Origin of the sequence: Pleomorphovibrio marinus (genome assembly GCF_003347495.1) — a bacterium.
Taxonomy (GTDB): Bacteria; Bacteroidota; Bacteroidia; order Cytophagales; family Cyclobacteriaceae; genus Pleomorphovibrio; species Pleomorphovibrio marinus.
Map to the genome: position 1 here is coordinate 1 of NZ_QCXY01000003.1, position 57671 is coordinate 57671.

The following is a 57671-nucleotide window of genomic DNA, read 5'->3' on the forward strand; positions in this document are numbered from 1 at the left end:
CAAAAACCGCGGGCCAAAGCCCGTGGATATTGTATGCCATAACTTCTCCACCAACCCCGAAGCGGGTTGAACAAAAACCCAGTGGGGGGGGGATGGCCGTCTTGGGTGGTTTATGCCATCCTGTTTTCTCCATGACCCCGGTGTTGCACCCGCGGTTATTGCTGTGTCGGCCCTTCAGGCCTAGGGATCGCGTTTGGGAAATATTGTGCACATCTATTTGTTAACCAAAGCCTGAAGGGCTGAAACAACAAAAACCGCGGGCCAAAGCCCGTGGATATTGTATGCCATAACTTCTCCACCAACCCCGAAGCGGGTTGAACAAAAAAACCAGTGGGAGGGATATTCTTTTCGTGGGGTGCATCCCCTAAAAAAAATCCCCACCGCAACAATGTGCAGTGGGGAAATCGTATTTTAAAACCTTTTCTCAATCAATCCCAACCTGGGTTTTGCCCGAGGTTAGGATTTTGGGCTAAATCATTGAGTGGGATGGGCCAGAGATAGTCCTTGTTTTCATCAAACACAGGGTTTGCCCAGTCAGAGTTCTTATACACATCGATATAAGTTTTACCGTTTTCCGGATCTACAGAGGTATGGATAATAGCCCCTGCAAACCGGGTTTCTGCGGCGGCGTTCCATTGAATTCCCATATCCGGCTTTTCAAGTTTCTTGCCCTGCTTCCACCTTCTAAGGTCATCATATCGGAATCCCTCCCCAAACAGCTCTATCCTTCTTTCCCTTCTGATTTCCACCAGCAAGGGGGAGATACCATCGTTGGCATATCTCGGATCCATTGGTGGGTTGATGCCTAGGTGGGGCATACCTACCCTGTCCCTAAGTAGGTTGATGCTCACATCCAAGTCGCCTTGGGTGATTTCACCCAATTCCGCTTTTGCTTCGGCATAGTTCAATAAAGCCTCTGCAAACCTGAGAATAATCGCAGGAAACTCCCCTGTATCGAAGGCCTTACCAATCATGTCATTAGCATTGTAATGCTTGATTACCTGATAGCCTGTAGAAGATGTTCTACCTCCAGGCTGCCCTTGAATCCTTGGGTAAGTCCTTCCATCGGCATTATGGTACATATAGAACCCGGCATCCTCCGGGTGCAGAATAGTCTGCCTCATGCGCGGATCCCGATTAACAAACACATCCTCAATACTGTCATCCCCTTGGTACAAATTGGATAGGGAGATGGGCAAACCATCTGAACAAAGGTAGTCCTCCACAAAATTCCTAGTAGCTCCTCCGGAGTAGCTGTAATAGTCCTGCACGTGGTTGGTGCGGATACCAAGCAGATACCTTCTCCAAACCATAACTTCAGGGTTTCCGGACACGTCCAATGCCCTGTGATACGCATTGTAATCCATGGTTGGGTTTCCGGTAGAATAAAGGGCATAGGGACCGTTATCAATCAAATCCTTCGCCGCGTCTGCGGCCTCTTTCAGCCACATCTCCGGATTGGAACCTCCATGGTATTTTCTCCAGGTGCCTTCAAAGAGACATACCCGTGACTTTACCAGCAATGCGGCCCATCGGTTAAAACGCCCCGGTTCATTACCATCCCCCCAGTCGTTTGGCAGATGAGAGGTAGCAAAGTTAAGGTCGGCAAGAACCTTGTCCATCACTTGCTCCCTAGGCATCCTTGCAGTAAAGAGTTCCTCAGAGTCAATGTTCAACTCCCTTTCCACCCAAGGTGCATCGCCAAACATCTTCACGATATGGTGGTAAAACCAGCCCCTAAACATTCTGGCCTCCCCAGCATACCTGTTGCGGATATCCTCTGGAATAGCAGCTTTGGGGTAATTCTCAAGCCCTATGTTTATTGCCCTTACCAGGTTCCACCCCCTAAAGCCATACCATTGGTTTGCAATGCCGCTGGAGGAAGTTGGAATGATCTGTCTTCCGGCCCTTACCTGTTGAAAAGGCCTGTGCCGTTCGTGGTTTGGAGCCAGATTATCGGCAAAGCCATCCAAGTGCAAGTAACTGGCTATTTGGCTGTCAAATCCCCCATGATGACCAAGCATAATGGGGAAATTCACGTCATCTTGTAATAGATGGTAATAAAAATTATTATAAGTAGCCAAATCATTTGCCGTATTCCAGAAGGTGTCGTTACTCACCTGATCCAAAGGAAACCTTTCCAGAAACTGGTCATTACAACCCCCTAGCATGAACGTAGCGATCAGCAGGCACTTTAGCGTATATATGTGATTTTTCATTGTTGCGACTGATTAAGATTAGAAAGTCATCCTTACACCCAAGGTATAGATACGCTGCATGGGATATTCAATGGCACCCGCATAGATGGCCTCAGGATCCAGTGGTTTCCTGATGGGGGAATATTCCCAAAGGTTCATGCCGGCAAAATAAACATTGGCATTCTGAAACCCGACGGCATTCATCCAATTATAGGGAAGATCATAGCCCAACATCAGGTTTTTCAAGCGGACATATCCTGCATTTTGGAGGAATCTCGTCTGGGGCTGAATGTTCTTTTTGTCATTGGTGGAGATATGGGGATGGGCAAAATAGGCATCCCTGTTATCCTCTGACCAAGAATCGTTGATGAAATACCATTCCACATGTCCAGCGTTGAACGGGAAAAACCAGGTCCAATTGCCTGAGGTAGGCCAATGGTCCCTTCTCCAAATTCCCTGGAAGAATGCATTTAAGGTAAAGTTTTTCCAGGCAATGTTATTGTTGACCCCAAAACTCAACCTTGGCGTCTCATTGCCTATGACTCTCCTGTCTCCGGGATTCGCGAGCGTGTTATTTCCAGGAGTGATCCTGCCATCTCCATCCAAATCCCTATATTGGATGTCGCCGGGTCTCCAGTTTGCACCCAAGGCAGATTGATTGGCAGCATTGGCCACTTCGTCGGCATTTTGAAAAATACCCACGGTCTCGTAACCCCAAATTTCGCCAAGTTTTTGACCCACATAATATTGGGCATTGCCCCCAGAAGCAGTTATCCCTGACGGAATGGCACCATTAGGGTTGTCGAATTTGGTGATTTCAGCTATCCAATCGGACAGGGCAAGAGTGACATCATACCTCAGGTCACTTTTCAGCCTGTCTTTCCAAGTTACTGCAAGCTCCCATCCAGTAGTTCTTAAATCGGCCGCGTTGGCCTGAGGAGCCTGGGTACCGAGGATAGTGGGGTAAGTAGAACGCATCAGCATGTCCCTAGTATCCCGGGTAAAGACATCAAATGAGGCATCCAACTTTCCTCCAATCAGAGTAAAATCCAATCCCAAATTCCTGGAAACCACCGTTTCCCAGGTTAAGGTAGGGCTTACAAGTCCAGCAGGTGACACAAAGGGTGTTCTGGTAGGTCCGCTCATCATATAATTGGATTGACCAATCCCCATGGTTGGGATGTAGGGGTACCATACTGGGTTATTATTGTTATCCACCAACAACTGATTACCCAATTCTCCATAGGAAGCCCTAACCTTCAATTCATCCAACCATGAGCTGGTCCCCGTCATAAACCCTTCATTGGAGATACGCCATCCCACAGACACTGAGGGGAAGAAACCAAAGCGGCTTTCTTTAGGAAACCTTGAGGTCCCGTCATATCTGGCATTGGTTTCTAGCAAGTACCTCTCGTCATAGATATAATTAAAGCGGTAAAATGCTCCCCGAAGTGCGTTGTGATTGCTTCCCCCAAAGGTTTGCTGCAAACCTATGGTAGCATTCAAATCCTGGATCAGAGGCGTAATCAAGGCATTGTTTTGTGCCCTAACGAATTTATTCTGTCCCCATTCTTGGTTATAGCCTACCATGGCAGAAAGGTTGTGCCTTTCTGGAAGGCTGAACTGGTAATCCGCAAAGGCGTTGATGACATAGTATTGGTTGAAATCATTCCTTTCGTTGATAAAATCGTTTCCGCTAAAACCATTACTGATCATATCAGCTGGATTCCTAAGGTTGGTGCTTACGATTTCCACCTTACTGGCCACGTCCTGTGCAACCCTGTTCACAAAATTGTACGAGAAGTTCCCTTGGATTTTTAATCCCTTTGCAGGAGTAAGAATTGCGCCCTGGGTCATCCAAATGTCGTTTGCCGTCCAAGTGGACCTCCCTCCATCCTTTAGGTAGGGCCAGAAATTGGTACCCCCGAAGTACATGCCAATAAACCTTTCATACACGTCACGGTCGCCCGGCTGAATATAATACGGCAAATCAGGAAACTGAATGGGCTGGATGGGGTTTACCCTGGCCATGGTATTGATATTCACGTCCCAATTGTAGAAATAGGGCTTATCACTTCGCTGGGTATTTATTACCAATTTTTCCTCCAAGGTCAACCATTTGGTTACCTTAAACTCCCCTTTCATCAGCACGTTATACCGCTTGAAATTTTCGTTTCGATCTGAATTGAGATACCCATCCTTGTTCAAATGGCCGAATGAAACGAAGTAATTTGCATTTTCAGATCCTCCTGAAATAGTGACGTCATGTTGCTGGGTAGGTGCAAAGGTGGTCATGATGTCGTTTTGGTAATTGTTGAAGCCGTAAAACCTCAACACCCCATCCACCACTCCCCAGGCATTTTCCTTGGTGGGGTTTTCAGACCATCTCCTTGTCCCTTCCACCATGTCATCATCAAAAGTGGGTACACCGTTTGTTCGGATATTGGCAATGTTCCTGGCTTTCACAAATTCATGGGGATCATTGACCGGGTCCATGTTAAAAATGGGCTTGGCCAAGGAAAACTGGCTGTTCAAAGAAACCGAAACCTTGCCAGCTTTACCACTTTTGGTGGTCACCAAAATCACCCCAAATGCTGCCCTGGCACCATATACTGCCGCCGCAGCAGCATCCTTCAACACCGAAACACTTTCAATATCATTGGGGTTGATCCTGTTTAGGTCCATGGGCACATTGTCCACTAGCACTAGTGGAGAACCACCATTGATGGATTGGAAGCCCCTTACATTGAAGGCAGGACTTTGGGAAGGATCGCCGTTTCTGGGGGCAATATTCAGGTTGGGGATCACGCCTTGAAGACCTTCCGCCACATTGGCGATTGGCCTGTTCTGAAGACGCTCGGAGGTAGCCACCCCAACGGCCCCAGTCAAGTTGACTTTCTGCTGTGTTCCGTAACCCACTACCACTACCTCGTCTAAGGCCGCAGTGCTTTCAATCAGAATAATGTTAACAGTACTTTGACTTCCCGTCGTGATTGTCTGACTTTCAAAACCGATAAAGGAAAAAACCAGATTCACCCCCTCAGGAACAGTGATGGAATATTTGCCATCCATATCCGTTGCTGTTCCAATGGTGGTGCCTGGCACCGAAACAGTGGCACCTGGTATGGGTTCACCGTTTTGGTCACTGACCATTCCTGAAATAGTAATATCAAATCTTTGAGGGGGAAGGCGTTCAGTGACTGTTTTATATGCACTGAGCTGATGTTTTGTGTGCAAATTTTCCAGCTGGTCGTCCAGACCAACCTTTTGCAAGGCAGATACCTCCAGGCAGAGGAAGTACATGCTGGCCATAAGGTACCACGAGATTTTCCTCGCGATGCCATGGCAACGTAAAGATGTTTTCATACAGGGTTCTAATAGATTAATTGAATGAATTTTTGATTAAGGTGCTCCACACCTTGGAACCGGGTATACCGGTTTGTTTTACATTTTGGGTTTAACCATAGGCAACTTGTAATTAATAAGGCGATTTTGAATGAAAGCTTATAAAGTGTGTAATAATCGTTTTGTGCCTTAAAAATTCACACCTTAAAACGGTTAGCATGAAAGCGATTTCATAAAAATATAATAATGGCATTTACCCCTATTACCCACAATAATTTTGCTGCCTGAAATATAGGACAAAATAAATATATTCAAAATAAAACCTTAAAATTTTTTTTTCAAAAAGAATCCTCACCACGGCAGCCGTGGTGAGGATTTATAGAATGTACTAATTTTGAGTCAATTGCTCCTTAAAAACCAGGGTTTTGCACCAGTTCTGAATTTACATCTATTTCCCTGAGAGGAATAGGGAACTTAAGGTTTCTCTCCTGGAAGGTTGCATTGAACACATTGGTATGTCCAATGAAGTCATCGTATTCCAGCGTGAAGTCATTTCTTACCTTGCGAGTTCGAAGCATATCAAACCAAATTTTCCCTTCAAAGCAAAGCTCGAAGTAACGTTGATTCCAAACCTCTTGCTCAAACTCGTCCACTCCTAGCCCGGAAACCGGAGGCATTTCCGCACGCGCTCTTATATCATTGACACTCTGAAGAGCCAGTGAATTGGCTCCTCCCTCTGCCCTATTTGAAGCCTCTGCATACATTAGCATCACATCGGGCAGTCTGTAGATGGTGAAGTTCAATTCTGAGCGAGCGTCCTGATCAATGGCCACTTGGTCCCACCACTTATAGATATACCTTCCCCCGAGCTGCTGCCCATTGTATTCGGTGATAAAAAATTGTTTCTCCCTCAAACGCTTGTCGTCTGGATGAAAGCTGTTCACAAACTCCACCCTAGGCACAAGACCGCCGAATTCATTGGAGTAGGCCGAAATCCCTGCAAAAGTGGGCAAGGCCACTGGCGTCAGGGGGTTGGTGCGATTGATTTTGTCAAACTGCACCTGAAAGATAAACTCCCCGGAGTTTTTGTTTCCAGGATCAATCATATCAGTGTATTCGGGAAACAATTCAAATTGAGCCCCTCTCACATTGAGGACATCTAGCGAACGTCTCGCTGATTCTACATAGGCAGATTGACCCTCATTTACTGGATATCCCGCATAGGTCAGGTACACATCGGCAAGGAGGGATTTTACAAAGCCCATGGAAACCTCCCCATTGGGCCTTCTCCATGGCAGGGTTGAGGATTCCGCTGCCAATAAGTCCGGAATGATGATCTCATCATATATCTCCTTCAATGGTGAGCGAGACATATTCACATCTGCCAACTGCCTTACCGGTTCACTGATTTTAGGGACATCCCCATACATACGTACCAGGTAGAAATAGTAAAACGCCCGCATCGTCCTTATCTCCGCCAAGTAATTAGTGATTTCGGCCTCTGATAATATAGTAAATTGTGGGACTTGCTCCAAGGCTACATTGCACCTAAGTACCCCTTGGTAAAGTCCCGTCCAGTAAGTATCTATAAAGAATGACTGACTGTCGTAGGTAAGCTGGTTGAACCTAAACCCTTCCGTTTGGGGCACCCCATCGGCCTTACCTGACATGAATTCAAGAAGAGAAAGGGTATTTCCTCCCCATCCTCCTGAGCCTTGCACCACAACATTGACGTTGGCATAAATGCCGGTCACAAATGCCCGGGCTGCTTCTGGACTAGACAGATCTGCCTGGGTGGTCAGCGTGCCCGGGTTTTCTTCAAGGAAGCCGTCACAGGACATTACCCCAAAGCCGAGCAATATTAATCCGAAATAATAGAATATCCTTTGCATGGTTAATTTCTAGATTTGAAGTTAGAATGAAATATTAAGGCCCGCACTGAAAGTTCTGGGTCTGGCAAAAGGGAAGAAATCCAATCCCTGGGGCAACTGCCCGGCACCTTCAAAGGTGTTCACCTCAGGATCATACCCTGTATAAGGAGTGAAGAGCAACAGGTTTTGCCCGCTTAAAAACACCCTTGCCGTATTAATCTTAAACCTGCTGAGCAATTCTGGGGGAAAGGTGTAGCCAAACATAAGATTTTGCAGCCTCACAAAGGAACCATCTTCCACCCAATGGGTATCCATATTGGTAAGGTAGGGAGTTCCCCACGCCCTCACTTCTGCCACCATGGCATCCTGGTTGTCAGGCCTCCAGGCATCCAATACAGTGGCATAACTATTGGCAAGGGTTTGTCGGTCTTCCACAGAGTGCTTTGTGGCATTAATGACATCCTGCCCGTACACCACCCTGAACTCAAAGGACAAGTCAAAGTTCTTGTACTGGAATGTATTAGTGATGTTACCCACCCATTTTGGATACATCCTGCCTATAATTTTGGAATCCTGAGCATTGATCACTCCGTTGTTGTCCAAATCTTGCCACCTAATATCCCCGGGAAGTAGCCCAAATTGTGCAGCTTCATCAGCCTGATCCTGGTTCCAGGTGCCTAGTCGCACCCTGCCCCATATAGAACCAATGGGTTCTCCCACTCTAAGAATATTGGTCTGGCCAAGAAACCATGGACCAGGAAAAATGTCCGCATCATTTGCTCCCAACTCAAGAATGGTGTTTCGGTTGGTGGACCAGTTCAAATCAGTGGTCCACATAAAGTTGCCCTTCTCTACGTTTACGGAGCTCAAAGTCACCTCTATACCCTTGTTTTCCACAGAACCAATATTTTGGGTTACGGAACCAAAGCCGGTGGACCAAGGTAGTGGGGCATTCAACAGCAGGTTTTTGGTGCGCTTATAATATAAATCGGTCTCCACCATTAAACGACTGTTAAAGAGTCCAAACTCAATCCCAAAATCCAGTTGATCGGTAGATTCCCACTGCAAATCGGGGTTTCCGAAACTGGTTTGGGAGATACCAATCTCATTTCCTGCCGCCTTGAGCACGTTAAAGGTCCCTAAAAACTGTAGGGAGTTAAAATTACCTATTTCCTGGTTACCGGTGGAGCCAGCACTGGCCCTCAGCTTCAAATTACTGACAGCATCCACTCCCTGCATAAAGCCCTCTTCGCTGGCTCTCCATGCCACGCCCACAGAGGGGAAAAACGCATATTTTGTATTGGTTCCAAACCTGGAGGATCCGTCATACCTGCCTGTCACCGTGAAAAGATACTTGTCGTCCAAGCTATAATTCCACCTGGTGAAGTAGGAATTCAACGCGTATGCACCCACATTTCCGTTGATCCCGGATATGGGAATGATGTTTCCCGCCCGAATATTTCTCCATTGGAAAAAGTCATCAATAAAACCCTCACTCCTTACACTGAGGTTCTCAAAACTGTCCTCCAAAAAGCTAAACCCTGCCATGGCATTGATCCTGTGCCGGTCCCCTATGGCCTTGGTCCAAGTAAGAAAATTTTCCGTTTGCCAATATAACCGTTGATTGGTGGAGACTGTGGCTATGCCTCCCTGGTCGGCAGAAAGTAACCTCAAGTCCCTAGAGGAGTAGAAGTTGTTCTTTTGACTATCGAAGATAGTACTGAAAGTAGCTTTAAACTCCAGCTCATTGGTAATCTTAAAGTTCATATACAAATCCCCATACAACTGGTTCAAGTTTACATCTGTGTACCTGTTATTGGCGATTTTAACTGGGTTTTCCCCACCTTCGGTGCCTGGCCAGTCAGCATTCGACCCCCATCTTCCGTCAGGGTACCTGATCGGGATAAGGGGCAAGGCCTCCGCAGTCATCCGGGCCACGTTCAATGCCCCATTGGCATCGTCCACAATTCGCCTGGAACTCCGGGTGCCCAAAATACTACCTCCCACGGTGAGCCAAGGCTTAATTTCGGAATCCAACGCTATTTTGCCGGTGAAGCGCTCAAACCCGGAATTCATCATGATACCATCCTCATTGGTGTACCCCAAGGACACGTTGTAGGAAGTGGTTTGACTTCCCCCTCTAAAGGACAAATTGTGGTTTTGCGCCCAGGCGGCATTGTAAATCTCGTCTTCCCAGTTGGTATCATACCTTGGGTTCCCGTTTGCATCAAATAGATCGGGAAAATCCATGGGGTTGGCCCTCTGAAACCTGCCTTGCGCATATCCAGAAGGGTCGTATTTCTGGGCATTGTCGAAGGCTCGGTTGTAAATCTCCATAAATTCCGAGGAATTAAGCACAGGTACACTAGTAGCCCTATGGGAAACAGACACAAAATTATCATATTGGATCAAGTTTTGATTCTTTTGCCCCCGCTTGGTAGTGACCATTATCACCCCGTTGGCGCCCCTGGCACCATATATGGCAGCGGAAGATGCATCCTTGAGCACCTCTACTGATTCTATATCCGCGGGGTTGATCATGTTAAGATCCGCTCCAATGATACCATCAATCACAAAAAGGGGGTTCACCCCGGAATTGATGGAGTTGATTCCCCTAATACGGATCCTTGCACTGGCACCAGGGGAGTTTTGGTTGTTCAATACCTCCACCCCTGCTATCCTCCCTTGCAGAGCTTTCACCGCATTGGGTTGAGACCGGTCTATCAACTTGTCCCCTTTCACAGATCCAACAGATCCGGTAAGATCCGATTTTCTCACTGTTCCGTAACCTACCACTACCACCTCATCCAGGGCAGTGGCATCCTCGCTCATGGTAATGTTAACTTCGGCTTGGTCAGTTATGGGAACCGTTTGACTTTCAAAACCGATAAAAGAAAACACCAAGGTGGTAGCATCCGGAACCGTGATGGTATAGTTTCCATCCAAGTCGGTGACCGTTCCGGTAGTGGATCCTTGCACCAATACACTCACCCCGGGCATGGGTTCTCCATTTTGGTCCGTGACTTTACCCCGAACATCTCTATCCAGCAAAAGTTCTTCGACCGTAATGGACGCATGGGCATACAACGACGATGTTGGAAAGCCCAGAAGCAAAAGCATGCCAATGGTCATGCACCATGGCCTTGCTTTCCTCATGAAGGAAATCAGTAATTTGTTTTTCATTTGAAATTGGGTTTAGTTGAATAAATTAGTAAGAACAGCAGCAGCAATCCCAAAACAGAAAAATGGTCGACTTAATAGAATAGGTGGAGAGTCAATCCACAAACTGTAGGGGAAATTAACTGCTGTTTCCGTTAAGCGGATTAAATAATATACTGTTGAAATAAATGGGTAAACAATAGGTTTGATTAAAGAAACAAACAAAAAACCAGATTGCCAATCAGGTTCATTGCAATAGGTCCAATGGATAGAATAATCATTGCCAGTATATAAATTACTTGTAATATTATTACTTTTGGTTGAATTTCAAAAAAGATTTTTTAAAAAAAAGGGCAATTTGACAGGCGTTATTTTTTGTTTTTAAAAGGCACTTTCTCTTTATAATAATTTTGGGATTTACAATTTTATTATTATAATCATCCGATTGGCCTAAAAAAATAATCATTTGCAAAAACATCATTTTACCCAAGATTTCAAGGATGGTGTAGATTAGCTTTATGGCTGATGGTACCTACGAAAACTACATCAAACCTGCAGTTTACTCATGATCGAAAAGCAGATAATTGACCTCCCATTCCTTTACGAAAAGAAAGGAAAACAAACATAAAAATAATTTTTCAGCTCCAGGTTTTAATCCAACCACCTATCCTAAACCTAAGTGAAGAGCTTCCACATATTGGTCTATTTTGGATTAATTTCTTAATTTTAATGGTTGTAAACTTAATCTATAAATGGGTAGGGTAATTTTTGTGTTAATTCTTGGTTTTGCAATCCCACTTCAAAGTCAATCGCAATCTGCAAAAATAGACAGTTTGATTTTTCTTTTAGATACTTCCACCAACCATAGTCAACAGATTGATGCTGCGATTATGCTTTCCAGGGAAATCCATTCCACAGAACATGACGAGGAAAAGGAGTATGGGTATGCGCAGTTTGCGGTAGAAAAAGCAGAGGACTTAGGGGATACCCTCCTAATGGCAAAGGCCATGGATAATTTGGGACTATTGTACCGTTTTCATGAATTATTTGCTAAGGCGGTGCCCCTGCATATCAGGGCATTTGAACTTGTGGAAAATAAGGATGTGGATCCGTATTACCCCATGAGGTTTGCCAACAATGCCGGGGTGGCTTCCCGATACCATCAGGCATTGGACCAGGCCGCTCACTATTATCTCAAGGCCTTAAGGATCGCAGAGCAGGAAGAGGATTTGAGAAACATTGCCATTGCCAGCAACGGACTAGGAAATGCCCTTAGCCAACTAAAAGGCAGAGAGGAGGAGGCCAAGCAATTTTTTACTATTGCCCTTTCCGCGGAGGAAAAAAGAGAGAACACCTTGGGTATGGCCATCAATTATTTATCTATTGCGGACTATTTCACCCAAATTTCGGAATATGATTCAGCTAGGAACTACCTGGACACATTGTTGAAAATTAACCAGGGCCGGGAGGATGACTTCGGCATTGCGATGACCTATGAATATTTCGGTCACAACCAATTAGCAGAAGGAAAAGACCTTGCCCTTGCCAAGCGGTATTACGAAGATGCGCTCCTTTTATTCAGGGCACTGGACAACCAAACAAAAGAGTGCCAGATGTTAAATAACCTAGGGGAAATAGCCAGGCTTCAAAATAATATCCAAGAAGCCAAATCCTTGTTCCTAAGAGCCTTGTCCATGGCAGAGGGGCTTGAAAACAAACAACTTATTGTGGACAATTCCATGGTTTTGGCGGAAATAGCGGAAATGGAAGCAGATTATGAAATGGCTCTAACCCGATACAAAACTGCCCAAACATTCAGGGACAGTATCAATATGAGCCGGCAAGAAACTGAAATTTCGGCCATGAAAATGGAGTATGATTTTCAGAAAAAAGAATCAGAGATAGCATTGCTAAAAAAGGATCAGGTGCTACAGGAAGCTGCTTTGAACACCGAAAAGGAAAAGTTAAGAAGGCAAAGAGCTATCCTTGTTTTTCTAATTATCAGCGTGGTGGGTGCTGCGCTTTTGGTGATCCAGTTTATCAAAAACCTGAATATCAAAAAGAACACGATGATTTTGCTTCAGGAGCAAGAGCAAAAAAGGCTGAAAACGGTATATGAAAACAACTTACTTCAGGCCCAAATTTTAGCCTCCAGAATGCAAATGAACCCCCATTTTCTTTTTAATTGTCTGAATTCGGTGAAGTATCTGATTCAAACGGGCACCTACAAAGAGGCTATACGGTATTTAACCACTTTCAGCAGGTTTGTTCGGGAAATCCTGGAATCTGGAAAGAAAACCACCATTTCCCTAAAAGGTGAACTGGATTTGATAGACAGATATGTAAGGTTGGAGAGGAACAGATTCGATCAGGAGCTTCTTTTTGAGCTCTCCATGGAAGGCATTACAGAGGATGACCTCGAAGGAATAGAGGTCCCACCTATGCTCCTACAGCCTTTTGTTGAAAATGCAATATGGCATGGACTTCTTCCCAGTGCAAGGGCAGAAAAAAAACTTCAATTGTCCGTAGCTAAGGAAGGGGAAGATATCCGCATTGTACTGACCGATAATGGTGTTGGGCGTTCAAATATAGGTGGAAATACACTACACAAAAGCATGGGAACGAAAATCACCCGAGAAAGAATAGCACTTTTTAACAAGGATAAAATTAAAAAGATTAGTTTTGGCTTCGTAGATTTAAAAGACAAGGCAGGCATAGCCCTAGGCACACAGGTTGTCATCCAGCTAGGGAAAAACGTGCGCCAACAACCAGAGGAAGATTTAGTGTTGACATGAAAGTTGCTATTGTAGATGATGAGGCACATTGCGTGGAGAGTCTCGCTTTGGATTTGCTTAGTTTAGGCCGGAAAATTGAAATCGTATATAAAACCACCAAACCGGAGGCCGCCTTGGACGGGATACTGGAAAAGGAAATCGATCTTCTGTTTCTGGACGTTGAAATGCCGGGCCTCAACGGTTTCGAACTACTGGAACAACTTCAACCTCTGCCCTTCGACGTAATCTTCACTACTGCATACAGCCGATACGCCATGCAGGCCTTCCGATATCAGGCCTTCAACTATTTGCTCAAACCTGTGGATGTTTCAGAGTTGGAGGAGATTTTGGAAAGTTGGGAGAAGAAATTCGGAAAGGAGAAACAAAAAAAAGAAAACCCGGAGATAGACAGCCTCTTAAAGTACTTAAAAAAAGAAGGCATGTTGAGAAGCAAGATTGCAGTTCCCGTTTTGGATGGCTATGAGTTCATTGCTGTAAATGAAATAATATTTTGCAAAAGTGAAAACAACTATACCTATTTCTATTTTAAAAACAAGCAAAAACTCCTGATCAGCAAAACTCTCAAGGAAGCTGAAAAAACCCTTCAGAGTTTTGGCTTCCTGAGGATACACCAATCCTACCTTGTAAACTCCAAGTATTTAAAAAAATACCAACGCAAAGACGGGGGCTTTGTCCTGATGCAGAGTGGGCACAAACTTCCTGTAAGCCAACAAAAAAAGGATTTGATCACCAGCTTCTTTGATGCCATCAGCAAGAGAAACGATACCTAGTGCCTGTCACAAATATTGAAATAAACCCAAAGTTATGGCATCAAAAAAATTATGGTTTCTTTATATCTAGACTTTATTGTTGGTCTGATAATTGTAAAGGTTCTTTTTAAATTTTTATTCCAAGAACCAATCCTGACATGGCTGTAATAGGAAAAATAATTAAAAAAGCGATTGAACTTGGCGAAAAGTTCAACAATGAAGATGCCCCAATCAAAAAGCAAACGGAAGTATTGAAGGAGCTTTTGGAAAAAGCCAAAAACACCGCTTTTGGCAAATACCATGGTTTTGAGCTTCAATTGGAAAGTGACAATTTCATTAAACAATTCCAGGAAAAGGTACCTTATCATGATTATGATGAAATCTACAGGAATTGGTGGTGCCAGATTAGGAAAGGCTACAAGGACATCACATGGCCAGGGATCAATACCTACTTTGCAGTAAGCAGTGGCACCACCAGCGCAAGTAAGTACATCCCGGTGACAGATGAAATGCTCGACTCCATCCGTAAAACGGGGGTGCAACAAATCACCACATTGTCAAAATACGATCTCCCTGAGGATTTTTTCGAAAAGGAAATTATGATGTTGGGCAGCTCAACTGGGTTGGAAGATAAGGACGGTTTCCTGGAGGGAGAAATCAGCGGGATCAGTGCCAGCCAAATCCCTTTTTGGTTCGAAACCTTTTACAAGCCGGGGCCGGAAATATCTTCCATTCCGGACTGGGACGAACGGGTATTTAAGATCGCCAAAGAGGCCAAAAATTGGGACATTGGCAGTATCTCGGGTATCCCTTCCTGGATCGAGCTTATGATGAAAAAAGTGATCTCCTATAATGGCGTAAACAATATTCACGATATTTGGCCTAACCTCAAGGTTTATACACCCGGAGGAGTGGCCTTTGAGCCCCATCGCAAAAGCTTCGAGAAAAACCTGGCCCACCCACTCATTTACATAGATACCTATTTGGCCTCCGAGGGTTTCTTGGCCTTCCAAAGCAGACCGGATACCGATGCCATGCAATTGGTGTTGGACAATGGGATATTCTTTGAGTTTGTGCCCTTCAAACCAGAAAACATGACTGAAGAAGGCGGGGTTCACCCAGATGCCAAAGCACTTACGGTGGACCAAGTAGAGGAAGGAGTGGATTACATATTGGTAATAAGCACTGTTTCTGGTGCCTGGAGATACATGATAGGAGATACAGTTGCCTTTACGGATGTTAAAAGGGCGGAGATCAAAATCACAGGTAGGACCAAGTTTTTCCTGAATGTGGTAGGAAGCCAGTTAAGTGTGCACCAAATGGATAATGGTATCTCTGCCCTACAGGAAGAATTCAACCTGACGGTACCGGAATTTACCGTAGCCGCCGTTCAGGAAGATGGGGAATATATCCATAGATGGTACCTTGGAAAGGGAGATGGGGAAGCACCCGACAAGAAGGTGGGGAAATTCCTAGACCAATACCTACAAGAACACAACAAAAACTACAAAGTGGCCAGAAGCAAATCCCTAAAAAGGGTGGAACTTAAAATCGTGGATTCCGAAAAGTTCTACGCCTACAATGAAAAACAAAAGAAAAAAGGGGGCCAGGTGAAATTTCCAAGGGTGATGAAAGAAGAAGCTTTCAGGGAATGGGAAGAGTTTCTGCAAAATGGATAATTATTTAGTTGTTAATTGCGGGTAATGCCTTATATCCCCCAACCCTATTATCCCCTTAAGTCATTAACAATTATTCCATTATACAATTAACCATTAAATACCAAGATAGAAAAGTTTTAGCCCAATTATAATTAAACCGACTCCGGCGGCAATTTCAAGTCTTTTGCCGAAAACCTTGCCCATCTTCTTTCCAAAATAAAGCCCCAAATAAACAACAACAAGGGTGAAGGCAAAAATCAAGGCAGCCATAGACCATATATTTACTGGCCAAAATGCAAGGCTCACTCCCACAATCAACCCATCAATACTGGTAGCAAAGGCAAGGGCGAATACCAGCCAAGAGTTTGTGGGGCGGATTTCGGGCTTTTTACTATCTTTCCTGAATCCATCTAGGATCATTTTTGCTCCAATTATACTCAATAGCACCAAAGCCACCCAATGGTCGTAGCCCCTCACCCAAAGCTTTGCCTGCAGGCCCATTTGCCAACCTATCACCGGCATACCACCTTGGAAAATGGCCATTACCCCTGATATTCGGAGTATTTTCCACCTGGACATCCGTGGCACTGCCAACCCAAGTGTCAAAGAGACCACAAAGGAGTCTGCACAAATACCCAAAGCAATCAAAATCAAGGTTGGCAAATCCATAAAAAAGGTAAAGTTACTTTCCCAATATTCCTGCAATGATAATATAAATAAGCCTTTCCCCAGTATTCCTGATCAAAAAAGGCTACCTTTGGCCTTTCAAAAAACTTTGAGGGATCCCCTAGCTTCCTTCTAAGAGAATATCTTTGTTTTTCACACCCGCTTTGTAATATGTCCTTTGAACAACTCCCACTTATCTCTCCATTACTTAAGGCCCTAAAGGAAGAGGGGTACGAAACCCCAACTCCCATTCAGGTAGAAGCCATCCCAGTGGTCTTGAAACAGAAGGATCTCTTGGCTTGTGCCCAAACAGGAACGGGTAAAACAGCGGCTTTTTCTCTTCCAATCCTTCAATTGCTGGATCAGGTACAACCAAAGAAAAGAGGTATCAGAACCTTGATCCTCACGCCTACCCGGGAATTGGCCATTCAAATCGGAGAAAGCTTATCTGCCTATGGTAATTACCTTTCCATAAAGCATACGGTGATTTTTGGAGGAGTCTCACAACTCAACCAAACCAAGGCCCTAAAAAGTGGAATGGATATCTTGGTGGCGACACCGGGAAGGCTTCTGGATCTTATGCAACAAGGCTTTGTGAAATTAGACCATATTGAGATTTTTGTGTTGGACGAGGCCGACCGTATGCTGGATATGGGTTTTATTCACGATGTGAAAAAAATCATTGGAAAATTGCCAACAAAAAAGCAGACACTGCTCTTTTCGGCCACCATGCCTCCAGAAATACAACAGTTGGCCAAAACACTGCTGCATCAACCCTCTATTGTAGCGGTAACACCACCTTCTTCCACTGTGGAAAAAATAAGCCAATACCTTTATTATACCAACAAATCGGACAAGGTGAAACTACTGGACCATTTGTTGGATGAAGAGGACATAGGGCAAGCACTGGTTTTTAGCCGCACCAAACACGGCGCAGATCGGGTGGTAAGAATTTTGGACAAAAAAGGCCATAAGGCAAAGGCCATCCACGGAAACAAAAGCCAAAACGCTCGTCAAAATGCACTAAAGGATTTTAAAGACGGAAAAATCAAAGTATTGGTGGCAACCGATATTGCCGCCAGGGGGATTGACATCGATGAGTTAGAAATGGTAATCAACTTCGATCTTCCTGAAATCCCTGAAACCTACGTACACAGAATAGGAAGAACAGGTAGAGCAGGACTATCCGGAAAAGCAATTTCCTTCTGCGATGGTGAGCAACATAAGCTACTCAAGGACATTGAAAAATTGATTGGCCTTCGCATAGAGGTAGTTCACGAACACCCCTACCCTTTTGAGGCCCAAAAATCCGAGGAGAGCCCATCTAGGGAGAAAAAGAAGCAGCCCACACGAAATAAGAGGTATAGGTAGCTCTCCTAGGGTCCTTTTTGATCTTACCTTTAGAAGGTGTCAAAAGTAGCTGAATAAATACAGGTTTTTTGGCAGGGAGTTTTGCTATTTGTAATTTATTGGCACTTGAATTGATATCGGTGTCCGGCAATGTATTCGTATCAAAAGCGTTTTCTCCCTATTTTCCTTGCCTGTTGGTTTGGGCTGACCGGAGCGGGTTTTATTTCTATTTCCTTCTCCTATCTGCACACCTATCAAGCAGAGGAAAAAGCCGGTTTTTATGCGGAAAATGTCATTTCAGACAATCACTTTCTTTGCTATTCCCCAAAATTCTCGACTTCAGGAATCCTATTGTCAAAATGGCTTCCCACAGGTTATCTTTCCTACGCATATTTTTATCTAGAGGAAACTTTTACCCTTGGGATAAGGCATGCGTTGAGCATGTCCATAAAGATCATCCCGGAACTTGGAATAAGGGACTTAATTTTTCCAACCCATTTTTTTTGGTAAAAGGCTGCTATGCATTTACGGGCTAAAGTCTTGCCCGATCCTTATTTTTAAATTATCTACCTCCTGCTTTTCCCTTTCCGGAATTGAGGAAAACCTTTAATAAAACAATGAATATAGATTTCATATCTTTAGGCGTGTCTATCGTACTGATTATGGCCTTTATTGCCCCAATTTATCTTCACATTCGACAAAGCAACCTTCAAATGTCCCGAGCCTTGGCAGAAATAGAAAAATTTGCCCACAGCCATGGGTTAAATTTGAACAGAATGGAAAATTGGAGGAAAAGGTACTTTATTGGACTGGACAGTATAAATGCCAAACTAGTATACACTTCTGATATGTCGACGATCCCTCCATCTCTTTTGGATTTGGAAGAGGTGGCACAGATTCTTTTAGAAGAACACTTCCACCATGCACACATCAACAAGGGGGAAAAAACCAAAGTACTAGATAGTGTTTACCTTCTGTTACTTGGAATAGAAGGACAAGAATTGCACCGCTTGGAATTCTATGATGGCAACAAATTCTCAGACCTTTCGGGGGAAGCAATGCTGGCTAAGCAATGGAAAAAGTCCATCGAGGAAGCCATAGGGGCAGCAAATCCCTTAAAAGCCCTTTCATTGTCAAAGGCATAAGCATGCACTCAGGTGGAATTCATAGAAGGCCTTTACCGAACAAAATAAACGAAGGGAATTTTAATGAACTCCACACAATTAGAGAAACCGTCTTCAAGCTGAAGATGGTTTCTTTAGATTTTCCATTATTCACTTAAGAACAACAGCGAGGATCCCCATGGAACTATTTCTTCAAACAGAGACCTGGATTGCTTTACTCACCCTTACCTTTTTGGAAATTGTCCTGGGTGTGGACAACATCATCTTTATTTCCATCATTTCCAATAAACTGCCGCATTCACAGCAGGCGAAGGCAAGAAACCTGGGATTGGGATTCGCTCTGCTATTTCGTATTTTGTTGCTTCTGGGGATTTCTTGGGTTGTCCAATTTACCCAGCCCCTTCTTGAAATTTTTGGTTTTTCACTTAGCCTTAGAGATCTGATTCTGATCGTAGGGGGCTTGTTTTTACTTTTTAAATCCACCATGGAAATCCACCACAAAATGGAGGGAAAACCCCAGGAAGTAAAGTCTAACTCGGCCACAAGCCCTACAAGAGTGATCCTACAGATTATTCTGCTGGATATCATTTTCTCCTTTGACAGCATATTGACCGCGGTGGGATTGGTCAACGAAGTATCCCTTATGATCATTGCAGTGGTAGTGGCCATGGTAGTCATGATGGTATTTTCCGGCAGCATCAGCCGTTTTATCAATGGGCAGCCAACATTGCAGATCCTGGCCCTGTCCTTTCTTTTACTTATAGGGTTTATGCTGATGGTGGAAGGCTTCCATGTGGAGATTCCCAAAGGCTATATCTACTTCGCGGTATTCTTTTCCTTGGGCACAGAAATAGTCAATATGAAGATGCGGAAAAATGCGGAAAAGCAAAAGGTCAAGCTTAATCCCAGGTTCAGGAAAAAGGTGAAATAAAGACGGCGTTTTACCCATTCGGTAAGGTAAAAAATAAAATCTTTGGACTGGGATACAAAATGATTTTCTAATTTGCAGAAAACCTTAACCACCCTAACCATGATTAAGATCGGCTGTTTTCTACTGACACTGTTACTAAGCTTCCCTACTTTGGGGCAAGAATATTTTCCCCAAAAAGGACATTGGGAGGAGCGTGACCCTGAATCCCTGGGGTTGAATAAGGTAAAATTGTCCGAAGCGGTGAATTTTGCCATTCAGGAGGTAAGCGAGGCAGATAAAAACCTAAAAAAAGCACATTACCTGAGTGCCTTTGGAAGAGAACCCTTTGGCTATCCCATCGGCCCTCTTAAAAACAGAGGACCCGCTACAGGTCTGGTCATTTACCAAGGGTACATTGTAGCTACATGGGGAGAGCCCGAACGTGTGGACCATACCTTTAGCGTGGCCAAGAGTTTACTGTCCACCACAGTGGGGCTTGCTCTTGACAAAGGCTTAATCGAAAGTGAGCATGATTTGGTTTATCCCTATATGGCCCCCATTATTCCCTACCAGCCTCATAAATTATCCGTAAACAAAGCGGATCACCTGGAAGAGGAGGACAGTTTTGAGCTTTTTGACACGGAACACAACAGAAAAATAACATGGGATCACCTTTTGCGGCAGACTTCCGACTGGGAGGGTACCTTATGGGGAAAACCGGATTGGGCCGACCGCCCCGACAATGACAGCAAAAATTGGCTGGACAGAGAGAGGAATGAGCCGGGAAGCAGCTATAAATACAATGATACAAGGGTAAATGTATTGGCTTTGGCCTGCATGAACCTATGGAGAAAGCCCCTTCCCGTGGTGTTGAAGGAGCTGGTGATGGATCCAATAGGTGCCAGTCCCACTTGGCGGTGGACGGGGTATGAAAATTCATTTGTAGTCATTGACGGGCAAATTATGCAGGCCGTAAGCGGGGGTACCCATTGGGGTGGTGGAATGATGCTCAATGCCTATGATCAGGCCCGTTTTGGCTATTTGACTTTGAAGAATGGCAGGTGGATGGACAAACAAATCATTTCTGAGGATTGGATCCACAAATCCAGGACACCCACCCCAGTGCAGCCTACCTATGGGTTTATGAACTTTATGCTCAATACTGATCGCCAAGAAATCCCGGCAGCTCCCGAGTCTGCCTTTTTCCACTTGGGGGCGGGAGTAAACATGGTTTACGTGGACCAGGAAAACGACCTGGTGATCGTAACCCGGTGGATCAAAAATGAAAGTAAGGGGGAGTTGGTAAAAAGGGTATTGGAGAGCTTGCCGGAAAATTGAGACTAGGAGACTTAGAGAGGGGGTGATGTGTTTATGTAAGAAAATGAACCCCGCATTCCATTATTTTCGAAAAAAAGAGGATGCTTAGTGACTGGGAGACTAAGTGACTTAGAGACTGTGTGATTTGTTTCCGGTAGAAAATGGATTCATTCTCCGGTGGTTTTTTGATGCAACCCAAACCTGACTTATACGATAGAAATTGCAGGGCAACCGTTGATAGGTTTTGGCGGAAAGGTGTTGGCACAAAGGGCAATTCTTGCGGCCAAAACTGGGTTCGGCGTTTCGTTCCTAACCACGGGGTTAAAACCCCGGGCTACTGAAAAGCACACTTAAAATGTGGTTTTTGATAAATTTGAGCCCATTCATGGGTTCCCAAAACGACCACAAGCGCAACTCCCTTGTTTTGGGGAGGGTTATGTCAAGAAAATTGGATCAACCTCACTCCCTCAACTCCATGACCCTAATGCGGCCTTGCGCTGTTTTCTTGCTTATTTTTCCCAGGTTATATTCCTGCAAATCCCCCGCTTTGATGGACACTTCTAGAGTATTCGGAAGATTACAACCTGAGCACTCAGTGAGGTTAACTGTGAGGAACAATAGCTCCTCGGGTTCCAAGCTTTTGATAGTTTTACCATAATTTAGCAAGTTATCCTCTAGCTCATTGAGAAAAAGAGGGTAAAGTGACCTTACCTTATCATCCCTTTCCTCCTGGCTAAGGTCTCTTAGCCCTAAAGATGAAATTTACCCAAAAAAAGTTTTAATGCCCTTTAAAAAATTAAGGATTAATTTTTCGTTCCTCTCCTTTGAAGTCTATAATCGTCAATGCCTCGGTATCTTTTGGAAGGTTTATTTGTCGGCTGGACTGTGAAAGGAATCCGGATCCATGGTACAATTCCTTATGAAGCTCCCTTCCACTTTTTAAGTGGATGATGACTTTTTTGTCCGTAGGCCTGGGATCATAATAAGCAGTATGATTGGCAATTTCTGAGGTAAACACCCTTAATTTACCCCTGTTTTGGGAGGCAATAAAAAGTGGGGGTTCCTTGTCCCTGGCCAATTCCACGAGGGCTTTTCCATCCCCAAGCACGGCAAAACCACTTTGATAGCTTCCAATGGCCTCAAACTCCCCGGATCCATCCCCTTTTAACCATAAGCCGGTAAGGGCATCCAGCCTTCCCGAAAAGACCTCATTGCCATAGTCATTTCCCACCAACATCACATCCAAATGGCCGTCACCGTCCACATCGGAACTGACCATGCCGTAAATGGGGGCGAATTGAGCGGGCTCGGGTAGTAGTTTCCAATCGAAGGTGCCGTCCCCCTTGTTTTCCAAATACACGCTCCCCAATTGGTTTGCGGTAAGTTTCAAAGCCCCTGCCCTCTCCTCGGGAGTTAGCACTTCTTCCACTCCTGCCCTGCCATAGGCCTTGTAGTTTTGAAAACGCTTTCTGAATAGGGTGGATTGTCCGTATAAGTCCTGCCAAAAATGAACGGGATAAGGTTGGTATTTCCCTTCTTGGTTTTTAAAATGTGCGAATAGTATGGGATCCACACTTTGGTTGTTGTCAAAATCCTTGGCATACATCAAGAGGGGTTTTTCCTCAGTTACCTTGTAAAAATTATTCAGCCCCCAGTTTCCAATCACATAATCCATATCCCCATCCCCATCAAAATCTCCTGCAGTGATACTCGTCCACCATCCTGTCATATCTTCCAAGCCCGTGTTTGCGAGTTTGCGAAATCCGTCCCCCTCATTCTTGAATACGGTAATGGTCATAAACTCCCCTACCAGCATAAGGTCCAGCAGTCCGTCATTGTCCACATCGGTCCATAGGGCGTCGTTGACCATACCGATATTTCTGAGTTCCGGAGCCCATTTGTCCGTGACATCCTCCAATTTACCCCCTTGGTTCTTGAGCAAACGGCTTTCCCCTGGCATGGGGTACTGACCCTGGTCAGATCTTCCTCCCACAAACAAATCCAAAAGGCCATCCCCATCCATATCAGCCCCTCTCACCACTGTCCCGCTTCCAGTGTGTTGGGGTAAGGCATTGGGGAGAAGAGTAAAGTTACCTTCACCGTCATTCTCATATATTCTATCTTGGTAAACCTCATGGCCACTGGCATACTCGTTACTGCCACTCACCACATAGAGGTCAAGGTCCCCGTCATTGTCCAAGTCAAAAAGCAGCATGCCCATATCCTCTGTTATTTTTTCCTCCGGAAGGGGAAATTTGGCTTGGCTAAATCTGCCATCTGCCCCTTGGATAAAGAGTTGCCTGTCATACCCGGCAGCTCCCCCAACCACCAGGTCTTCAAGGCCATCTCCATTTAAATCTCCAGCAGCCAAGGCAGGGCCAAATTGGGAAAGCTTATGAGGTAGGGTACGCTGAAGATTAAAATCGATCCTGTCCCTTTCTACATGTAAGTAATTCAGGTTCAATGATTCGGAAATTTCTATTAAAGCAGGGGTTACCTTTTCAGGTGTAAAGGGAAATGGTAGGGAGGTTAAGCTTCTTACTTCTGCCTCTTGGACATCAAGGGTCAGGACTTGGTTGATGCCTGGATTTTTAATGCTTTGCCATCTACCTTCTTGCCAGAAGATTTGCAGCTCCTCCACTTCAGAGACTTCACCCAGCCCAAAATGCAGGACATCCTCCACTGTGGACATAAAGCCCCTGGAAACGTGGTGCTCGTGGTAGTGCAATTGCCCATCGGCAGTCCGCACAGCCACTTTGGCTCCCAAGCCTTGTGGGTTATGGGAAGTTCCTTGGAGTTTTATCCTTAAGTAATTTCGATTTTCTGCAGTTCCTGGATTCAACTGGTTTTCGAATACAAAGGCCTCTTGGTTGATATTATTGACCACATAGTCCAAATCCCCATCTCCATCCAAATCCACCACTACTGCCCCATTGGAAAAAGAGGGCACTCCCAATCCCCACTCCTGACTACGGTCGGAGAAGGTGAGATCCCCGTTGTTTTTAAACCCATAATTGGGGATTTTTACAATTGGAATGGAATCCAATAGCATTTTCGTGCTGGCTATGGAACCCATATCTGCCCTGAAATTGGTGAAATCTTTGTCAGTAACGTCTCTAGGATAGCCATTGCTAACCAATAAGTCCCTGTAGCCATCGTTATCCACGTCCACCAGAAGTGGCGACCAGCTCCAGTCGGTCTGAAACATCCCCGCAAAATGGCCAATCTCACTAAAAGGGAGGCCTGGCCCATTGTTGAGGTGGAGCATATTTCTCACGTATTGGTATTCAAAACCCCATACCTCATTGTTCACGTAATTTTGGTAATTGCTTTGACTAATGGTGGTTTTCATACGGAAATTGGACTCGGCGAGCATGTCCAAGGCCACCAAATCAATTAACCCATCATTATTGATATCCCCAACGTCCACTCCCATGGAAAAATAGGCCTGATGCCGCATATATTCCCGGATATTATTGGAAAAAGTGCCATCTTGGTTATTGATATACAGGATATCGTTGGAGAGGTAATCGTTGCTCACGTAGATATCTGGCCATCCATCCATGTTGAAGTCGGCAATGGCGACCCCCAGCCCGTAACCCTCAATTTGAATACCCGCATCCTGGCTCACGTTTGTAAAGGTCCCGTCTCCGTTGTTTTTATAGAGCTGATCATTATTGCCAGCGGTCCCATCGGTGATTTTTTCCCTATATACTCCGGGAAGGAAGTTTACCAGGAGGTTGTTCAGTACATACAAATCCAAGAGTCCGTCGTTGTCGTAATCAAAAAACAGGGCATTCATAGTATAGCCCGTATCCGCAATCCCGTAGTCAGCCGCCTTCTCCTCAAATACCGGAATTCCATCATCGTTATTGCCTTGGTTGACAAATAGTAAATTGGCCCTGGCCAAGGAGTCCTTTTTCATGGCTGCACCTACATAAATATCCATAAGCCCATCCCCATTGATGTCCACCACGGTCACACCGGTACTCCACTTGTCAGCAGCAGCCACTCCTGCTACCTCGGTAATGTCCAGGAATTGCATGTTGCCTTGGTTCAGGTACAGCTTGTTGGGAACCTCATTTCCAGAAAAAAACAGGTCTGGAAGGCCATCGTCGTTGAAGTCCCCTACTGCCACCCCCCCCCCATTATAAATAAACTCCTCCGTCATGATATTGAAGGTGTCTGATTCTTGGATAGGATTGGAGAAGGTAATTCCCGTTTGGGAGGAGGACAATTGTTTGAATAGGGTAGGCTGTGAAGGTTCACAACCTGAAATAAAAATCATGACCATGCCTGCAAAAGCGGCCATCAGGCAATGGTAGTGACAAATTGCAGTATGCAACCTCATATGCAGATAGGTTTTATAGGTGTATTGCAAATCGGGAAGTCACAAATTTAACAAAATTAACCAAACCCTATACTTGTGATTAAGTAAATGGTGAAAGCAAAAAAAATGGGGCTTTCGCCCCATTTCATTTTATCAACTTTAATAAGCCGGATCTTGCGTCAAGGTAGGAGAACCATCCCTAAAGGATCTTTCTATTGCTTCCAAAGGAATGGGGTAATATTCATTCCTGTTTTCCCTGAACGAGAAACCAGCAAGGTAGGTCCTTCTTGTGCTTTCTACCGACAGGTATTCGTTCAAGACTTCAGCAGCCACTCCCCAGCGCTGTAAATCAAAGAATCGATGTCCTTCCATGGCAAATTCCAACCTGGTTTCCATCCTAACTGCTTGTCTGGCCGTTTCCTGGTCACCCCAAGCTTCATCATAGGTGCTAATCACATAATTGGCGGCAGGTTCACCCTCCACAATGGTGAAGTCATTTCGTCCTGAACCTTGAATGGCCCTTGGCACAAAAAAGTCTGGGTTTGCTGCCCGTTCTCTTATCATGTTCACCAATTCACGAGCTCTTTCCAGATTGTTAAGTTCTACCTCGGCTTCTGCCAACCAAAGCAATACCATGCCATAGCGCATGATGCGGTAATTGTTGGAGGATAAATTTTGCCATCCGCCAATTCCATGAGCTTCTGGTTCTGCCACGTGTTTTTTGGGTGAAAAAGGACCGGCATACCCCAAATCCCTAACAAAATCGGTTTGGTGAATTTTGAAATTCTTATAAATAATCCCAGGTCTTCCAACGGTATGGTCCAATCTAGGATCTAAAGGACCTGTGTATTCCTCTTGCCAAGTAACACTTTCCTCATTGAAGTTTTCAAGCATGGGGAGTCCATTTTCAGTGGTTTTATAGGCATTCACCAGATTCTGGGAAGGCTGGTAAAACCCACAGCATCCCCATGGATCAGTATAGGGATGTGCCAATCCAACACCTTCGTTTGCGGCCTGCTGATTGGCACTGGTAATTGCAAACTGAATTTCGAAAATGGATTCTTCGTTGTTTCGGTGAGCTACCAAGTGATTGGCCTCAAAATCGGGCACAAGGGTGAACTGCCCTGAATCAACAATCTGGTCTAGCAGTTCCTTGGCCTCCTGCAATATGCCTGTATTGGCCACACCGGTGCTTTGATCCCAGCCTTGGAACATTTTGGCCTTGGCCAAGAATGCCATAGCCGCCCATCGGGTAGGTCTTCCCACCTCACTTTGGGTTTCGGGCAGCACATTCATAGCGGCCTCGAAGTCTGCTTCAATATCCTGCCATATTTCCCTGTCATTGGGGATTTTAGTACTTTCCAAGTCATTTACGTCATACACCTCGTCACTGATATAAGGTACAACCCTCCACATTTTTCGGGCCTCAAAATGGAAAAAACCTCTCAAAAACCTGGCTTCTGCGATGATCTGTTCCGCTCTTTCGGGTGTAACATCCTCTGCCTCTTGAAGGGTGTTCATGGTGTCATTGGCTCTGGCAATCCCTTTATATACACCTCGCCACTTGTTTCTTATGTGAACATTAGTGGGTTGGAAGTCATAGGTCTCGATAAAGGACTGTTCAGGTTGATCCCCTGCATCCGTACCTTTATAGGCATCATCGGAAGCAATCCCGCCAAACACCCAATTATGGATATCGTTCTCCCAGGCAGCCTGTCCATCCAAACCTAACCCTGAGAGCATACTGTATGCTCCTAAGAGCAATCCTTCTACCCCGTCTGCATTGGCAAGAGCCACCGTACTAAATTGTCCTTGGGGCACGGTTTCCAAGAAATCATCACTACAAGCGAAGGTCAGCCCTGCGGCTACCGCAGCACCTACCCCCCACTTTTTATATTTATTGTATATACTCATAGTTGTCTAAGATTAGAAATTGATGTTTAACCCCAAAATCAAGCTTCTTGAAACCGGCATGAACCCACCGTCAAAACCAAGGGTATTATCCGTATTGGTTTGAATCTCCGGATTCATCCCCGTGTAGTTGGTCAGGGTCAGCAAGTTTTGTCCCTGGAAATAGACAGAAGCACCCTGAAGGCCAATGGCATCCAAAGCAGGCTGAGGTAGGGTATAGGTCAACTGCACGTTCCTGAGACGGAAATAGGACCCATCTTCAATAAAGTAGGAGGATGGCCTACTACTGATTTGGTCATTGGCATCCATGATTGGAGTAGTTCCCGTTGGGTTGTCAGGCTGCCAAGCCTCGTAAAGGGCTCGGGTAGAACGATTACCCTGGAAGGTATTGAAATCGGCAAAATACCGGATATAATTAAAGATGTCATTGCCCACGGATCCGTTACCGAACAAGTTTAAATCCCAGTTCCTATATCCAAGGTTTACATTTATCCCGTATACAAAATCCGGATGGGGATTCCCGATCACAGTACGATCGGCATCATTGATTTGTCCATCACCGTTTACGTCCTCCATACGGAATTTGCCCGGGGCGTTGTAGTTTTCGTAAGGAGGCCATGCATCCGCTTCTTCTTGGCTCTGGAAGATACCCAATACATTGTAACCAAAGAACGAGGACAACGGCAAGCCTGCCTGGGTAATCGTCACCGCAGGAACCCTGGAAGTATTACCAAAAAAGATGGTTTCTTCACTTTCGTCCAATCTATCAACGGTATTTCTATACACCGAGAAGTTACCGGAAATATCGTACCTGAAATCCCCGACTTGATCCCTGTATCCAAGGTTAATATCATATCCCCTGTTGGTCATTTGCCCCACATTAAATGCCGGTGCAATGGCATCACCTGCGGCAAAATTTATAGGGGGAACAAAAAGCATGTCAGAGGTCACCCTGTTCCAAACGTCAAGCTCCATGAACAGTTTGCCATCCCACATTTCAACGTCCAACCCCAAGTTATTGGAAGTGGTGGTTTCCCAACGGGCATCCGGGTTACCAAACCTGGCAGCGTCAAACCCGATCGTAGGGTTGGTGGTGGATCCATCTATGGGATATCCGGCATTGAAAATATTGGATCTATAGGTGGTATAGGCATTATAGTCCCCAATTGCTTGATTACCTGTCATACCCCAACCATATCTCAATTTCATGTCTGAAATAAATGTTGCTCCGGCCAAAAATTCCTCGTCAGACAGCCTCCATCCAAGACTAAATGCTGGGAAGGTGGCATTTCTGGAGGCCTGAAGGAATCTGGAAGAAGCATCATTTCTGAGAATAAACTGGGCCATGTATTTACCGTCATAGGAATAGTTAAACTGCCCAAAGGTGGAAAACAACCTGTAGTCCACATTTACCTCCCCAAAATTTTGGGCGGTGGTAGGATCCCCCAAATTGAGATAGCTAAGTATCTCGGTGGTCTCAAATGCAAATCGCTGCCTGCTGGCTCCAAAAATTTCCCCGAATTCCTGTATGGCCTCAGTCCCAATATAGGCATCAAACTTATGTACGTCATTGAAGGTCTTAGTCCAACTCAAAGTATTGGTCCATACCCATTGAAGGGAGTATTGATTCTCAGCCGTAGAACTGTTGATGAAATTACCTTCCACATATTCAGGCTGAGGTCTTCCTAAAAACCTTCCCCGCCTGTTGGTCCCATCAAATCCAAAACTGGTCCTTATTTCCAAGTCTTCCATAATGTCATAGGCAGCATATACATTACCGAATCCCCTGATCCTGAAATTCCGGTTATCCTGTTGCCTCGACAATATGGCCACTGGGTTAAAGTTATTCCCCAAATTCTGACCACGGCTACCTGCAAAATTACCCATGATGTCACGTACAGGTAATAAGGGGTGTTGCTTGTAAGAACTGGAAACGGCATTCTGCTCATCGTTGTTCCCAAAACCACCTTTACGGATATCGAAAGAAACCGACATGTTTTCCCCGACGGTCAACCTATTATTCAACGCCTTAAACTCGGTGTTTGCCCTCAGGGAATACCTCTCATATCCGACATCATTGACGATGCCCTCTTGGTTGAAATAATTGAGGGACAAGGCATACCTCCCGTTTTCAGTTCCACCACTGGCATTAATCTGATAACTCTGGATGGGTGCGGAACGGGTAGACTCCCTCCACCAGTCTGTATCCCCAGCGCGGGTGATGGGATAGATATTTCCTGGTTCCAGTGCATACAAACTGGGATCTACTCCCGGATCCCCTTCCATGGCACCACTGGGGAACACATAATCGGGTATCATTACTTCCCCATTTGGACCATATCGGTATTGGCCATGATCAGTACTCCTACCTGCATAGGTGTTGGCCAGAAAGATATACCTACCTAGCTCCTCAGCATTCAATGCATCCGGTGATCCTTCTGCAGTCTGCGTTCCATAAAATGCATTTACTGAAATATTGGGTTTACCCACTTTTCCTCTTTTGGTGGTGATGATAACCACTCCATTTGCCGCCCTAGACCCGTATATGGAAGCAGCGGAAGCATCTTTCAGAATTTGAATGGACTCAATGTCATTGGGATTTAAGTTACCCTGGTTTTGGGTGGGTACTCCATCGATCACGTATAAGGGGTTGTTGTTCCCTATGGTTCCAAAGCCCCTGATCCGGACAGTCGCCTCCCCACCCGGAGTGGCGTCATTGACAATATTAACCCCTGCGGCTCTACCTTGAAGCTGCTGCGCAAAGGTGGTGGCAGGAATCCTTAGAAGTTCCTCACTATCCACGGAGGTCACCGCCCCAGTGATCTCCCTTCTGGATTGGGCTCCATATCCGGTGATCACCACCTCGTCCAACCCACTGATTGCCTGATCCATTTTTACATTTATAGTGCTTTGCACACCCACGTTTACCTCTAGGTTTTGATATCCCAAAAAGGAAAACACTAATACGGCATCGTCTCCGGGTACCTCGATGGAATAATCCCCATCAATATCCGTTACCGTCCCTGTAGAGGTACCTTTTACCAGTACCGCTGCCCCAGGAAGGGGATCTCCTAATTCATCAGTTACATTGCCAGTTACTTCTCGCTGGGCAAGCAACATACTGCTTTGAAACAGTAGAATCAGGAGAATTACATTACATTTTTTGTAAATTCTCGACATAAAGTTAGATTTTATTGGTTAAACTAGATTACATATAAATATTACACGCGTGAATAAACACACCTGAATAAGTCCAATGAAATGGCTAATCCGTTTTTTTCAAATGCTGGGGTAAGAGTTACTTAGGAATAGGAAAACATCCTATTCTAGGTAAAAAAAGATTCTTTCTTTTAGGAAAGGAATGGTTGCGTAAAGTAGAAATAATGCTGAAGAAGTAAATAATTGTTTCATTACATTATGGGTTTATAGATGGTAAGTTAGGTTTATGGAAAATAAAATTTTCCATCTTGATTTAAACCAAAATGATAAGTTTTTGTTCAAACCAATACTCAATTTTAACAATTTTATAAATAATAAAAAAACACTTTTTAAAAAAAATTGAATTTAGAGCTAAAACATATGATTAAAGCAACTTAAAATAAAATTTAACTTTTACATGAATCCTTCACCAATCTAATCCTTAGAATCAAAAAAATTCCCCCAGGATTTAGAAACCTAGTTTTATTTCTTTAAAAAGACTCCATCATAACCATTGCCCATATAAGCTCCCCAAAACGTCCTTTTGGGAATTAACACTTCTGTTTTTATCCTATTCACCCGCATTCTGTCAAATGCAAAACCATGATATGGGTTGCTGCTATGGCAATATACCAAATCCAAATAACCGTCCTTATCCAAATCCCCCATCCAAGGTGTGGAAGCAATATTGTGGCCTTCCTGTGGCTCCAAAAGCTCATACCTACTAGCAGTCAAAAAATCAATTACAAAAAGGGTATTGGTATACAGTTTTCTTCCTTCTTTTCCAAAATTCTCATAATTAACACTTATTATCACCTCGTCCCTGCCATCCCGGTTTAAGTCTATAGCTAGTGGTGAACTGGATTGAAAATATCCAAGGGTATCTTGAAAAGAAAGTTTCCCACTGCCACCCTCTATCATTACATGCTTGGTAAAGGTGAAATTCGGCCATGTGCCGATGGCTGCAGAAATAAATACGTCCGGAGTGTCTGAACCAGTAAAAAAGCCAATGCCAGGACTTGCATATATTTCAGTTCCTGGAATTGCTAGTTCCCAAAGTTTTCTCTTTGTGCCTCCCTCAAAGGCATAGCAGGTACCGTCCACTCCCGCCGCCACAACGTCCAGTTCATTATTACCCGTAAGATCCACCCATATCGGAGGAGCAATAAAACCCTTTTCCTCGCTATAAGCCAATTGCTTTGCCCCGCTTAGATCCCCTTGTATCACAGCATCCAAGTTCGTCACGTATAATCCCCCACCCAGGGTCTCCCCCCCAGTGCCAAAGAGAATCTCAGTATCAGATTGTTTGTCTGAAGGCTTTACAGCTAAGGAAAAATAGGTCTCCTTTCCATCCGGCATCCGGGCCTCATACAACACCTCACCGGTAGCCGCACTCAGCACCATCAGGTAGCCTTCCGGCCTATGGGGATCAAAAGGTTGCTTCAGTACATCCCCTCCATTGGAAACGATAATATCCTCCACCCCATCCCCGTCCAGGTCCGGTATCAATTGAGGGTTATAAAAATTAAAATACCTTTCCCTAATTAGGGGGATATGGGCTTCCATTTTATCAAAGTCCCAAAAAAGTGTGCCTGTTTTTCCGTTGATGGCTTTGAGGATTCCATTTCTTCCTCCGATTACAATGTCCTGTATGCCGTCTTGGTTAATATCATGGAGAAGAGCCGAGCCAAATACCTGGTCTGTAGAGGAATGATGCCAAAGTAGGTTCCCGTCCCTGCCGTCCAGTGCCATCACTGCGGTATCCGAAGATTGAAATTCCTGCCTTCCAGCACCCAGTATGATATCACCTATCCCATCCCCATTTAGATCGGCGACCCGGGGAGATGAAAAGGTACCTATACCTTCCATTTCTGCAACCCAATCCGGAACCCTGTCCATTTTATGAAGAACAGTAGCTGCAACACTTGCCTTTGACCGACTGACTAAGCCAAACCAACCCATTTTACTGGCTCCAATACTCAGCAAGGCTAGCAGGACAATCCCGGATATGACTCTTGCCCTTTGATAGAATTTGGGGTTTTTCATTATGGTTTAAATATAGTCTATTTCGAAAACTACGTATGTTGGCTTTTGTTAAGAAGGAAATTTCGGTAGAAAAGGCGGGAAGCCCTTTGCTACATATGCCGTTGAACATTCAAAGCTAAGAGATGTTTTTTATGTCCACAAAAAATTTAGCTCAGGGAGGATGAAAATTGTTACCATTGCCGCAATACAACTTCCTCACAAAAAGAACACTTCAACACTCTTCCGATTCAAGTAGATATGTTTAGGTAATCTGAAAGAACATTGCTGATTATTGGAGATAAAACACGAAAGCCATCAGGCAAACACGATCATCCCGTGCCCCTGATGGCTAAGTAGGCTTCCAATAAACCGTCAATGTATGGACCTAAAGAACCTGTTCCACCTGATTTTATTGATGAAGGATTTGTGTTTTTCGAGGGATAACCACAAAAACCAGGCTTTTCCTACCACATGATCCTCTGGGACAAAGCCCCAGAACCTGGAATCCAGGGAATCGTGCCTATTGTCCCCCATCATGAAATAGTAATCCTGCTTGAAAGTGTACTGACTTTGCTTTTCCCCATCAATATAAAGGTCATTCCCTTCAAACCGCACGTCATCCAATCTTTCGAATTTCTCTATAGTGTATCCGTATTTCCTTATGTTGTCCTCGGTGAGCTCTATGGTCATACCTTCTCCGGGAATTTCCAGAGGGCCGAAATGGTCCTTGTTCCAGCCAAAAAAGGCACCATCAGGAAATATGTTGCCATCTCCTTGGGTGGATTTATTCGTTCTTTTTTTCACCGAGGTAACCACCGATGCCTGCTTCAGCTCCTCAATGACTCTATCGGTGGCATACACCAAATATCCCGAATTGTCCGAGAATCCAAAATAGCTGTCGGGATTGATGCCGTATTGGTCAAAAAACTCCGCATTAAGCTGGCGGGAGGTAAGTACATCGTAGGAGAACTGCATTTGTTCCGGGTTGTCTCCGAACTGTCCATTGATATAAAGCTGTGTGTCCTTAATTTCCAAAACATCTCCGGGAACCCCTACCGCCCTCTTGATGTAGTTGGTTTTCAAATCCACCGGATACCAATGCTCCTCCGGAAAGTTAAACACCACCACATCGTTTCTTTTGATTTTGGAAAAACCAGGTAACCTGTAATAAGGCAACTGGACGGCATCGGAGTAGGAAGGTAGATCCGTACCCCATATTTTTTGGTGAGTAAGAGGAACCTGCAATATGGTTTTGGGTATCCTTGTACCATAGTGCATTTTACTTACAAACAAAAAATCACCCACCAAAAGGGATTTTTCCATAGAGGCCGTAGGTATAGTGAAGGGTTCCAACAACAACCACCTAATCAAACTGGCGGCAATTACTGCAAACAAAAGGGCATCTGCCCATTCCCTAGTTGCTGATTTTTTCTTCGGAGTCGTGCTCATCATTTAGTGATTAGAAGGACAAAAAATCGTCCATAGATAATATTCCTTTTTTGTCTTTGATCCATTCGGCTACCAACACTGCCCCTTCTGCAAACCCTTTTCGGCTGTGGGCGGTATGCGAAATTTCGATTTCATCTATTTCAGACTGGTAGCGGATAATATGGGTTCCCGGTGCCGGGTCTATCCTTTTTGCAGTAATTGGGAGCTGGGATTCCTTAATGGGTTGTCCCTGGTCAAGGGTCCACTCCTTTAATCTTTCAATTTTATCCAATACCCCATCGGCTAAGGTAATGGCTGTTCCACTTGGGGCATCTTTTTTTTCGGTATGATGAACCTCCTCCATACTGACCTTGTAGGCAGCCTGGTCTTTCATCAATTTGGCCAAAAAAGCATTTACCTTAAAGAAAACATTGACTCCCACGCTAAAATTGGAGGCATAAAAAAAGGTTCCGTTCTTTGCTAGACACAGCCCCTCTACCTCCCCTCTCTTTTCCAGCCATCCTGTGGTTCCACTCACCACCGGGACGCCTTTTTCCAAGCACCAGCTGATATTTCCGAATGCGGCCTCAGGCTGACTGAATTCGATGGCCACATCTACCTGCGTCGGATCCAAGTTTTCCAGGTCAGAGGTGTTTTCGATATTGATTTTCCCACTAATATGGTGGCCGCGACCTTCAGCGATTTCGCTGATAATCTTACCCATTTTGCCATATCCTAAAATCAGTATATTCATTTTAAAATTTTAATTTTAAAGCTATTCCAATCGATGAAGTGTTTGCCATTAAGGGCTCTACCGAGGGCTCGAATTTAAGGGTGAGGTCATCACTGATGTCAAACCCTGAAAGGTGTGCGTCCACAAATGCATCAACGATCCCCAATGCATAAATACCTGCAAATACCAAATACATAGTGTCCCTGTTTCTCCTCCAGAAATTCACATTCCTGATGATCCCGTCCTGGTTGAGATTAGGAAAGGGGTTGGCTTCGGGAGGTGAACTTGGGTCCCTGATAATATCCAAGGCATCGATAAAACGTTTATAGCGGCGGTTGTTAAACTCCAAAAAGTAAATGGATGTGAGGATTCCACCATAAATCAGCGGCACTTTCCATACTTTTTCGTTATAGACTTGCCCACCCCCAGGAACCAACAAGGAAAACAACAGGGCTTTGTTCGGATCTTTATAACCCGGTATGCGCTCCTCGTCGCTGAGTTCCTCTTCCTCCTCAGGCACTTGCTGTTCCACTATTGTTGTATCCGGTTCTACCTGTGAAAATGTCTTTTGACCCGTCAAAAGTAATAAAATAATAAAAACCACCCTAAACCAGTGGGGAGATCTTAACCTGAAGGGCACTACTTCCATGTAGATTATCTAGTGGCTATATCAATTCCAATATTTCCAATATTCGGTTCAAATCATCCGTGGAATGAAAAGGGATTTTTATTTCTCCTTTTTCCTTACCATCGGACTTCAAAGACACCTTGGTTCCGAAATGGGAGGCAAGTTTTTGCTGAAGCTTCCCAAGTTCATATTTCTTTACCGGGTCTGTATCTGTGTCCGACTTTTCTTTTTCACCTGCCAAAGGTTTGGGGCTGTTGAGCTCCTTTACCAGGGCCTCCACCTTCCTTACGCTCAGCTCCTCTGCCAAAGTCTTCTTGAAAATGGCCAACTGCTTGTCCACATCCTCTATATTCACCAATGCCCTTGCATGCCCCATACTGATCCTTTGGTCCCGTATACCGGCCTGGATATCAGGGGGTAGTTTAAGCAACCTTAGGTAGTTATTCACCGTGGTTCTGTTTTTACCCACTCTATCTCCAAGTTGCTCTTGTTTAAGGCTGCACTCGCTTAGTAAACGCTGATAGGAGTGCGCTATTTCAAGTGCATTTAAATTTTCACGTTGGATGTTCTCTATAAGGGCCATTTCCAGCATCTGCTGGTCGTTAGCCGTACGTACATAGGCAGGGATTGCTTCCAGCCCAGCCATCTTGGAAGCCTGAAACCTACGCTCACCACTGATTAGTTGGAATTCGTTGTCCTCAAGTTTCCTAACCGTGATGGGCTGGATAATTCCTTGCACCTTTATGGAGTCGGCCAATTCTTCAAGTGCCCCTTTGTCAAAGTGTACCCTAGGCTGAAAAGGGTTAACTTGAATATTCTCCATTGGTATTTCATAAATACCTGCAACTGGGTGAACCGTTTCAGTGGTTTCCCCGGAGGATTTCTTTTGCGGGGAGTCCTGTAACAGGGCTCCTAACCCCCTACCCAGTGCTTTCCTTTTTTTTGTGCCCGTAGACTTATTCTCTGCCATATATTGCTATCAATTCACCTTGGCCATACCATTTTTCGTAGCGATCTCATTTGCCAGGTTCAGGTAGGCTACAGCCCCTTTACCCGTGGCATCAAAAGCTACCACCGGCATCCCAAAGCTGGGTGATTCACTCAATTTAACGTTTCGAGGAATAATGGTTTCGAAAGTCATGTCTTTGAAATGCATCTGTACCTCCTCCACTACCTGATTGGAAAGCCTTAACCTCACGTCATACATGGTCAGGAGGATCCCCTCAATTTTTAGGTTTTCGTTAAGCCTGGATTGGATAATATTGATGGTCTTGAGCAATTTGCCCAAGCCCTCAAGTGCAAAGTATTCACACTGCACCGGGATAATTACGGAATGCGCTGCTACCAAGGCGTTGATGGTAATCAAGCCAAGGGATGGGGAACAGTCAATAATGACGATATCATACTCGTCCTTTACCTCGGCTACCACCTCTCGCATCCTTTCTTCCCTGTTTTCGAGGTTCACCATCTCCACTTCTGCACCCACCAAATCAATGTGGGAGGGCACCAAGTCCAGATTCTCTATGTCCGTATGGATTACAATGTCCTTTATGTTATCCCCGTTCACCATACATTCGTAGATGCTGGTTTCGATCTCTTTGGGATCGTACCCCAGTCCAGATGTGGTATTGGCCTGAGGATCCGCATCCACCACAAGTGTCTTGTACTCAAGCACTGCAAAACTTGCCGCAAGATTCATGGCAGTTGTGGTCTTTCCTACACCGCCTTTTTGATTGGCAATCGCTATTATTTTTCCCATTTTTTGTTAAAGGGTGATTTTTTCTCCGATTTCAAGGATAATCAATTCCTTATCTGCCTTTTTGGCTTTTTCTTTTGCTGCTTCCTTATCGATTTCTATATAGGGAAAGGTATCGTAATGCATGCCTATGATCACGTTGGTACCGACAAAATCCGCCGCCTTGATGGCGTCTTCTATACCCATGGTGAAATTGTCTCCTATAGGCATTAAGGAAAATTTGATATCGGACTCCTCCCCTATTAACTTCATGTCATAAGTAAGCGCCGTATCCCCTGCATAATAAAAAGTCCCTGACTTGGTTTTCACCACGAAACCCCCTGGGTTGCCTCCTCCTGAACCATCTGGAAGGGTACTGCTGTGAATAGCATTTACATACTTCACCTTCCCAAAATCAAAGGACTTACTTCCTCCATGGTTCATAGGATGGACATTTTCAATCCCCTTTTCCTGAAACCAACTTACAACCTCAAAATTTGACACCAACATGGCCCCACTTTCCTTAGCAATGGTTTCCACATCTGCAACGTGGTCTTCATGACCATGTGTGACCAGAATGTAATCCGGATTGAGGGCTTTGATGTCAACCCCCTTTGCTAATTCGTTTGGGGTAATGAAGGGGTCGAATAATACCTTCTTCCCATCAATGACAAACAGAAAGGTAGAATGTCCAAAATAGGTTAGTTCAATCATAGCTGTTTCGGTTTAGTCCAAAGGTTCACAAATATATCACTAAAATCCTTAGCGAAGAAAGTTACTTTTCCACAGTATGTTGTGGATAAGATGGCCAATCCACCAAAACCTTTGCAAAGCAAGGATAGCCACAAACACAAATATTGGAATTTATGGGGGATAAACAAAAAAGAGGGGCCTTGATTCCGGCCCCTCCTTAGTTTTAACAGCGATTATTTTTTCTTCTTTTTTCGGGTGTCCTTTTTCTGGTCGGCCACCTTCATCGCCTCTTCCAACTTCATCTGAAATTTGGATTTTTTCTTATTGGCGTTTTTCGCTTTGGTTTCTTCCACCTTCTGACGGATTTTGCCATCATCCACAAATTGCTTGATCAAAGCCTGTTGACCGAAGGTCACCATGTTGGACACAAAATAGTAAAAACTCAATGCGGCAGGGAAGGAATTTAGCACAAACATAAAGACGACAGGCATGATGTAACCTATGTTTTTCATTGGCCCCTGCGCAGTGGTTAATTGGTTGTTGAAATGCGTATAAGCCAACTGAGAAACCGTCATCAATAGGGTGAACAAACTCACGTGCGCCCCATAAAAGGGAATGGTAAAGGGCAAGTTTATGATGGAATCATAGGTAGAAAGGTCATGAGCCCATAAAAAGGATTCCTGCCTCAATTCAATGGAATTGGGAAAGAAGAAAAACATTGCCAACAAGAAAGGCATTTGCAATACCATAGGCAGGCATCCCGAAATTGGGCTTACTCCTAACTGGCCAAAAAGCTTCATCTGCTCTTGTTGCATTTTGGTGGGGTCGTCCCCGTATTTTTCCTTCAACTCGTCTATTTCAGGCTTTATTACCCTCATTTTGGCCATCCCTATGTAGGATTTATAGGTAAGCGGCAACAAGAAGAGCTTGATAATAAAAACGATCAAAATAATAATGACCCCGTAATTGTTGAAGTACTTCTCTAGAAAATGGAACAAGTTGACAATGATGTACTTGTTCACCCAACTCACAAAGAAGTACCCCATGTCCACATTCTTGTCAAAATCAGGGGCAACCCTTCTTAATATATTGTAGTTGTTCGGACCAAAATAATAGCGTAATTCGGCTCCGTCTGCTGTGAGAGGCAACAGAATTTCCGACTGCATCACCTTTTCTATTTCATCACTATCTTCGTCGGTGTCCTGAAAAAGGTTGTTGGCCTGCATTCCCCCATCCGCTATAATAGCTGAGGTGAAGAAGCGCTGCTTATAGGCTACCCAATGCAGGGGTTTTTCAGGTCTAGCCTGGTCCTCGGAATTTCCAGTGGTTAGGTAATCGTACTTTCCATCGGAAGTGTAAAAATTCATATAGGTTTTTCTACGAGACTCTTCCAGATCTTCTTCTAATCTGGGTAGACGGTTCTCGTAGCGCAGGGTCACTTGTTGCTCGGATAGCTCAGCTCCAAGGTTACTGATGTTGAGTTTGTGTTGCAACTCATATCCTCTTGCAGGGAGGGTATAGATTCTTTGCACAGACCCGTTTTCCGTAGTTCCAGTGAAAACCAATTGCTTAACCTGTGTTTCCTCCAGCTCGGTATCCCTCTCCTCCACTTCGAAATAAAAGTCGTTCAGTGAAATTTCCCCTGATCTTGTACTTAGGGAATAATCAATTTCAGCCTTATCTTCCTCCAAAAGTATCAATGGCCTACCATCGAAGGTACTGAACCCCTTCAACTCAACCGATTTAATTTCAGCACCCTTGGTGGAAAACAGGATTTTGATATCGTCATTTTCCAGGACTACTTCCTTTTCCTCTCCTAATGCAAGGGAAGCAAAAGCCCCAAACTTTGACTGTAGCTGCTCCAATTTAGCACTATCCCCTTGTTCAGAAGTCAGCGGTGTAGGCTCCTGCTGGGGAGTTTCCTCCGGTACTTCGGCCTGGGCAGGGGTGTCTCGCTCCGGCAAGGGTTCGGGCCCACTTGCAAAAAAGAGTGAGTAAACCAGAATTACCGCAGCAAAGAGCAATAACCCTGTCGCTTGATTTTTATCCATAGTGTGTATCTTTGATAGGTTGGGGACTACTCCCCTCCTATTGCTCTAACTTATTTCTGTTGTTTTTCGTCTATAGCAGCTTTGATAAAGCGCACAAACAAGGGATGGGGATTAAGTACTGTACTTTTATACTCAGGGTGAAACTGAGTCCCTAAAAACCAGGGGTGATCTTTAATCTCCATGATTTCCACCAAGCCACCCTCGGGGTTTTTACCGGAAGCTACCATGCCATGCTTTTCAAACTCCTTGAGGTATTTATTGTTAAATTCGTATCTATGCCTGTGTCTTTCACTGATCTTGGGTTTACTGTAAGCAACACTGGCTTTGGTGTTTTTAGTGAGCTCACAGGGGTATGAACCAAGTCGCATGGTACCCCCCAACTGGGTTAGGTTTTTCTGACCTTCCATCAGGAATATTACCGGATATTCCGTTTCAGGGTCCATTTCTGTGGAACTTGCACTTTTAAGTCCCATCACGTTCCTGGCGAATTCAATCACCGCAATTTGTAATCCGAGGCAAATCCCAAAAAAAGGGATATTGTTTTCCCTGGCATATTTTACTGCCTCTACTTTTCCCACTAGGCCCCTTTCTCCAAATCCTGGTGCCACCACTATGCCATCCAACTCACCCAATTTCTTTTGAACGTTGTCAGCGTTGATTTCTTCAGATGAAATTAGTGTGAGGTTAACCTTGCATTCCAGGGAGGCACCTGCATGAGTAAAGGATTCAATAATTGACTTGTATGCATCTGGCAAGGAAACATATTTTCCCACCAGCCCTATTTCTACTTCTTGGGTGGGGTTTTTGAGTTTCCCCAAAAACTCCTTCCATTGCTCGAGCTCCGTATTGGATTTGGAAGTAAGCTTCAGTTTAGTCATTACCCTTTCATCGAGTTTCTCCTTCTTCATGAGGAGGGGTACGTCATAGATAGAATCAGCATCCATGGCCTCGATGACACAGTTCAATTGCACATTGCAAAAAAGAGCTATCTTCTTTTTCACGTCCATAGGAAGGTGCTTTTCCGTTCTGCAAACCAAAATATCTGGTTGCACCCCAGCCTCTAACAACTGTTTTACAGAATGTTGGGTGGGCTTCGTCTTTAGCTCCTTCGCTGCCGCAAGGTATGGAATCAGGGTCAGGTGAATGACCAAGATATTGTTTGATCCCAGATCCCAACGTGCCTGCCTCACTGCTTCTACAAAGGGAAGAGATTCAATATCTCCTACACAGCCGCCTATTTCGGTGATGACTACCTCGTACTTGCCTGTTTCTCCCAGTTTGTAAAAGTTCTTTTTAATTTCGTCCGTGATATGGGGTATTACCTGTACAGTTTTGCCAAGATACTCCCCTTTTCGCTCTTTAGTAATGACGTTATTATAAATCCTTCCGGTAGTAACATTGTTATCCTGGGAGGTCTCCGTATTTAGGAAGCGTTCGTAATGCCCGAGGTCGAGGTCCGTTTCGGCTCCATCCTCTGTCACGAAACATTCTCCGTGTTCATAGGGATTTAGCGTGCCCGGATCTATATTCAGATAAGGGTCGAATTTCTGTATGGTTACAGATATTCCCCTAGACTGCAATAGTTTAGCCAAAGAGGCGGCGATAATCCCCTTTCCTAGTGAGGAGGTAACCCCTCCTGTGATAAAAATATGTTTGGTGGAAGAACCCATAAGAAAGGTTAAAGATAATTTTGTTTGTTTTCTTATGGGGCACAAAATTAGATAAAATAATTGATTTGGATAGGGAAAGAGGGACTTTAATTTTGACTTCCTGCCTCTTCTTCGTCCAAATCTGAAAAGAAACAGGGAAAACGGTCCTTTTGAGCTTATCGATGGTACATCCCCGCATTTTTTACCTTGTCGTGAGGTAACCCTTTCAACACATGAGAATGGAATTGTAAATTTAAGGGATGAAAAATATTACCGAAGAGGGTCCATGGCAAGGGGTAGGCAACATCCCTTCCCCTAAAATAGTAGGAGACCTTAATGAGCTGACGCCTAAGGCCATGTAATGGTTCTATTCTCTTTTCCCTTGGGTGTCTTCCAGGATTTTTTCTAAGTAAATCGATATGCTGGTCTAGGATAAAGTGAAAGTTTTTCAGCACCTCCTCGGAAAATGGGGTTTGGGGCCTGCCTATCCAAGCGATCACTGAAACCAAATCCTTCCAGTAGTCCGGCATCCATCTGCCCCTGTTGTCCAAGACTCTAGCTGGGCCATTCGGGTATTCGGGCCTTCCCACCAGATACACCTCTGGGTCTTTGAAGTTGGCCCAAGATTTAGAAAAACTGACCTTTGTGGCCTTAATATCATGCCATGCACCCCCATAGAAGTGCCATAAATATGCTCTTACATAGTCCGATTGATGAACGGCACTTAACAATTCGAATGCAGGGTGAATGGGAATATCGCTTACCTCCAATCTTCTAAAATTTCTTTTATTCACTAAAAATACCGGAATGCCAATATGCTTAATCAAACATTCAAAACTTTTTTTCCGTGATTTGACCATTTCTCCCCCAGACCAGTAGCACCACATGACTTTTGGAACGCCATATTCATGTCTAACCCGAGCATATTGGTCCATGTCTGTGAAAAGTCCGGTCATAGGTGATCTAGGTTGGAACAATAATTGTTCTAAATAATTAAAAAAAATCGAAGTAGCCATGAACAATCGAGAAAAATTAAATAAAATGGACAGGGCACTTTCACTTATGGAAGACCTTAAAAACAGTCAAGTCGCTTTAGTAGAAAAAGTTACCCAGCTTCAATTGGAAGCCATGGAATTCAATTTTTCGGATATGGAGAAGAATATGGCCACCCTCTATTCCAGGTACCAAGATTCTTTGGAAATGCTTGATAAGGAAATAGAAAGGTTTGAGATCAAAAGAAATAAATTTGAAAATGAAAATGACATTGGCCAAGAGGATTGAAAGTATTCTGCATGGATACGCTAGGGAAGATTTTTTCAACAAAACCCTACCTTTCTCTTCCAAAGCATAAGAACTAAAATTTTAAATTTTGTTTTACGGAATTTCTGTCATCAAGTATCCTCTGCCTTCTTTATCAGTCCCAACCCTGAACTGAAAAAAATTAATCCGAGAAGAAACAAGACCAATATAGTCTTCCAGTCATTCCCCTCATCACTTAAAAATAAATAAGACCCATAAATTAAACCGAAAATTCCGGCTAATGTTAGTAAGGGACCAAAAACTCTAATTAAATTCATTATTTGCATTTTTTGTAGAAACCTATACAAAAACGTTGCCAGAATAGAATGATTTTAATCAGCTTTATAAAGGACGAATGACACCCCTGCCTTTAAAAAGACCTTTTATTTTTGTAAACATCAAAAACCCAAATAAAGAGTCATGGAATTTACACTTAAAAAATATGGAATAGAGGTTCCAACCATACTTAGAAACGGCGCCACACCTATTCTCTATGAGTCCGCATTAAACCTTGAAAAAGGGTCTGCCATCTCAGATACCGGTGCCCTGATGGTGTATTCCGGTAAAAGGACCGGGAGGAGCCCCCGGGATAAGCGGATCGTAAGAAACGAAAACTCCGAAAAGCACATTGACTGGGGACCTGTAAACTTTGAAATGGATGAGCACACTTTTATGGTAAACCGTGAAAGAGCCATTGATTATTTTAATACTAGGGAAAACCTGTATGTCGTTGATGCTTTTGCAGGCTGGGAAAACAAATATAGGCTTAAGATAAGAATAGTGTGTACCCGTGCTTACCATGCATTGTTTATGCAAAACATGCTGATAATGCCTTCCGCAGAGGAACTTGAGAATTTCGGAGAACCAGACTACATCATTTTTAATGCAGGGAGCTTCCCTGCCAACCAATTCACCACGACCATGACCTCCAAAACCAGTATAGGCATCAACCTGGAAAGGAAAGAAATGGTGATATTAGGCACCGAGTATGCCGGTGAAATGAAAAAGGGAGTATTTTCTATCATGAATTATCTCATGCCTCTGGAAAAAGTCCTGCCGATGCACTGCTCTGCCAATGTGGGGGAAAATGGTGACGTGACTCTATTGTTTGGACTATCCGGAACCGGAAAGACCACTCTTAGCGCTGATCCCAAAAGAAAGTTGATAGGAGATGATGAACATTGTTGGCATGAAAAAGGGGTTTTTAATATTGAGGGAGGCTGCTATGCAAAGGCCATTGACCTAAGCGAGGAAAACGAACCGGACATCTACAGGGCTATCAGGTATGGCACAGTGCTGGAAAATGTGGTGTATGATCCACAAACCAGGAAAGTAAATTACAGCGACACCAGTATCACCCAAAACACCAGGGCATCCTATCCCATTGAATTCATTGACAACACACAAATTCCTTGTGTAGCAGGGGACCCCAAAAATATTATCTTCCTTACTTGCGATGCCTTTGGTGTATTGCCCCCAGTGAGCAAGCTGACCCCAGACCAGGCCAGCTACCATTTTATTTCAGGCTATACGGCAAAGGTAGCCGGTACGGAAATGGGTGTTAAGGAACCTCAAGCCACCTTTAGTGCCTGCTTTGGAGCAGCATTTATGATGTGGCACCCCAACACCTATGCCACCCTTTTGGCAGATAAAATGAGGGAACACAAGGTGAATGCCTGGTTAGTAAATACTGGGTGGAGCGGAGGAGATTACGGGGAAGGAGCTAGGATAAAATTAGCCTATACCCGCGCCATATTGGATGCTATCCATCATGGGGATTTTGAAGGAGTGGAAACACAGAGGGAAGAGAATTTTGGGTTGGAAATTCCCTTGTCTTGCCCTGGGGTTCCTGAAAATATTTTGCTCCCAGAAAATACTTGGAAAAACAAAAAGAGGTTCTCAGAGATCAAAACCAAACTTGTAGACCTGTTCATTGGGAATTTCAAGCAGTTTGAGCAACAGGTAAGTCCTGAAATAATAGAGGCCGGTCCAAAGAAAAGCTAATATCCCATCGTAAGAAAGACAAAATAAACCTTTGGGAAACTAATCAATATAAAAATTGAGAAGGCTCCCAAAGGTTTTTTTGAAGTTGGTCTACAAATGTGGCCACTAATTTCTTCCCCTAACAACCCTGTCAATACGGTTTACCGTAATAATAGGGTACATATGGAAATGGCCTTGAGGCATGTTTCATGGTCCTAACACAGAAGAAAGACTGTGACCACCCAAAGTGAACTTTTTATTACTTATTTGATTATAGCGGCCCTAACTTTTACTTTTTTGCTTAAGCGATTATTATAAACAATCCCATCCAAGGAAAAGTTGGGGTAGCCGGGCTCCTCCACTTCCGTACTTTCCAAAATCCTAAAAGTCTTGCCATTGGATTTGGTATAGGCATCGATCCTTTCTCGGGCGTTCTTGATGGCAAGCTCAAATAATTGCAGCTGCATAGACGCTAATTCCTCAGCACTTATAAAAGTGCCATTTGTATTTAAATACCCAGGGATTTTATTTTTTTCCATCAACTTAGCAATTTCCTCTACCAAATCCGGTCCTTCCACATGCATTTGGTAGGTTAAGTTATGAATAAACCTACCTACATTCTCCCCGTGGGGATCGCTTTCTTGGTACATGTTTTCATACTGGAGCTTGGGGTTAAATTTTGCCAACTCCCCTTCCCGTATCTGTTTAAGAAAGGTATCTTTTTGGTCAGTGGATCCATTAAAACTGATGCTGACCACGGTCTTTGAACCGGATAATTCAATTTCTGAAATGCCCATCATTTCGATGGTCTCGACGTTTTGGTGACTTTTCTGCCCACAGGCTACGAGCAAACAGACCATAAGTACCGGTACAAACCCATTTTTTTTCATTGATTGTTTACTGTTTAAAGTTAAATTCTGAAGTGTGAAAGCCAGTTAATTAAGTAGTAATAAGAAAAACGATAAGTGTATAGATTTCAAGAGTTCAGCTAACAAATAAATTTAATTTACTCCCCATCATTTACCCCACTACAGTGGTAAAGACAGGCAAATAAGGCATAATGGTGACCCTCCTATATTAAAAAGGTTAGCCCCTTCAGCGGCAGATATTACTTTTCCATAATAGATAGATCCCTTTGGTAAACTATTGAAGCAATTTTTTAAATTTGAACCAACACCCTTCTATGCAAACTGGGGATACAGGAGTAAGCTTCATAAAATCCTTCTTCATTTCTACCGCATAAACCTGAGATTGCTCCATAAATTCTTTCTCCCCACAGAAAATATCCAGCTTCAGTTCCTCACCGTCAAAATAGAAAAAACCACTGCCACAATCCTCTTTGGGGCTTTTGACAAAAGTTTGGTTGGGGAAAAAAGTTATTTTCCTTTCATCTTTTACAGTAGTCACATTTAACCCTCCTCCAGTACTAATTGCAGATTCCACCAGCTTCCAAGTACCCTCCAACCCTTGCGGGTTTCTTTCAAACTCCTGATGCTCCCCTAACGTGCAACTCATTAGCACCAAAACCAAATATACCCATCTTTGCATAGCTTGTACCTACCTTTAAATGAGGTAGCAATTCCAAGACGAAAAAAATAACAATAATGCGACAGTCAAGCGGTTTTTTTATCAAAATTTAGTAGGGTTCATTTTGGAGAACCATGCCATATATTTTTCGCCTTTTTATAAAACGAATTTGCCTATTATTAGAATAATCTCCTGTTCAATTCAAAAGTCTGGAAAGCACTGTACTGCCACTTTCCACTTCTTGGGCAAGTTGTTTAAGGCTTTTTTTGGTCAACATATGTACCACATGAACCCTAACCTTTTTTATTTCACTATGAAGAGGGCAAGGGTTTTCCTCAGAGCATTCCTCCAAGCCTAGACTGCAGCCATTGAAAAGTTCGTCACCATCTATGGCTTCCACTAAGTCCTTTAAAGTAAACTTCTCATGCTTTTCATCCACATAAAATCCTCCTGAGGGGCCCTTTTGACTTCCCAAGATTTTCTGTCTTACCAGTGTTTGCAAGATTTTTGCAGTAAAGGGCTCAGGGGCATCTACATGCTTGCTAATTTCCTTAGCTCCTACTTTTTGGTCTTGAAGACTTTTTTTCCAAACGTAAATTACCGCCCTTATTCCGTATTGACAGGCTTTTGAGAACATTGTATTAGTGGATTAAAATTAACCAAGGTAAAATGGCAAAACGATTTCCTAAAGGGTAAAACTAATCAAAAAATAGATATATCTACCTTTTTTTCGATTATGCAGCCAATGCCAAACCCCCAACTATTAAAGCAAACAAGGCCCCAAGAAACAAAATGGTTCTTTTCCAAAACAAATGAGCATGAACCAATTCCATAAACCAAAGGGCCACAAGGCTAAATTTCACCATAGCAAGGGCCATGACCAACACAGCCAGGTTCCTGCCCATTTCCATATACTGTGCAATCCATCCTGTCGACAGTGTGAGGCCTACCAAAAGAGAAAATACTATTGCGTTTTTCATTCCAATTTCGTTTAATAGATCAAATACAATGCAGGAAATAACAACAGCCAAATCAAATCACACATGTGCCAAAATGCTGCTCCTGAAACCAGGTTCTCCACATTTTCTTCTTCTTTACCTGATTTAAAGCTGAAAGATAAAACGATCAAGATCACCATTCCTACCACCACATGAATCAAATGAAAGCCTGTCAATAACCAATATAGGGTAAAGAACATATTATCGTCCATGATCAATCCTGACCCTAACTTTTGGGTGTATTCAAAGGTTTTGATGGCTACGAACAATGCCCCTAATAGTAATGTGAACCCAATCCATTTTTTCGCTTTTCCCAAATTTCCCAGCCGGGCAAAATATACGGACTGTGCCATTAGAAAACCACTGCCCATTAAAACCAAGGTATTCAGTAGTCCCAAATGGGTATCCAGATGTGCGGCAGCAGACTGAAACAACTCAGGCTCCTGCCTTCCATAAACTACCAATGCCAAAAGGCCGAGACCAAAAGTGAACAGCTCCAGTAGGATCACAATCCAAATCAATAAACCTCCGGGTGGGTTGGATAATTCCGACTTCACAGGCCAGGAAACCGTTGCAGGTGACAAATTCATAGTTAATTATGTTTAATTTTTTCGAATATTTGAAAGAGTGCCTTTAACATTTCTATGGGGGTGGTCAAAATTTGGTAATGATTTTGACCAAACATTTGCGGGAGATAATACTTTGCAGAGGCCTCAATGGCCAGGGCGTAGGCATGGGTATTTCTTTCATTCAGCTCCCTAAGGGCCTGCTTCACATCATTAATCCCATACTTGCCTTCATATTTGTCATAGTCATTGGGCTTTCCGTCTGAGAGAAGGATCACCCATTTATTTTTCGAACTTCTTCGGTCCAGTTTTGCACCAGCATGCCTTAGTGCTGCACCAATCCTGGTATAGCCAGAAGGCTCCACAGCACCTATCTTATGCTTTGCAGAAATCCACTTTTCGTCAAAATCCTTGATGGTGAGGTAGGAGGCATAATTCCTGGTCTTAGAATAAAACCCGTCTATGCAAAAGTCAATCTGAAATTCATCTAAAACCTCCCCAAAAAGGATGGACACCTGTTTTTCTACATCAATCACCCGGTTGTTGGCGGCATATCCGTCTGTGGAAAGACTGATGTCCAAAAGTAGTAGTATGGAAATATCCTTCTCCTTTTTCCTTTTTGAAAGGTACACCTTCTCGTTGGGGGTAATTTTAGCCATCACCTCAGTGTACCTATCAGTCAGGGCATCCAAATCAAAATCCTCTCCACTGGATTGCCTGCGGAACAGCCTCCACTTATTATTCAAAGAAGTGAGCATTTTCCTGATGTTCATTAGGGTAGTAGAATGCTGCTGTAAGGTGGCATGATAGTAGCCAGTATCGGTTTCCTTTTGTTCAAAAGGATAAACCTTGCAAAATTCTCTTTTGTAATTGGTCTTTTTATAATCCCATTCATCGTATGCGATAAAGTGATGCCTTGAGGGAGCCTCAGCACTCTCGCTTACCGTGGCATTTTCCATAAATTCTGCCTGATAGACGGAATGGGTAGGGTCATCTACCCTTACGGTTAGGTGCATGCGCAACTCATCCAATGCATCCTGGTGATCCTCCAACTCATCTTTTCCATCAAAATCCCTCCAAACACCACTGGATTCCTCAGCCGTTTCTACCTTTTCAAAATTATGTAATAATACATAATCCTCCTGTTGCTTTTTATCAATTTGTAGGGTTTTGATGGCTTCTACTGCCTTGGCTTTTAACAAGGTTGTAGGCGTTAGGGTCGCTTGCTTTTTTGCCCTGTCATTGATGTGCTGCAATTTATCCTTCTTAGAAAGGGATGACTGGTACATCCATTTGCCATATACCCAGGAATAATCTACCTCTTCTCCATTTTTACTTAATTCAGCAATGATGGAGTCATAGATTCCCATGACTGAGGGCAATTCCTCCGAAATACTATGCAGCACTTCTCCCGAGGTATTCCGAGCCATCTGCCTGGACAATTCAAGGTCTTCCCCTTCTTTTTCACTTTGCCAGTTCAATCCCAAGCGGGACTGAAAACTTAGAAATACCGTCCTAAAGAGATAAAAGGAAAGGTTTTCCTCCCAGGTAGACAGTAAGCTGAAATGGGCGGGAAGAAAAAAGCTTTCTTCCTTATATCCACCTTCCCGCTCGGCAGGGAACAAGTAAATGGCCTTGCCCGTAAGTGCCCTTGCCAAAAAGGTAAGCCTTGGTTTGATTGCCTCCAGGTCCACCTTGTAGGAGAGCCCATCCTCGGTGATACGCTGTTTTTTCTTCAAGTATTTTACTACCTTTCCGTATATCCACTCATCCAAATCCAGTCCCATGACATATTTTGTTTAACTAATTGAATTGCCCAACCCAGAACTTTAGAGAATGGATTGAAAAAGGCAAGGTTTAAATCATTAGGTCGCAAAGGTCCTTTAAGGCCTCTAAAGTCTGCGGCTCATCCGTTAAAGGCTGTACCATCGCCACATTTACAGATAATCGCTTGGGAAGACCGCTTTTGATAAGTTTTGCCGCATCTATCAAAAGCCTCGTGGAAACAGTCTCCGCAAGCCCAAGCTCTGTGAGGTTTCTGATTTTTCCGGCAATTTTTACCAGTCGTTTTGCAGAATCCCAATCTAATTCGGTCTCATTCACGATAATGTCCGCCTCCACCTCCGGTATTGGGTAATCGAAGGAAATAGCCACGAATCTTTGCCGGGTAGAAGGTTTTAGTTCTTTAAAACCCCTTTGGTATCCTGGATTGAAAGAGGCCACCAGCATAAAACCACTTGCTGCCTTCACATTTTCACCCAACTTATCGATGAATAATTCTCTCCTGTGGTCTGTGAGGGAGTGAATGGCTACGATTACATCAGGTCTGGCTTCCGCAATTTCATCCAGGTAGAGTATGGCTCCTTCCCTCACTGCGGCGGTAAGCGGTCCGTCTATCCACACCGTTTCTGCACCTTTTATGATAAACCTCCCAATCAGATCGGTGGAAGAGGTTTCCTCGTGACAACTGACAGTGATGAGCTTTTTGTCCAACTCATGGGCCATAAATTCCACAAACCGGGATTTACCAGTGCCAGTAGGCCCTTTAAGTAACAAGGGCAAATGATTTTGAAAAGCATGGTAAAAAACCTCGGATTCCTTGTGGGTTTCATGGTAATAGGGAGCTGATTTCACTAGCATGGTTAAGTAATTTATGGCCGGGAAACCCCTGGTTGCCCGGCCGGTGATACATTCTTAAAAATCAATTAGGAAACTGCAATAAGTTCAGGCTCATCGTGTTTTGCCAAGGCCTCATCGGTGGGTCTACCAAACTTGAAGAACTCATAGATATAGAGACCCACACCTGTGGCAAACATGCTTGCGCAAAGCAGCATTACCACGAAATGGATTTTCACTTCTTCCTGAGCGACCATGAACTCCATTCCAAGTCTTCTTTCCAGGTAAACCTGTACCACACCTGCCACACCCAAAGCAACCACCATTCCCAGAATGCCAATATTTGACAGCCAAAAAGCCAGGTGCCCGTTAAAATTGTCGAATTTTTTCCTTCCGGTTATATTAGGCATGGCATAGCTGATGATGGCAAGTACGATCATGGCATAGGCCCCCCAGAATGCGTAATGCCCATGCATGGCAGTGACCAGGGTGCCATGGGTGTAAATATTAGTCTGTGGCAAGGTATGCGCAAACCCTAAAAGCCCTGCCCCTATAAAGGAAACGATAGATGCACCAATGGTCCAAAACAAGGCAATTTTGTTGGGATGGGTTTTCTCTCCCTTTCTGTACATATACACGGCGAAAAGTGCCATAGCCAAGAAGGCCAAAGGCTCTAGTGCAGAGAATACGCCACCTACCACCAGCCATATTTTATTCACGCCTATATAATAGTAATGGTGACCGGTGCCTAAAATTCCTGATAAGAAAGTTAACCCTACAATTACGTACAACCATTTTTCGATCACTTCCCTGTCCACACCAGTAAGCTTAATGAGCAAGAAGGCAAGTATACCTCCCATTATGAGTTCCCACACCCCTTCTACCCAAAGATGTACCACCCACCAACGGAAGAAGGAATCGGTCACCTGACTGTCAAACCAAATCATTCCCGGTAAATAGAGTAAGGCTGCAAAAACCAACCCCATGCAGAGTACCAGCGCTGTGGTAGTTTGGCGCTTTCCCTTGAACAGGGTCGTCAAAATAATTCCAAGGAACAAAAGCACATTTACCACTACGAGATAATCCAGCTCCCTGGGGATTTCCAGGAATTTCCTTCCTTCCCAAATGTTGAAATGATAACCGGTAATGGCTGCAACTCCTACCAAGGCAAGAGAAATCAACTGCACATAGGCCCATTTCACACTGACCAATTCCCTCTGGGCTTCCTCAGGAATGATATAATAGGCAGCTCCCATAAATCCAGTTAATAACCAAACCACCAACAAATTGGTGTGTACAGCTCTGGCTGTATGAAAAGGAATGAATTCATGAAGCCCATCCATGCCAATTCTGGCAAAGCCCATGATGAACCCATAAACTACTTGCAATGCAAAGAGGAGCATACATAGGGCAAAGAACCAGTAGGCTACCTGTTGAGATTTATATTTCATATGATTATAATTTTTTTTTAAAGGCCATATGCCTGCCTGGTCGGCAGACAGGGAATTTCGCATGATTTTAATCATCCCTCTGTGGGTCGCTTGCGTCATGCCCTGACGGCCGTCAGCACAGGCTCGATTTCATCTTTCTAAAATTTATTTGTTAGCTTTATCCTTTGCCAGGGGAGAAACCACCCTGTCAAATCCGTTAAGGTCGATCTGCCCCACCCATTTAAAGAATGCCACCATAGCTTCGGAATCCTCCTCGCTCATTTCGTAAGGCCCCATTTTTCGGCCATTGGGTGCCCATATAACCGGGGATTGCAAAATGGCCTTTATCATAGGTTCCCCTTTTCGATCGACCACCTTGGTAAGCTCAGGAGCATAATAGCCCCCTTCTCCCATCAGGGAGTGGCAACCCATACAATTGTTGGTTTCCCACAGATGTTTTCCTCTTATCACCTGCTCATCAATCAGGTGATGGTTCGATTGGTCATTGCTTGGCATAAAGGAGTACACTGTAAGTCCTATGAATGCCAAGAAAGTGACTAGGGTCCCTCCTAGGAAGAAGGCCCTGGCTTGAGATTTCGACAGCATGATTGTAAAATTTATTTAAATATTAAAAGACCTTTTTATCTTTATTTATACGAAGGTAGAGAAATTATCTTCACATTGTCAATTTTTATTTGTGTTTTTTTAAAAAATGCTTTTTTACAGTTCCATTCAACCGCAAAAACAGTAGATTGAGGATACAAAAAGGAAACGTTTTGAATACTTCTATACCCACTTGCCGCAATTGCCCCAATTTATCCTGCCTGATACAATATTGTGACCAGGAAGCAAAGGCTTTTGCCGGTGAAAATAAAATCAATTATTTGATACCTAAGGACCAGTATGTTTTTCAGGAAGGAAGCCTGGTTTTAGGCGCCTATTTCATTTTTAAGGGTAAGGCAAAGGTGGTCAGTAATAACCTGCAAAACAGACAGCAAACTGTGAGGCTTGCGGGGGATGGACATATATTAGGCCATATGACTTTGGACAAGGAATTCTACCCCATAGGAGCCGTGGCCATGGAAGATACAAAAGTTTGTTTTCTAGAAAACAAACTTTTTTTTCAATTGATAAGCAACAACCCCAAGTTTGCCTACCAGGTGATTCGTTTTTACAGCAAGGAACTTAGAAAAAGCGAACTTAGAAATAGGAGTTTTTCCCAAATGAAAACTTTTGAAAAAATCGTCTTTGCCTTTTTATATATATGCAGCTCCTTTGGATACACAGAAAAAGAGAAAATACTTATAGATTTTTCCAGGGCGGAGATTGCAGCCATTGCAGGCACTAACCCTGAGCAGGTCTCTAGGAGCATTTCGTTGCTTAAAGAAAAGGGATACCTTGAAAGCGATGGCCAAAAAATTATCATTACAGATATGCCTAAGCTCAAAGAACTTCTATCCCCATACTTATCATGGGAAATTTTGGAGTAATTTCTCAAAACCTGCAAAAACGCAGGACTTTTTATGAGAAAAATTTTTTAGGTTCATGATGGGAAACATCCCGGGGTTAAAGATTCGTTACTACTTTTGAACCATGAATAAGGGAAAACCCTATTCAGTCTATACGTCAACAGAAAAAAACAAATAGGATAGTCATGGAAAACCTAAAAAAATATCATAATAAAGGATATATTTATCTTTTTATCCTTTTATTGTTGGGATCAGCTTCCTGTCAACAAGAGAAGCAGGAAAATAGGCAGAAAATCAAAAGTGCGGACTACTATGCCAACATTAAGGTAATGGGCGAAATGAAGGCCGAATTAACGGCTCCCCCACATGTGCCCCCTCCGGTAGGCAACAGGCCTGCAATGAAATTATACATGGAGATGGAGATTCTCGAAGAGGAAGCGGAAATATCCGATGGGGTTTCTTACTTATATTGGACTTTTGGGGGTTCAGTACCCGGTTCCTTTATACGCACAAGGGTCGGGGATCTAGTGGAATTTAAAATTAAGAACCACCCTGACAATAAATTACCACACAATATAGACCTACATGCCGTGACCGGACAGGGTGGCGGAGCCGAGGCTTCATTTGTGGCCCCTGGGCAAGAAAAGGTGTTTTCCTTCAAAGTTATCAACCCAGGCCTTTATGTATATCACTGCGCAACAGCACCTGTGGGCATGCACGTGGCCAATGGTATGTATGGGTTGATCTTGGTGGAACCTGAAGGTGGCCTTCCTCCAGTCGACAGGGAATTTTATGTGATGCAAGGAGACTTCTATACAGAAGGTAAGTTCGGAGAGCAAGGGCTGCAAGCCTTTGATATGCAAAAAGCCGTGAACGAAAACCCCGACTATGTGGTCTTCAACGGTAGTGTAAATGGCCTTTCAGGGGAAAATACCTTGACCGCAAAGGCTGGGGAAAATATCCGAATATTCTTTGGAAACGGCGGTCCAAATCTAGCCTCTTCCTTTCACGTGATCGGGGAAATCTTCGATAAAGTTTATGTAGAAGGGGGAAGCTTCGTCAACGAAAACGTACAGACCACTCTTGTGCCAGCCGGAGGCTCAGCCATCTTAGAATTTGTCGCAGATGTCCCTTCCAATCTGGTATTGGTGGACCACAGTATTTTTCGGGCATTCAACAAAGGTGCACTTGGGGTATTAACCGTAAGTGGGGAAGAAAACCCCAATATCTTTAGAGGTGAGATCATGGAAGGCATCTATAGGCCTGAGGGAAGTGTCATCCAAACCATGCCAAAAGACGGCCCCGAACTGGAGGCTCCCAAATCCATGACCAAGGAAGACCGGATAGTGGCAGGCAAAAAACTCTATATGCAGGCATGCTTTGCCTGTCACCAGGCAAATGGTGAAGGGGTACCCAATGCCTTTCCTCCTTTGGCTGGCGCAGATTACCTTAACGACGTCGACAAGGCCATCGATGCTGTCATACATGGTTTATCTGGAGAAATTACCGTAAACGGTAAAAAATACAACAACATCATGCCTGCTCAGCAGCTCAGCAACGAGGAAGCGGCCAATGTGCTGACCTACGTGTACAATAGCTGGGGCAACGACGGCACCTTTGTGACGCCTGAAATGATAAACAAGAGAAGAAAATGAAAAGGTTAATAAGCTGGGTGATCATCAGTTTGAGTTTCCATGCAGTTTTCGCCCAGACTGAGGGCATGGCACTGGTGAAGGGGGGAGAATACACCCCCCTTTATGGGGTGGAAAAAGACAAAAAGATACTTGTTCCTTCCTTTTATTTGGACAGGACTCCTGTTACCCATGCGGAGTTTCTTCAATTTGTAGAAGAGCATCCTCAGTGGAGAAAGTCCCAGGTATTAAGGCTCTTTGCAGATGAGCGGTATTTGGATCTATGGACAGATGACCTCCATTTTCCTGAAGAATTGGCACACAGTCCCGTTAACAACATTTCTTGGTTCGCCGCCAAAGCATATTGTGATTGTCAGGGCAAAAGGCTGCCAAATGTAGATGAATGGGAATATGCGGCCATGGCTGATGAAGCGAAAAAGGATGCCAGAAGCGACAGTTTATATAATGTGAAGGTATTGCGGGGATATGAAGTTCCCAAAACCTATCTCAAAAAAGTGGGCCAAAGTCCCAAAAACTACTGGGGCATCTATGATTTACATGGATTGGTATGGGAATGGACCATGGATTTTAACTCCATCATTCTTACTGGGGAATCCAGAAACAACGGCAATACAGACCAGGGTATGTTTTGTGCCTCTGGTGCCCTAGGCGCAAATGACCTTATGAACTATGCTGCATTTATGCGTTACGCCATGAGATCCAGTCTAAAAGCAAAATTTTCTGTTTCAAACCTGGGCTTTAGATGTGCCACTGATGTACGGGTGGCGACCTCCATGCCCGACCTTAACGACTAAAAAGATGAAATCGAGCATAAGCCTATATATTTTGGCCTTGGCAACCTTGATTGCCTGCCAAACAGATAAACAAAGTAGTCAACATACTGAGATGCCACTAGGTGAGGAGGGAATTCCTGATATGTCCATCTACCATTTACCGGACTCCTGGACCACCCAGCATGGAGACTCCATTTCTTTTGTGGACTTAAAAGGTGATCCACTAGTAGTGGTAATGATTTATACCGCTTGCCGAACCGCTTGCCCCAGACTGGTAGCCGATATGCGGCAAATTGAGCAAAAGGTTATAAAGGAAACGGAGCAATCCGTCAAATATGTGTTGGTAAGCATAGACCCCGAAAATGACACCCCAGAGAAATTACTAAAATTTGCAGAGGAGAACGGCATGCATGGAGAACAATGGCTTTTTCTAAGGGGAACAAAGGATGGGGTAAGGGAATTCGCTAATATCCTCTCCGTAAAATACAAAAAAATCAACCCTATTGATTTCTCCCATAGCAATATTATCAGTGTATTTGATGCGCAGGGTGTATTGAAATACCAGAAGGAAGGTTTAGGCTTAGAAAACAATGAAATAGTGAAGCACGTAGCATCCATTGCAGGAAATTAAAAGCAAGCAATCCGTCAATTATGAATTAAGCCAATATCAATTAGGAGGCCAAACCCATTGATTTGGCCTCCCATGGAGAATAGCCTTAGGTTACAATCCAAACAAGGAGGGCAACCACAAGGTGAGCTGTGGCCAAAGGGTAATGATCATTAAACCAATAATCATAGCGAAAAAGAAAGGCAACAAGGGCAGAAACACCTTGGCAATGCTGGTTTTGGCTACCCCTACCCCAACAAACAATACGGACCCAACAGGTGGGGTACAAACCCCTATACAAAGGTTAAGTACCATCATGATTCCAAAATGCACAGGGTCTATTCCCATCGCCACCACTGCGGGCAGGAAAATGGGTGTAAATATCAGGACTGCCGGAGTCATATCCATGAATACCCCCACAAAAAGCAGGATCAGGTTGATAATAATCAAAATCACAAACTTATTGTCACTCAATGAAAGCAAAGTAGAACTGATGGACTGTGGGATATCCTCACTGGACATCGCCCAAGACATGCTCATGGAAGTGGCTATTAGGAGCATTACCACGGCAGTGGTTTCGGATGATTTGAGTAGTATTCCAGGTAGGTCCTTTAGCTTGATTTCCCTATAAATAAAAGATAGTCCTACACAATACACCACTGCTATTGCGGAAGCCTCGGTAGCCGTAAATACCCCGATGACGATACCTCCAATTACCACCACCAACAGTAAAAGGCTGGGAAAGGCGTCCAAGAATTTGCTCAACAATTCCTTCATAGAAGTCAATTCACCTGGAGGCAATTTTTTCTTTTTAATAAATATTGCTGCGGTAAACATCAGTAACAGCCCAATCAACAACCCTGGGATATATCCCGCCACGAACAAGGCCGCAATGGAAACCCCACCACTGGCTAAAGAATATACAATTAATACGTTGGAAGGTGGAATGATCAAGCCGGTGGTAGAAGAGGTGATGTTTACCGAGGCTCCCAATTCCCTGGGATACCCTTCTTTTTCCATCCTTGGACCCAGTATTCCCCCAATGGCAGAGGCAGCGGCAACGGCAGAACCCGCGATGGCCCCAAAAAGCATGGCGGCTATCACGTTCACATAGAGAAGCCCCCCCGGCAACCTACCCGTAATGGCCTTGGCCAAATCTATCAGGCGATTTGCAATACCCCCTTTATTCATGATTTCTCCTGCCAGTATGAAGAAAGGTATTGCTAAC

42 protein-coding genes (1 of these 42 running past the window's edge) are annotated in these 57671 nt (G+C 44.1%); 14 read left to right on the plus strand and 28 right to left on the minus strand.

The window, feature by feature from the left end:
* Positions 1 to 428 precede the first annotated feature (428 nt).
* The 4 genes from DB520_RS09250 to DB520_RS09265 form a co-directional block, all read right to left on the minus strand.
* A complete protein-coding gene (locus DB520_RS09250) occupies positions 429 to 2219 on the minus strand; it encodes a RagB/SusD family nutrient uptake outer membrane protein (protein ID WP_114749446.1) in 1791 nt (596 codons plus the stop codon).
* A gap of 18 nt (positions 2220 to 2237) precedes the next feature.
* Complete coding sequence (locus tag DB520_RS09255; RefSeq protein WP_114749447.1) at positions 2238 to 5564, minus strand: SusC/RagA family TonB-linked outer membrane protein; 3327 nt, start codon at positions 5562 to 5564, stop codon at positions 2238 to 2240.
* A gap of 389 nt (positions 5565 to 5953) precedes the next feature.
* Positions 5954 to 7435, minus strand: coding sequence for a RagB/SusD family nutrient uptake outer membrane protein (locus tag DB520_RS09260; protein WP_114749448.1), 1482 nt, complete (start codon positions 7433 to 7435; stop codon positions 5954 to 5956).
* Positions 7436 to 7456: 21 nt separating this feature from the next.
* The gene (locus DB520_RS09265; RefSeq protein ID WP_232834903.1) at positions 7457 to 10597 is read right to left on the minus strand and encodes a SusC/RagA family TonB-linked outer membrane protein; all 3141 of its coding nucleotides are present in this window, start codon (positions 10595 to 10597) and stop codon (positions 7457 to 7459) included.
* Between the two features lie 728 nt (positions 10598 to 11325).
* Here DB520_RS09265 and DB520_RS09270 point away from each other — a divergent pair.
* From DB520_RS09270 to DB520_RS09280, 3 genes are all read left to right on the plus strand, one after another.
* On the plus strand, positions 11326 to 13368 hold the full coding sequence (locus DB520_RS09270; protein WP_114749449.1) for a tetratricopeptide repeat-containing sensor histidine kinase: 2043 nt from the start codon (positions 11326 to 11328) through the stop codon (positions 13366 to 13368).
* A complete protein-coding gene (locus DB520_RS09275; RefSeq protein ID WP_114749450.1) occupies positions 13365 to 14138 on the plus strand; it encodes a LytR/AlgR family response regulator transcription factor in 774 nt (257 codons plus the stop codon). The genes DB520_RS09270 and DB520_RS09275 overlap by 4 nt, the downstream gene beginning before the upstream one ends.
* Positions 14139 to 14275: 137 nt before the next feature.
* Positions 14276 to 15796 (plus strand): GH3 family domain-containing protein, encoded by a 1521-nt coding sequence (locus DB520_RS09280; protein ID WP_114749451.1) that lies wholly within the window; start codon positions 14276 to 14278, stop codon positions 15794 to 15796.
* 93 nt (positions 15797 to 15889) lie between these two features.
* Here DB520_RS09280 and DB520_RS09285 read toward each other — a convergent pair whose 3' ends face one another.
* Positions 15890 to 16444 carry a manganese efflux pump MntP gene (locus DB520_RS09285; RefSeq protein WP_157971995.1) on the minus strand — a complete coding sequence of 185 codons (555 nt, stop codon included), beginning with the start codon at positions 16442 to 16444 and terminating at the stop codon, positions 15890 to 15892.
* Positions 16445 to 16612: 168 nt separating this feature from the next.
* Between DB520_RS09285 and DB520_RS09290 the strand changes: the two genes are divergently transcribed.
* From DB520_RS09290 to DB520_RS09310, 5 genes are all read left to right on the plus strand, one after another.
* Positions 16613 to 17812 carry a DEAD/DEAH box helicase gene (locus tag DB520_RS09290; protein WP_114749453.1) on the plus strand — a complete coding sequence of 400 codons (1200 nt, stop codon included), beginning with the start codon at positions 16613 to 16615 and terminating at the stop codon, positions 17810 to 17812.
* Positions 17813 to 17941: 129 nt separating this feature from the next.
* On the plus strand, positions 17942 to 18301 hold the full coding sequence (locus DB520_RS09295; protein WP_114749454.1) for a hypothetical protein: 360 nt from the start codon (positions 17942 to 17944) through the stop codon (positions 18299 to 18301).
* A 107-nt stretch (positions 18302 to 18408) separates the two neighbouring features.
* Positions 18409 to 18936 (plus strand): hypothetical protein, encoded by a 528-nt coding sequence (locus DB520_RS09300; protein WP_114749455.1) that lies wholly within the window; start codon positions 18409 to 18411, stop codon positions 18934 to 18936.
* Between the two features lie 157 nt (positions 18937 to 19093).
* Complete coding sequence (locus tag DB520_RS09305; protein WP_114749456.1) at positions 19094 to 19846, plus strand: TerC family protein; 753 nt, start codon at positions 19094 to 19096, stop codon at positions 19844 to 19846.
* Positions 19847 to 19945: 99 nt separating this feature from the next.
* Complete coding sequence (locus DB520_RS09310) at positions 19946 to 21163, plus strand: serine hydrolase domain-containing protein (protein WP_114749457.1); 1218 nt, start codon at positions 19946 to 19948, stop codon at positions 21161 to 21163.
* A 775-nt stretch (positions 21164 to 21938) separates the two neighbouring features.
* Here DB520_RS09310 and DB520_RS09320 read toward each other — a convergent pair.
* The 13 genes from DB520_RS09320 to DB520_RS09380 all read right to left on the minus strand — a co-directional run bounded on the left by DB520_RS09320 (position 21939) and on the right by DB520_RS09380 (position 42479).
* Positions 21939 to 25493, minus strand: a complete 3555-nt coding sequence (locus tag DB520_RS09320) for an FG-GAP-like repeat-containing protein (RefSeq protein ID WP_232834904.1) — start codon at positions 25491 to 25493, stop codon at positions 21939 to 21941.
* A gap of 138 nt (positions 25494 to 25631) precedes the next feature.
* Entirely contained in the window at positions 25632 to 27386 is a 1755-nt protein-coding gene (locus DB520_RS09325) for a RagB/SusD family nutrient uptake outer membrane protein (protein ID WP_114749459.1), read from the minus strand.
* A 12-nt stretch (positions 27387 to 27398) separates the two neighbouring features.
* Entirely contained in the window at positions 27399 to 30563 is a 3165-nt protein-coding gene (locus tag DB520_RS09330; protein ID WP_114749460.1) for a SusC/RagA family TonB-linked outer membrane protein, read from the minus strand.
* A gap of 501 nt (positions 30564 to 31064) precedes the next feature.
* Positions 31065 to 32627, minus strand: a complete 1563-nt coding sequence (locus DB520_RS09335) for an outer membrane protein assembly factor BamB family protein (RefSeq protein WP_114749461.1) — start codon at positions 32625 to 32627, stop codon at positions 31065 to 31067.
* A gap of 351 nt (positions 32628 to 32978) precedes the next feature.
* A complete protein-coding gene (gene lepB / locus DB520_RS09340) occupies positions 32979 to 34055 on the minus strand; it encodes a signal peptidase I (protein ID WP_114749860.1) in 1077 nt (358 codons plus the stop codon).
* A gap of 10 nt (positions 34056 to 34065) precedes the next feature.
* Positions 34066 to 34788 (minus strand): 4-hydroxy-tetrahydrodipicolinate reductase, encoded by a 723-nt coding sequence (gene dapB / locus DB520_RS09345; RefSeq protein ID WP_114749462.1) that lies wholly within the window; start codon positions 34786 to 34788, stop codon positions 34066 to 34068.
* A 1-nt stretch (position 34789) separates the two neighbouring features.
* Positions 34790 to 35416: a DUF5683 domain-containing protein gene (locus tag DB520_RS09350; protein WP_232834905.1), complete on the minus strand. Its 627-nt coding sequence runs from the start codon at positions 35414 to 35416 to the stop codon at positions 34790 to 34792.
* Positions 35417 to 35432: 16 nt separating this feature from the next.
* Positions 35433 to 36365: a ParB/RepB/Spo0J family partition protein gene (locus DB520_RS09355; protein ID WP_114749463.1), complete on the minus strand. Its 933-nt coding sequence runs from the start codon at positions 36363 to 36365 to the stop codon at positions 35433 to 35435.
* Between the two features lie 9 nt (positions 36366 to 36374).
* Complete coding sequence (locus DB520_RS09360) at positions 36375 to 37154, minus strand: ParA family protein (protein ID WP_114749464.1); 780 nt, start codon at positions 37152 to 37154, stop codon at positions 36375 to 36377.
* Positions 37155 to 37160: 6 nt separating this feature from the next.
* Complete coding sequence (locus tag DB520_RS09365; protein WP_114749465.1) at positions 37161 to 37844, minus strand: metal-dependent hydrolase; 684 nt, start codon at positions 37842 to 37844, stop codon at positions 37161 to 37163.
* Between the two features lie 212 nt (positions 37845 to 38056).
* Positions 38057 to 39874 (minus strand): membrane protein insertase YidC, encoded by a 1818-nt coding sequence (yidC, locus tag DB520_RS09370; RefSeq protein WP_114749466.1) that lies wholly within the window; start codon positions 39872 to 39874, stop codon positions 38057 to 38059.
* A gap of 50 nt (positions 39875 to 39924) precedes the next feature.
* Positions 39925 to 41544: a CTP synthase gene (locus DB520_RS09375; protein WP_114749467.1), complete on the minus strand. Its 1620-nt coding sequence runs from the start codon at positions 41542 to 41544 to the stop codon at positions 39925 to 39927.
* 155 nt (positions 41545 to 41699) lie between these two features.
* Positions 41700 to 42479: a hypothetical protein gene (locus DB520_RS09380; RefSeq protein ID WP_157971996.1), complete on the minus strand. Its 780-nt coding sequence runs from the start codon at positions 42477 to 42479 to the stop codon at positions 41700 to 41702.
* 58 nt (positions 42480 to 42537) lie between these two features.
* Here DB520_RS09380 and DB520_RS09385 point away from each other — a divergent pair, with 58 nt between their 5' ends.
* Together DB520_RS09385 and pckA are read left to right on the plus strand one after the other, a co-directional pair.
* Entirely contained in the window at positions 42538 to 42804 is a 267-nt protein-coding gene (locus tag DB520_RS09385; protein WP_114749469.1) for a hypothetical protein, read from the plus strand.
* A gap of 438 nt (positions 42805 to 43242) precedes the next feature.
* Complete coding sequence (gene pckA, locus DB520_RS09395; protein WP_114749470.1) at positions 43243 to 44826, plus strand: phosphoenolpyruvate carboxykinase (ATP); 1584 nt, start codon at positions 43243 to 43245, stop codon at positions 44824 to 44826.
* A gap of 242 nt (positions 44827 to 45068) precedes the next feature.
* Here the strand turns inward: pckA and DB520_RS09400 are convergent, their stop codons facing one another.
* From DB520_RS09400 to DB520_RS09440, 9 genes are all read right to left on the minus strand, one after another.
* Complete coding sequence (locus tag DB520_RS09400) at positions 45069 to 45695, minus strand: hypothetical protein (protein ID WP_114749471.1); 627 nt, start codon at positions 45693 to 45695, stop codon at positions 45069 to 45071.
* Between the two features lie 253 nt (positions 45696 to 45948).
* Positions 45949 to 46353: a hypothetical protein gene (locus DB520_RS09405; RefSeq protein WP_114749472.1), complete on the minus strand. Its 405-nt coding sequence runs from the start codon at positions 46351 to 46353 to the stop codon at positions 45949 to 45951.
* Between the two features lie 175 nt (positions 46354 to 46528).
* Positions 46529 to 46969, minus strand: coding sequence for an RrF2 family transcriptional regulator (locus tag DB520_RS09410; protein WP_114749473.1), 441 nt, complete (start codon positions 46967 to 46969; stop codon positions 46529 to 46531).
* A 97-nt stretch (positions 46970 to 47066) separates the two neighbouring features.
* Positions 47067 to 47312, minus strand: coding sequence for a cytochrome C oxidase subunit IV family protein (locus DB520_RS09415; RefSeq protein ID WP_114749474.1), 246 nt, complete (start codon positions 47310 to 47312; stop codon positions 47067 to 47069).
* Positions 47313 to 47323: 11 nt separating this feature from the next.
* Positions 47324 to 47920, minus strand: a complete 597-nt coding sequence (locus tag DB520_RS09420) for a cytochrome c oxidase subunit 3 (RefSeq protein ID WP_114749475.1) — start codon at positions 47918 to 47920, stop codon at positions 47324 to 47326.
* A 2-nt stretch (positions 47921 to 47922) separates the two neighbouring features.
* Positions 47923 to 49683, minus strand: a complete 1761-nt coding sequence (locus tag DB520_RS09425) for a nitric oxide reductase activation protein NorD (RefSeq protein WP_114749476.1) — start codon at positions 49681 to 49683, stop codon at positions 47923 to 47925.
* A gap of 70 nt (positions 49684 to 49753) precedes the next feature.
* Entirely contained in the window at positions 49754 to 50536 is a 783-nt protein-coding gene (locus tag DB520_RS09430; RefSeq protein ID WP_114749477.1) for a CbbQ/NirQ/NorQ/GpvN family protein, read from the minus strand.
* 65 nt (positions 50537 to 50601) lie between these two features.
* Positions 50602 to 51963, minus strand: coding sequence for a cbb3-type cytochrome c oxidase subunit I (locus tag DB520_RS09435; protein WP_114749863.1), 1362 nt, complete (start codon positions 51961 to 51963; stop codon positions 50602 to 50604).
* 144 nt (positions 51964 to 52107) lie between these two features.
* A complete protein-coding gene (locus tag DB520_RS09440; protein ID WP_114749478.1) occupies positions 52108 to 52548 on the minus strand; it encodes a c-type cytochrome in 441 nt (146 codons plus the stop codon).
* Positions 52549 to 52718: 170 nt separating this feature from the next.
* Here DB520_RS09440 and DB520_RS09445 point away from each other — a divergent pair, with 170 nt between their 5' ends.
* The 4 genes from DB520_RS09445 to DB520_RS09460 all read left to right on the plus strand — a co-directional run bounded on the left by DB520_RS09445 (position 52719) and on the right by DB520_RS09460 (position 56467).
* Complete coding sequence (locus DB520_RS09445; RefSeq protein WP_157971997.1) at positions 52719 to 53432, plus strand: Crp/Fnr family transcriptional regulator; 714 nt, start codon at positions 52719 to 52721, stop codon at positions 53430 to 53432.
* Positions 53433 to 53596: 164 nt separating this feature from the next.
* Entirely contained in the window at positions 53597 to 55066 is a 1470-nt protein-coding gene (gene nirK, locus DB520_RS09450) for a copper-containing nitrite reductase (protein ID WP_114749480.1), read from the plus strand.
* Entirely contained in the window at positions 55063 to 55857 is a 795-nt protein-coding gene (locus DB520_RS09455; RefSeq protein WP_114749481.1) for a formylglycine-generating enzyme family protein, read from the plus strand. Before nirK ends, DB520_RS09455 begins: the two co-directional genes overlap by 4 nt.
* A gap of 4 nt (positions 55858 to 55861) precedes the next feature.
* Positions 55862 to 56467, plus strand: a complete 606-nt coding sequence (locus tag DB520_RS09460; RefSeq protein ID WP_114749482.1) for an SCO family protein — start codon at positions 55862 to 55864, stop codon at positions 56465 to 56467.
* 90 nt (positions 56468 to 56557) lie between these two features.
* Here DB520_RS09460 and DB520_RS09465 read toward each other — a convergent pair whose 3' ends face one another.
* A protein-coding gene (locus DB520_RS09465) for a TRAP transporter large permease (RefSeq protein WP_114749483.1) crosses the window boundary here: on the minus strand, positions 56558 to 57671 show its 3' portion. Its footprint extends 182 nt past the window's final position; 1114 of the gene's 1296 nt are visible here — the last part of the coding sequence; its start codon lies off the right edge, out of view — the gene reads right to left on this strand; it ends in the stop codon at positions 56558 to 56560.

Excerpts from the sequence above, each read along its gene's own strand:
- DB520_RS09250 (WP_114749446.1), bottom strand. The coding sequence starts at position 2,219 with ATGAAAAATCACATATATACGCTAAAGTGCCTGCTGATCGCTACGTTC.
- DB520_RS09255 (WP_114749447.1), bottom strand. The coding sequence starts at position 5,564 with ATGAAAACATCTTTACGTTGCCATGGCATCGCGAGGAAAATCTCGTGG.
- DB520_RS09260 (WP_114749448.1), bottom strand. The coding sequence starts at position 7,435 with ATGCAAAGGATATTCTATTATTTCGGATTAATATTGCTCGGCTTTGGG.
- DB520_RS09265 (WP_232834903.1), bottom strand. The coding sequence starts at position 10,597 with ATGAAAAACAAATTACTGATTTCCTTCATGAGGAAAGCAAGGCCATGG.
- DB520_RS09270 (WP_114749449.1), top strand. The coding sequence starts at position 11,326 with ATGGGTAGGGTAATTTTTGTGTTAATTCTTGGTTTTGCAATCCCACTT.
- DB520_RS09275 (WP_114749450.1), top strand. The coding sequence starts at position 13,365 with ATGAAAGTTGCTATTGTAGATGATGAGGCACATTGCGTGGAGAGTCTC.
- DB520_RS09280 (WP_114749451.1), top strand. The coding sequence starts at position 14,276 with ATGGCTGTAATAGGAAAAATAATTAAAAAAGCGATTGAACTTGGCGAA.
- DB520_RS09285 (WP_157971995.1), bottom strand. The coding sequence starts at position 16,444 with ATGGATTTGCCAACCTTGATTTTGATTGCTTTGGGTATTTGTGCAGAC.
- DB520_RS09290 (WP_114749453.1), top strand. The coding sequence starts at position 16,613 with ATGTCCTTTGAACAACTCCCACTTATCTCTCCATTACTTAAGGCCCTA.
- DB520_RS09295 (WP_114749454.1), top strand. The coding sequence starts at position 17,942 with ATGTATTCGTATCAAAAGCGTTTTCTCCCTATTTTCCTTGCCTGTTGG.
- DB520_RS09300 (WP_114749455.1), top strand. The coding sequence starts at position 18,409 with ATGAATATAGATTTCATATCTTTAGGCGTGTCTATCGTACTGATTATG.
- DB520_RS09305 (WP_114749456.1), top strand. The coding sequence starts at position 19,094 with ATGGAACTATTTCTTCAAACAGAGACCTGGATTGCTTTACTCACCCTT.
- DB520_RS09310 (WP_114749457.1), top strand. The coding sequence starts at position 19,946 with ATGATTAAGATCGGCTGTTTTCTACTGACACTGTTACTAAGCTTCCCT.
- DB520_RS09320 (WP_232834904.1), bottom strand. The coding sequence starts at position 25,493 with ATGAGGTTGCATACTGCAATTTGTCACTACCATTGCCTGATGGCCGCT.
- DB520_RS09325 (WP_114749459.1), bottom strand. The coding sequence starts at position 27,386 with ATGAGTATATACAATAAATATAAAAAGTGGGGGGTAGGTGCTGCGGTA.
- DB520_RS09330 (WP_114749460.1), bottom strand. The coding sequence starts at position 30,563 with ATGTCGAGAATTTACAAAAAATGTAATGTAATTCTCCTGATTCTACTG.
- DB520_RS09335 (WP_114749461.1), bottom strand. The coding sequence starts at position 32,627 with ATGAAAAACCCCAAATTCTATCAAAGGGCAAGAGTCATATCCGGGATT.
- lepB (WP_114749860.1), bottom strand. The coding sequence starts at position 34,055 with ATGAGCACGACTCCGAAGAAAAAATCAGCAACTAGGGAATGGGCAGAT.
- dapB (WP_114749462.1), bottom strand. The coding sequence starts at position 34,788 with ATGAATATACTGATTTTAGGATATGGCAAAATGGGTAAGATTATCAGC.
- DB520_RS09350 (WP_232834905.1), bottom strand. The coding sequence starts at position 35,416 with ATGGAAGTAGTGCCCTTCAGGTTAAGATCTCCCCACTGGTTTAGGGTG.
- DB520_RS09355 (WP_114749463.1), bottom strand. The coding sequence starts at position 36,365 with ATGGCAGAGAATAAGTCTACGGGCACAAAAAAAAGGAAAGCACTGGGT.
- DB520_RS09360 (WP_114749464.1), bottom strand. The coding sequence starts at position 37,154 with ATGGGAAAAATAATAGCGATTGCCAATCAAAAAGGCGGTGTAGGAAAG.
- DB520_RS09365 (WP_114749465.1), bottom strand. The coding sequence starts at position 37,844 with ATGATTGAACTAACCTATTTTGGACATTCTACCTTTCTGTTTGTCATT.
- yidC (WP_114749466.1), bottom strand. The coding sequence starts at position 39,874 with ATGGATAAAAATCAAGCGACAGGGTTATTGCTCTTTGCTGCGGTAATT.
- DB520_RS09375 (WP_114749467.1), bottom strand. The coding sequence starts at position 41,544 with ATGGGTTCTTCCACCAAACATATTTTTATCACAGGAGGGGTTACCTCC.
- DB520_RS09380 (WP_157971996.1), bottom strand. The coding sequence starts at position 42,479 with ATGACCGGACTTTTCACAGACATGGACCAATATGCTCGGGTTAGACAT.
- DB520_RS09385 (WP_114749469.1), top strand. The coding sequence starts at position 42,538 with ATGAACAATCGAGAAAAATTAAATAAAATGGACAGGGCACTTTCACTT.
- pckA (WP_114749470.1), top strand. The coding sequence starts at position 43,243 with ATGGAATTTACACTTAAAAAATATGGAATAGAGGTTCCAACCATACTT.
- DB520_RS09400 (WP_114749471.1), bottom strand. The coding sequence starts at position 45,695 with ATGAAAAAAAATGGGTTTGTACCGGTACTTATGGTCTGTTTGCTCGTA.
- DB520_RS09405 (WP_114749472.1), bottom strand. The coding sequence starts at position 46,353 with ATGCAAAGATGGGTATATTTGGTTTTGGTGCTAATGAGTTGCACGTTA.
- DB520_RS09410 (WP_114749473.1), bottom strand. The coding sequence starts at position 46,969 with ATGTTCTCAAAAGCCTGTCAATACGGAATAAGGGCGGTAATTTACGTT.
- DB520_RS09415 (WP_114749474.1), bottom strand. The coding sequence starts at position 47,312 with ATGAAAAACGCAATAGTATTTTCTCTTTTGGTAGGCCTCACACTGTCG.
- DB520_RS09420 (WP_114749475.1), bottom strand. The coding sequence starts at position 47,920 with ATGAATTTGTCACCTGCAACGGTTTCCTGGCCTGTGAAGTCGGAATTA.
- DB520_RS09425 (WP_114749476.1), bottom strand. The coding sequence starts at position 49,683 with ATGGGACTGGATTTGGATGAGTGGATATACGGAAAGGTAGTAAAATAC.
- DB520_RS09430 (WP_114749477.1), bottom strand. The coding sequence starts at position 50,536 with ATGCTAGTGAAATCAGCTCCCTATTACCATGAAACCCACAAGGAATCC.
- DB520_RS09435 (WP_114749863.1), bottom strand. The coding sequence starts at position 51,963 with ATGAAATATAAATCTCAACAGGTAGCCTACTGGTTCTTTGCCCTATGT.
- DB520_RS09440 (WP_114749478.1), bottom strand. The coding sequence starts at position 52,548 with ATGCTGTCGAAATCTCAAGCCAGGGCCTTCTTCCTAGGAGGGACCCTA.
- nirK (WP_114749480.1), top strand. The coding sequence starts at position 53,597 with ATGGAAAACCTAAAAAAATATCATAATAAAGGATATATTTATCTTTTT.
- DB520_RS09455 (WP_114749481.1), top strand. The coding sequence starts at position 55,063 with ATGAAAAGGTTAATAAGCTGGGTGATCATCAGTTTGAGTTTCCATGCA.
- DB520_RS09460 (WP_114749482.1), top strand. The coding sequence starts at position 55,862 with ATGAAATCGAGCATAAGCCTATATATTTTGGCCTTGGCAACCTTGATT.